The sequence below is a fragment of the Actinomadura verrucosospora genome, assembly GCF_039540335.1.
Lineage (GTDB): Bacteria > Actinomycetota > Actinomycetes > Streptosporangiales > Streptosporangiaceae > Spirillospora > Spirillospora verrucosospora.
On the sequence record NZ_BAABEV010000001.1, the window covers coordinates 1 to 55,515 of the forward strand.

The window sequence follows — 55,515 nt, forward strand, 5'->3', positions numbered from 1 at the left end:
TCGGTGGGCGTGGGGGTCGGGGTGGGCGTGGGGGTCGGGGTCGGCGTGGGAGTGGGGGTGGGCGTCGGGGTGGGCGTGGGAGTGGGGGTCGGCGTGGGAGTGGGGGTGGGCGTCGGGGTCGGGGTGGGCGTCGGCGTGGGGGTGCCGCCGTCGGTGATGGTGAAGTGGGCGAACGGCTCGTCCTGGCCCGGGTCCTTGGTGCAGGTCACGTCCTTGCCGCCGGCCCAGACCTCGGTGCCGTCGGCCTTCTTCGGGTTGATGTGCTGCGTCAGCCCGACGATCGTGATCTTGCCTTCGCCGGTCTGGCTGAACACCAGCTGCGGCGCGTCGCCCTCGGCGACCAGGTCCCAGGTCGCCCCGGCCTGCTGCGGGATGTCGACCTTGTTGATGACGACGTCCGTCGCGACCGGCAGGTTCGGGTCCTCGGGCACCGACACGACCGAGTCGGCGGAGGCCGTGCCCTCCAGCGTGACGGCCTTCACCGCGCGCAGGCCGTTGGTGATGGTGCCGGTGATGTGCGCCGTCGACTTGATGTGGAAGGGCGGCGACAGCTCCCCGACCTTGATGCTGGACGGGAAGTCGCTGTCGATGTCGACCGTGAGCGGCTGGTTGCCGATCAGCGGGAAGACGCAGTGGAAGTTCAGCGTCTGGTGGATCGGGTCCGCCAGGGCGGGGCCGGCGCCGACGACGCCGAGCAGGGAGAGGCCGAGGCCCCCGATGGCCGCGGTCGCGAGGCCCTTGGCCGTGCGCCGCTTGCGCGTACCGAGCTTGTCGTCCAACTTTCTGCCTTTCGTCCGGAACCAGATTTCCCGTACGTTTCGAGGCGGTAAATTACCGGCCGCCGGCACCCGGGTCTTCGCGGTCGACTGACAAAATCAAAGGCGTTCACGCTCACCGTTCAACGGCTTTTCAAAAGTGCGGCCACTTGAGCATGATCTGACATTTTCCGAGCTTTTCGAGGGCAGCGTCAGACCACCGGACGACAGCGTTTCCGCACTTTGTCATCCGGTGCTCGAATCACCGGCGCGAACGGATCAGAGGTGCTGGTAGGTGGTGTAGTCGGAGGCGAAGTCGTTGTCTTTCAGGAAGTTGGTGAAGCTCATCGTGATCGTGGCGTCGAGGCCCTCGACGTAGTGCCACCACCCGATCGGGATGAACAGCAGCTCACCGGGGGCGAGCGTGCACTCCAGCACCTGAGCCCTGCGCATGGCCGGGAACCTGTCGTAGTCGACGTCGCTCCCGTCGACCTCCGAGTAGCAGTGCAGGGTGTTGTAGACGTGGGCGGTGTCGTGCATCGGCACCATCCTGACCCTCTTGCGGCCCATCACCTGCGCCATGAAGTTGTTGGTGAGGTCGTGGTGATAGGGCGTCTTCGTGCCGGGCGGGCCGAGCCAGAAGAAACTGCGGCCCTTGACCTCGCCGCCGTCCAGGTACTCGGAGACCGGGTCGATGTCGTCCCACAGGACGTCCAGCGCCCGCTGGTTTCGGGACGCGTTGTTGGCCGTCATGTAGAAGTCGTTGGTCGTCCCGGCCGCCTCGACCATGTCGACGTACTCGCGGAACGGCATGAGCCGCTTGTGCCGCGGCCCGTTGATCTCGTAGTTCTCGTCGGACTCGCGGCCGAACTGCACCTCGACCTCGTTGCCGCCGCACGTCGCGCGCAGGTAGTCGAAGTCCCACTTCGTGAGCGCGGGCCACGACTTGAGCATTCCGGTGATGATGACGGGCCGGTTCTGGAAGTAGTACTCCTCGAAGAACTCGTCCCGGGAGAGGCGCTCCCTCCGGACGATCTCGCCGCCGTCCGCGCGCATCCGGGCGAGCCGCCCGTAGACGGTCAGCGTCCACTCGCGCTTGCGGAGCCGGTTGGCGACGCGGGTCGCGCCCAGCACGTACGGGCTCGCCAGCGCGCCGGCCACCTCCCGGGCGGCCTCCTCCTCGGTGAACCCGTTGCTCTCCAGCGCCGCGCGGATCACCTCCGGGGGGTTGCCGAGCAGCAGGTTCTCGGCGATCCAGCGGCGCCACTGGTCCTTCGGTCGGGTGGTGGTCACGGCGTTCCTCCGTGGTTCGGTGAGCGGGCGTTGCGGTGGGCGGGCGTTGCGGTGGGCGGGCACGTCGTTCAGCCGGCGGGGCGCGGGGCGGTGCGCGCGGGGGCGGGGACGACCGGCGGGCAGCTGATGTCGGCGTCCGGGATGCAGGTGGCGCCCAGGGTGACGCGGAGCAGGTTCCCCGGGCCGGAGACGGCGCCGTCGAACAGCGGGCCGAGGTCCTCGCCGGCCCCGCAGCCGGTGAAGCGCGGGATGCGGAACGAGCCGTCGAGCATCCCGCCTTCCAGGACGCTGGTCATCTCGCCCTTGAGGACGATGTCGGCGTCGGCGGCGGTGCGGCAGTTCCCGCCGACGTCCAGCGGCGTCCCGTTGACGGAGACGTCCGAGATGCGGATCGACATCCGCATGTGGGCGCTGACGGACTGGACGCCGGTCTGCATGTCGCTGACGGCCTCGAACGTCCCGTAGTCCTCGCCCGGCCCGAGGGGGCGCTGCGTCATCTCCATCGTCGCGGTCGTCGGCATGAACCCGAAGGTCAGGAACGTCGACCGCGACCGCAGCGGCGAGACGAACCGCTGCCGGACGGAGGCGCCGGTGTCGGTGAGCGAGTAGACGACATTGGTGAGGGCGGGGCGGCCGAACTCCGGGTCGTTCAGGATCGCGGCGCCCTTGAGCTTGGCGACGTTGGAGAACCCCGACAGGTAGACGCAGCCGGGGTACCAGTCATCGGTGGGCCCGGTGAACCTCCCGCACTCGGCCGGGGTCTCGCCGGGCGCCGCGGCGGCCCGCTTCCCTGTCTTAGGCGGCGCGGTCTTCGGCGGAGCGGGCGTCGCCGGGGCCTCGCCTGCGGGGACGGGCACCGTGGCGAGGACGTGCTCCGCCGTCGGCTCGCACCCGATGGTGATCGCCGGTTTCGCGTCCTCGGGGACGCCGCCGTGGGCGTCGCGCGGGCCCAGCTCCAGCGTCAGGTCCCCGGCGGTGAACGTGAGGTCGCCGGTCCCGGCGGGCGTGACCGGCGGGACGTCCCCGGACGCCGCCAGGACCAGGTCGGCGCCGTCCGCGACCGGGGTGGCGGGCGTGGCGAGTCCCGGCCAGGCCGCCGGGGCGGACCGGCCGTCCTGCCGCACGGACACGCCGAGCTCCGCGGTCCCGGCGACGGAGGCGCCGCCGAGCGCGCTCACCTCGGGCACCGCGGCCTTCGGGATCGTCACCGCGACCGTGACCCGGCCCGGCCGCACGGGTCGTCCGGCCGTTCCCGTCGCGGGGAACGCGCCCCGCACCCGGACGCCGACCTCCCGCGACGTCCCGGACGGCAGGCGGCACGCGTAGGTCAGGGCGGCGTCCGCCTCCTGCGCCCGCGCCGCACCGCCCGGCAGCGATCCGGTCACGAGCGCGCCCAGCCCGACGGCCGTCACGGCGCCGAGCCTCCAGCGGGCGGGGGTCCTCATCGTCGATCACCTCTCCTGGGACTGCTGCGGACGTGCGGGCCGGCGCGAGGTCACGTCCACCCGGGAAGCCACAGGCGGGCCTGCCGGCCGGCCTCCGGAAGGGGCTCGCCTGTGAGGATCGGCAGGAGGTGGGCCAGGTTCACCGCCACGAGCGCGAGGTAGGCGGCCCCGGCGGCGCCGAGCAGCAGGCGCGGCACGGGCCGCTCCCGGTACGGGGCGGAGACGCCGTCGAAGAGCAGGACGATCGCGAGGATCGCGAACGGCAGCATCGGCAGCGCGTAGGTGGAGTACATCGTCCGGCCGGCGAGCGCGGCGGGGAACCAGGGCAGCCAGCTCGCGAGGTAGCCGCCCACGACCGCAGCGGCCCGCCGGTCGCGCGCCGCGAAGGCGCAGACCACCATGCCGAGCAGCGCGACGATGGAGAACCACCAGAGCGCAGGCGTGCCGAGGTGGGAGATCTCGCTGACGCACTTCGCGGCGCCGCAGCCGTCCCGTCCCTGCGGTACGGAGGTGCGCCACATGACGGCCGGATGCCCGAGGACGGGCCACTGCCAGGGCCACGACTGGCCGGGGTTCGGCTGCGTCACGCCGCTGTGGAAGTCCAGAGTCATCGCGTGGTAGTGCCACAGCGACCGCAGCGGATCGAGGAACGACGGCCACAGGCCGCTCGGATGCGCCTCGGCCCAGCGCCGCTGGAACCCCGGGACGTTCTGGCCGAAGAGGGTCTTCTGCAGCGGCGTCCCTGAGACGAACCAGCCCCACCAACCGGCCAGGTAGACGACCCCGGCGACGGCCCCCACCTGGACCAGCGACGGCAGGAGGTCGAGTCTGACCATGCCACGCCACGGCCGGACGGCTCCGGTGTCCTTGCGCGCTTTCCCGTCCCAGATCAGCGCCAGGACCCAGAAGAACACGAGCACGGAGGCGCCGGACCATTTCGTCGCGCAGGCGAGGCCGAAGCAGACCCCGCCCGCCAAGCGCCACCCATGCCAGACGAACGGCCCGCCAAGCCCCCCGCTATCGGAACGCGCGGCCAGGGCGGCCCGCGTCCTGTCCCGATCGGCGATGAGGCAGCCGAACCCGGCCAGCACCCACACGAGCAGGAAGATGTCGAGCATGGACGCGCGGCTGGACACCAGCCACGAGCCGTCCAGCGCGAGCAGCAGCCCGGCCGCGCAGCCGAGAACGGTCGAGCCGGTCAGCCGCCGCGCGATGCGGGCCAGCAGCAGGACCGCCAGCACGCCCGCCGCACCGGCCGCGCACCGGTAACCGAACGGGCCGGATCCGAAGAGCGCCATCCCGGCGGCGATGAGCCACTTCCCGAGCGGCGGATGCGCGGCCCACTCGCCGCCGCCCGCGAGCCCCGCCGCGGGATGCCCGGCGATGAAGAGGGAGTCGGCGTACTCGCCGTTCGGCCCGCCGCGCCAGTTGTGCTCGACCCCGTAGTGCAGGAACGCCCAGGCGTCCTTGGCGTAGTACGTCTCGTCCCAGACGAGGGCGTGAGGGGCGCCGAGCCGGTGGAACACCAGGAACCCGGCGAACGCCGCGACGAGCAGCGGCCCGGCCCAGCCCCACGCGGACGCGCGCCGACCGGCCGGCGCGCCGGCCGCGGACGCCGGTTCTTCCACCGCTACGGAGGCGGTCAAGGTGCTCCCCTTCGCTAAGGCGTGGACGGGGAGAAGAACCGTAATGAGCGGCGCACCACCGGATGAACCAAGTCCGCGACGAAGAAAGGGGGACGATTACTCACCTCTGTGAGTTTTCTAACGTCCCGCTCCGGAAACCCGAATGCCGTTATAGAAGCGAACGACAACTTCCCCGAACACCGCTGTCCCGAGACGCGCGATTTCCGCCCCGCGAAAGGGGCAAGGCCCGGAACGCCCCGTCACCCCGCCGTCCAAAGGCGGAGTTTCTCGGGGTTGCGCACCACCCAGATGCGCCGGATCCGGTCTCCCGCGATCTGGAACGCGAACACCGTCACGATGGCGCCGTCCTGCTGCGCCACCAGGCCGGGCTGCCCGTTGACCAAACGCTCCGCGAACGTCATGTCGTCGGGCCTGCGCCGGGCGAGTTCGAGCCAGGCGCGCGCGATCCGCTCGCCGCCCTGGATGGGGGGCGAGAAGGTGGTGGCGAGGCCGCCGCCGTCGGCGACCGCCGTGGCGTCGGGGTCGACCAGGCGGATGAGGGCGTCGATGTCCTTCGCCTCCCACGCCCGCCTGAAGTCTCTGACGACAGCGGCGTGCCGGGCCGGCGGTGTCGCGGAGGGCTGGGAGGCGCGGACGCGGCGGCGGGCCGAGGAGGCCAGCTGGCGGCACGCCGCCGGAGTGCGGCCGACGATCTCGGCCACTTCGGCGAAGGGGTGGCGGAAGACGTCGTGCAGGATGAACGCGACGCGCTCGGCGGGGGTCATCGATTCGAGCACGACCAGGAAGGCCAGGCTGAGCGACTCGTCCAGGGTGACCCGGTCGGCCGGGTCCGCGGCCGCGCCGTCCGGCCGCCCGCCGATCCACTCCGCGCGCTCGGGCAGCGGCTCGGGGATCCAGTCGCCCACATACGTCTCTCGCCGGGCCCGCGCCGAGCCGAGCACGTTGAGGCAGATGCGGCCGGCGACCGTCGTCAGCCAGGCCCCGGGCACCTCGACGGCCTCCTGCTGCTGCCGGGACATGGCGTACCAGCGGGCGTAGGTCTCCTGCACGGCGTCCTCGGCCTCGGCCAAAGAGCCCAGGAGCCGGTAGGCGAGACCGGTCAGGCGCCGCCGCTCGCTCATGATCGCGTCCAGGTCCGGGTCGGGCCGGTCCTGCTCGGGCTCGGATCGGATGGTCATGGCGCCGACGGCTCCCTCGGTCGAATCGGTCCTCACCCCTTCGACAGGACGGCGCACCGGAATGTGAGGCGGCGCACCGGCCTCACGTTTCCGCGGGCTGCGTTGTCGAACTGCTCAGACGACCCCATCATCCGGCGACAAGGAGCTCAGCGACATCATGACCACCTCGATTCCGGCGCCGCAGTTCACCGAAGCGGCGCCCGGGCGGCGACTGGAGCGGGCGGCCGCCGCCCTCACCGCGCACGGTTTCACCGTCGAGATCCTCGATGACGCCGCCGCCGCGCGCACCCGTGTCAGGGAGCTGATCCCCGAGGGCGCCGGCGTGTTCACCGCGGCCAGCGAGACCCTCCGCCTGTCCGGCATCGACGAGGACATCAACGGCAGCGGACGATACGACGCCGTCAAGCCGCGCATCCTGGCCATGGACCGCGCCACCCGGACGGACGAGATCCGGCGGCGGTGCGCCACCCCCGACGTCGTCGTCGGCAGCGTCCACGCGGTCACCGAGACCGGTTCCCTCGTGGTCGCCTCGGGCAGCGGAAGCCAGTTGCCCGGTTACTCCGGCGGAGCCGCCCGCGCGATCTGGATCGCCGGCGCCCAGAAGGTGGTGCCCGACCTGAGCACCGCGCTGCGCCGCGTCGAAGACCACTGCCTGCCGCTGGAGAACGCCCGCGCCCTGAAGGCCTACGGCACGCCCAGCGCCGTCAACCGCCTCCTCATCCTCAACGCGGAACACCAACCCGGACGCGGCACCGTCCTGCTCCTCCGCGAGACCATCGGCTTCTGACCCCCGAAGCCCGTCCGACGAGGCGGGGGGCCCCGGGCTCGTCCCGGAGCCCCGGGAGGTCGGCGGGGCGCGCCGCGCCGGGGGGCCGCCCGGCGCGTCGGCGAGCTGCCCGAGGGTCAGCGCTGGGTGATCCACACGATCAGCCACGCGGTGAACGCGCATCCGAGGGTGTAGGCGATGCCGCGTGCGGCCGCGAACATGCCCGCCTGCGCCAGCCGACGGACCATCCGGCGGAGCCCGCCCCGGCGCGTCGTCCGGCGAGGCCGGCCGTTCTTCGGCACCGCGACACGACCCATTGACCGATTATTCCGGTTTTTACTGGAGTCAACCACTCTTTACTGCTTTCCAGCCCCTCCATTCGGGGCGTCCGCGTCCGAGGGTTTCGGACAGGAGGATGTAACGATTTGTAGCGAAATTCCAGAACGGTGTTCTGGTTGTTCGTTCTCGACTGCTTTGGTCGACTGGGTCGGCATCTATGCAGGTTGGACCCCTTCTGGGCGTGTTGTTTTGAAAGACGAACTAGGCAGGGAGATACTGGTTTGACTTCCTTGCGGCGCGTCTTCGGCGAGTCTCTACCGATGATCCAATTTCCCGGTAACGGGAGAGGGGGACGCCGCGGGGATTTTTCGTTTTCGCGAGTTCTCCCGTTCCGGGGGAAGGAGATCGCGTGGGCTCACACGGACGCCCCAAGAAGAAGATCAACGAGGACTTCCCGCAGGTCGCGGCGTTGTCCCAATACCTTCGCGACCTCATGGAGGCACGAAGGCTCACCAAGGACAGGCTGCTCGCCGCCGCCGGGATCCGGGGGCACAGCCGCCTCGACTGCTACCTCAACGGCGATGCGGTGCCCGAGGAGCGGGTGCTGGAGGCGTTCTTCGTCGCGCCGCTGGAGACCGTCCGGGAGCTGGACGACGACGAGGCGCGCACTCTGCGGGAGCGGTACCGGGCCGCCCGTGACGAGCGGAAGCCCCGCCCGGCGACCCACGCGGACCAGGTGCCGATCCTGGAGAAGGACCTGGCGACCGCGAAGAAGGACCTGGCGGCGGCGGAGGAGACGCTCAAGCGGATGTGGGGCCTGGTCGCGCTGCTGACCGCGCACGGCGAACGCCATCGTCAGACCGCCGAGGAACTCCGCGAGGCCCTCGGGCACCTGGAGGCCGGTCTGGCCGCCGCCAAGCAGCAGCTGCGGGAGGCCGAGGAAGCCGAGCGGCACAGCAACGCCCAGGCCGAGATGCTGAAGTTCCAGGCGTCCTGGTTCTCCCAGAAGCTGACCCAGCGGGCCATGCGGGTCGACGGCCTGCACGAGCATGCCCGGGTCATGGAGACCTCCCTGGTGAAGGCGCTGACGAGGATCTCCCGGCAGGGGGAGACCATCCAGGAGCTGAAGGACATGCAGCTTCTTCAGGAGCGGCTCAGCGCCCACTACCGCGACACCATCGCCGTCTTGGAGAAGGCCCGGGAGGACGACGAGGACAAGTACCGCCGGGCGCTGGAGGAGTGGGGCCAGGCCGTCCGGGACTGGGACCGGGAGAAGGCCACCCTCACCGGGCAGGTCGAAGGTCTCCAGCGGGAAGTCGAACGCCTGAAGGCCCGCGACGGCCAGGTCAGCCCGGTTTCCCTGAGGCGGGGGAACATGGCCGGCGCGGTGGAGTGGGGACGGCCCGGCTGGTATCTCAACAGCACCCGTCCCGACGTCGAGGCCTACTGGGATGGACAGCGGTGGACCGGTGAGAAGCGCCCCGCCCACCCCGCCGCCCGCGAGATGTGGCGCCCCAAGGGCCGCCACGCCCGGCCCGAGCCCACCGAGGACGAGCGCAACGCCGTGGCCGCCTGGAACGGGTACTGCCTCTGCTACCAGCTCCTGGAGCACCAGGCCCCCGGCTGGGCGGCTTCGATGATCGCGCGACGGCCCGGCAGCGACCTGCGGGTCCTGCTCCTGCCTCTCGGGCTCATGGCCGTCCCCACGTCCGACGACTCCGCCTACCGGTCTTTCGAGGCCGGCTTCTGGCGCGCGATCGAGAACCGGTGCCTCACTGAGGGCGACGCCCAAAAAGCCTTCCGCAGGTCCAGGCGCAACACCGGCGGCGGCCGCCACGTCAGCCCCACCAACAGCACCGTGCCCGACCTTCCCCTCGTCTCCGTCCCCTTCGCGGAGCGCCCCGTCATCGACTCCTGGTCATCCGACTGGCGTGCGATCGAAGGCGACGGCTCCTGGAACGTCACGGGCACACCGGCCCCCGATTTCTGGGCGGCCACCGCCAGCCTTTTCCGCCTGAGGCGGTGAACCACTGGGCCGGGAAACGGTCAGGGCCGTCAGACCCTTTGGTCTGACGGCCCTGGTCGGCCGGTTCACGGTCAGGCCTTGTTGTAGGTGCGCTTGGCCCAGAAGTAGGAGAGGAGGGCGAGGCCGGCGCACCACGCGGCGGCGATGGCGCCGCTGTTGCCGATCGGGGTGCCGAGCAGGAGCCCGCGGACGGTCTCCATGATCGGGGTGAAGGGCTGGTACTCGGCGAACCAGCGCAGGGCGGTGGGCATGGAGTCGGTGGGGACGAAGCCGCTGCCGAGGAAGGGCAGGAGGATCAGCGGCATCGGGGCGTTGCTGGCGGCCTCGGGGGTCGAGGCCTTCAGGCCGAGGGCGACCGACAGCCAGGTGACGGCCACCGCGAACAGGGTCAGCATCCCGGCGGTCGCCAGCCACTCGACGGCGGAGGCGTTCGGGCGGAAGCCGATCGCCAGCGCGATGCCGATGAGGACGGCCATGCCGAAGAGCTGCTGGACGACGCTGGCGACGACGTGGCCGGTGAGGACCGAGGCCCGGGAGATCCGCATGGTGCGGAAGCGGGCGACGATGCCCTCGGTCATGTCGGTGGCGACCATGACGGCGGTTCCGGTCGCGGCGGTCGCGGCCGTCATGAGCAGGATGCCGGGGACGACGTAGTTCACGTAGGCGTCGCGGCCGCCGCCGAGCCCGCTGCCGAGGGTGCCGCCGAGGACGTAGACGAACAGCAGCAGGATGATGACCGGCGTGATGATCAGCTGGATGGTCATGGACGGGTAGCGGACGATGCGCTTGAGCTGCCGCCGGACCATGGTGGAGGAGTCGCGCGCGGCGAGGGTGAGCGTGCTCATCGGAGGGCCTCCTTGGTTCCGGCCGTGTCGTCGGCCTGCCGGCCGGTGAGGGTGAGGAAGACGTCGTCGAGGTCGGGCGTGTGCACCGACATCTCGTCGATCTCGATCGAGTGGTCGTCCAGGACGGCGAGCACGTCCCGGATCATCCGGACGCTGCCGTCGCTCGGCACCTGGAGGGTGAACGCCTCCGGGTCGGGGGTGCCGGCGCCGAGGGCCAGCGCGGCGGCGTCGAGCCGGCCGGGCTCGCCGAACTTCAGCAGGATGTGGCCGCCGGGGATGCGCCGCTTCAGCTCCTCGGAGGTGCCCTCGGCGATCAGCCGCCCCTGGTCGAGGAGGGCGATGCGGTCGGCGAGCTCGTCGGCCTCCTCCAGGTACTGCGTGGTGAGGAAGATGGTGACGCCGTCCCGGACGAGGTCGCGGACGATGCCCCACATGGCGCGGCGGCTGCGCGGGTCGAGTCCGGTGGTGGGCTCGTCCAGGAAGATCAGCTTGGGGTCGCCGACCAGGGTCATCGCCAGGTCGAGCCGGCGCTGCATGCCGCCGGAGTAGGTCGAGGCCGGCTTGCCCGCCGCGTCGACCAGGTCGAACTTCTCCAGCAGTTCGGCGGCCTTCCGCCTGCCCTCGCTCTTCGGCAGGTGCCTGAGGTCGGCCATGAGGAGGAGGTTCTCCTCGCCGGTCAGGAGCTTGTCGACCGCCGAATACTGCCCGGTCACCCCGATCGCGCCGCGCACGTCGTCGGCCTGGCGGCCGAGGTCGAACCCCGCGACGCGGACCTCGCCGGCGTCGGCCCGGATCAGCGTGGACAGGATCTGGACGGTGGTGGTCTTGCCCGCGCCGTTCGGGCCGAGCAGGGAGAAGATCGTTCCTTCGGGGACGGACAGGTCGATGCCGTCCAGGACGACCTTCTCGCCCTTCTTGTCGCGGTAGGACTTGCGCAGCCCGGTCGCCGCGATGGCCAGGTCGGTCATGGTGCTGCTCCTTTGGGGGTCGCGTCGAGCCGCGGGTCAGAGGCTGCGGGCGGTGATGTCGCCGTGCATCGTGGTGGCGTGGAGGTCGAGTTCGGCGGTGCCGTCGTTCTTGAGGGTGTTGGTGATGCGGCCCTGGCTGGTGCCGGCGTCCAGGGAGGCCGAGACGCCCGCGGCGGCGCCGACCGAGATGTCGCCGGACATGGTGCGCAGGACGACCTTGCCGCCCGCGGCCTCGGTGACCCGGATGTCGCCCCGCTGGGTGCTGATCTCCGCGGGACCGCCCAGCCGGCCGACCTCGACGTCGCCGTCGGTGGCGGTGAGGCGCAGGCTCGCGGCCTCGTCCAGCTTGATCGAGCGGTAGGCGCCCTCGAAGGCGACGTCGCCGAACCGTCCGACGGTCCGGAGCTCGGCGGCGGCCGCCTTCCCCTCGACCCGGGACCCGGTGGGCAGCTGGACCGTCACCTCGACCGCCCCGGAGGAGCCGAGGCGGTTGTTCACCGGGACCGCGATCCGCAGGACGCCGTCCGCGTACTCGACCGCGGTCTGCTCCGCGGCCTTCACGTCGCGGCCCTTGGACGCGTCGGCGGGCCGGACCTCGACCGCGGTGTCGGTGCGGTCGGCGGCGATGAGCTGGACGCGGCCGGCGGGGACGTCCAGGACGGCGGTGATCGGGGCGGGGGTGTCGAACTTCTGCATCGTGCTCTCCTTGCGGTCCGCCTTGCGGCTGTTTGTTTCGAACAACGCAAAAGCTACGTTGCTTTCCAGGTGTAGGCAACATGATCTTTGCATTGAAGTAGCGTTTGTGCAGGTCAGAGTTAGATAATCATTGCAACAGACTGGAATCTAACGCAACGCAACGCTGCCGAACGTTGCAATGTACTGAAGGTGAACGCTATGGTGGAGGCGTCAGGGAACGCCACGGCCCCGCGGGGCACGAAAGGGGTCGTGATGCCGGGAGGCAGGCTCACCCAGCAGGAGCGCCAGCAGATAGCGGTGGGGCTGGCCGACGGCCTCGCCTACGCGGAGATCGCGCGCCGCCTCGACCGTCCGACCTCCACGGTCACGCGCGAGGTGATGCGCAACGGCGGCCCCACCGGCTACCGCGCCGACCTGGCCCACCACGCCACCCAGCGCCGCACCCGGCGGCGCACCCAGACCGCGGCCCGGGGGACGCGGGCGGCGCCGCAGCCCTACGGACGCGACGCCGAGGCGGTGCTGGAGTTCCAGGAGACCCTCGCCACCGTCATCATGACGGCGGGCCTGCCCAAGATGACGGCCCGGGTGCTGAGCTGCCTCTACACCGCCGACACCAGCCTCACCGCCTCTGAACTCGCCGAGCGGCTCCAGGTCAGCCCCGCGTCCATCTCCAAGGCGGTCAGCTTCCTCGCGGACCTGGAACTCATCCGCCGGGAGAGCGACGGCCGGCGCGACCGCTACGTCGTCGACAACGACCTCTGGTACCAGTCGATGATCCGCAGCATCCGGGACAACGACCGCTTCAGCGAAGCCGCGCGGGAGGGCGTCGCCGTCCTCGGGCGCGGCACCCCGGCCGCCACCCGCCTGGAGAACGCCGCCCGCTTCCTCGACTTCGTCAGCGAAAGCCTGAACCGGGCCGTGGAGCAGGCTCGCGACGTCCTCTACACCAAGCCGGAAACGCCCCCGGTCGCCGCCGCGCCGGAACCGGACCGCGGCTAGGGCCGTCCCGGCGCCCCGGCCGGACGCGGGCGGCGTCATCGCGGCCCGTGGCGCAGTTCACACGAGCGGCCTGTCAGAAGGACGCGGCCGCCGGTGTCTCGTGTGCGTCAGGAGGCCCGCGATCGATTCGCGCGGCACGCCGCACCACGAGTGAGGACGAAGTCATGGCGACCACGAAGGCGCCCGCGCCGCCGCCCGGCTCGCGCCGCTGGGCCGCGCTGCCGTTCATCGGCCTGGCCCAGCTAATGATCGTTCTGGACGGGACGGTCGTGAACATCGCGCTGCCGTCGCTCCAGCGGGACCTGCAGATCTCCGACGGCGACCGGCAGTGGATCATCACCGCGTACACGCTGGCGTTCGGGAGCCTGCTACTGCTCGGCGGCCGGATCGCCGACTACACCGGCCGGAAGCGGGCCTTCCTGGTCGCCCTGCTCGGCTTCGCCGGCGCGTCGGCGCTCGGCGGCGCGGCGGCCGGCTTCGAGATGCTGCTGACGGCCCGCGCGCTGCAGGGCGCGTTCGGCGCGCTGCTCGGGCCGTCCGCGCTGTCGCTGCTGGCCGTGACCTTCACCGGGCCGAAGGACCGCGCCAAGGCGTTCGGGATCTGGGGCGCGATCTCCGCCGCGGGCGGCGCGATCGGGCTGCTGGCCGGCGGGGCGCTGACCGACTACCTGGACTGGCGCTGGTGCCTGTACATCAACATCCCGATCGCCGTGGTCGCGGCGGTCGGCGGGTTCGCGATGCTCACCGAGTCCCGGCACCCGGGCTCCGCCCGGTTCGACTTCCTCGGCGTCCTGCCGGTCACCGGCGGGCTGGTCGCGATCGTGTACGCCACGGGCCGGGCCGGGTCGGACGGCTGGGGCTCGGCGAAGGTCATCGGCCTGCTCGCCGCCGGCGCGGTGCTGCTCGCCGCGTTCGCCCTCGTCGAGAGCCGCGTCGCGCAGCCGCTGCTGCCGCTGCGCGTGGTCGCCGACCGGACCCGCGGCGGCGCCTACCTGGCCGTGGGCCTGGCGGTCATCGGGATGTTCGGCGCGTTCCTCTTCCTGACGTACTACATGCAGGTCGTCAAGGGATACTCGCCGATCAGAACGGGTGCGGCCTTCCTTCCGATGGCCACGGCGGTGCTGCTGTCGGCCGGCGGCCTCACCACCCGGCTGCTGCCCAGGGTCGCGCCGCGCGCTCTGATCGTCCCCGGCATGCTGGTGAGCTCCGCCGGCATGCTGTGGATGCTCACCCTGGAGCCCGGCACCCCCTACGCCGCGGGCGTCCTCGTCGCCCAGCTCCTCCTGGGCTTCGGGGCGGGCATGATCATGCCGGTCGCCCTCGACTACGCGACCCACGGCGTCGGCCAGGGCGACTCCGGCATCGCCTCGGCGACCGTCAACACCGCGCAGCAGATCGGCGGTTCGATCGGCATCGCGCTGCTCAACACCATCGCCACCGCGGCGACCGCGGACTACCTGGCCTCGCACGGCCCGAGCCCGGCCGTCGCCAGGCAGGCACTGGTGGAGGGCTTCGCCGCGGCCGGCGCGTGGTCCGCCGGGATCCTCGTGGTCGGCGCGCTGATCGTCGCCGTCCTGATGAACACCCCGCGCCCCGAGCTCCCGACCGTCTCCGAGCACCGGACCGCCCCCGAGGACGCCGAAGCCCCGAGCCTGTCGCCCGGAGCCCCCGCCCCCAGTGTCTGACACACAGCGGCCGCGGCCGCCGCCCAGACCACGGCCGACAGCCTCAAGGGCACGAGCCTGGTCGGCGGCGGCCCGGCCGCACTGATCTCAGTCGGCGAAGTCGAGGCCGGGGGTGAGCGAGCCACCCGGACCCTCGGGACGCGCCGGGCCTCACGGCCTCAGCCGGGGTCTGGGGTGGGGGGACGGTCTCGGAGGTAGGCCAGGACGGCGAGGACCCGGCGGTGCGTGTCGTCGGTCTGGGGGAGGTCGAGCTTGGCCAGGATGCTGCGGACGTGCTTGCCCACGGTCGCTTCGGTGACGACCAGCCGGCGGGCGATGGCGGCGTTGGAGCTCCCCTCGGCGATCAGCGCGAGCACCTCGTGCTCGCGGGGGGACAGCGCGGCGAGCGGGTCACGGCGGCGGCCGATGAGCTGCCGGATGACCTTCGGGTCCACCACCGTCCCGCCGTCGAGGACCTGGCGCAGCGCCGCGACGAAGTCGGCGACGTCCACCACCCGGTCCTTGAGCAGGTAGCCGACCCGGCGGCCGTCGCCGGAGTCGAGCAGGTCGGCGGCGTAACTCAGCTCGACGTACTGGCTGAGCGCCACCACCGCGAGGCCCGGGTCGGCGCGGCGCAGCCGCACGGCGGCCCGCAGGCCCTCGTCGGAGAAGCCCGGCGGCATCCGGATGTCGGTGATGACCAGGTCGGGGCGGTGCTCGGCGACGGCCGCGAGCAGGGCCTCGGCGTCGTCGACGGCGGCGGCCACGTCGAAGCCGAACCTGGCCAGCAGCCCCGCCAGGCCCTCCCGCAGCAGGACGCCGTCCTCGGCGAGGACTACCCGGACGGCGGTCGGTTCGGTTCGCAAGGCAGCTCCACGCGGACGAGGGTCGGCCCCCCGGCGGGACTCGACACGAGCAGTCTGCCGTCGATCACCGCCACCCGGTCGGCGAGGCCGGTCAGCCCGGTGCCGCGGGCCGGGTCGGCGCCGCCCGCGCCCTCGTCGGCGACCTCCACCGTGAGGACGCCGCCGGCGAGGCGCGCGACCACCGCGGCCCGGTCGGCGCCGCTGTGCTTGGCGGCGTTCGTGAGCGCCTCGGCCGCGGCGAAGTAGGCCGTGCTCTCGACCTGGCGGGGAAGCCGTCCGGGCAGGTCGGCCTCGACGGCGACCGCGAGCGGGGACCGGTCGGCCAGCTCGCCCAGCGCCGCCGCCAGGCCCCGGTCGGTGAGGACGCGGGGGTGGATCCCGTGGACGAGTTCCCGCAGCTCGGTCATGAGGAGCTTGGCCTCCGCGTGGGCGTCCGCGACGCTGCCGGCCGCCGGGGACCCGGGCGGCAGGTCGACGCGGGCGATCCCGAGCTTCAGGGTGAGGGAGAGCAGCCGCTGCTGGGCGCCGTCGTGCAGGTCGCGCTCGATGCGGCGCCGCTCGGCCTCGAACGCGTCGACCAGCCGGGCGCGGGACCGCGCGACCTCGACCAGCTCGGCCTGGAGCCGTTGCCCCGAGCCGTTGCGCAGGGACGTCCGGGCGAGCGCGCCCTGCGCCGCGGCGACCAGGCCGAGCAGGTACGGGACGGCGGGCAGCAGCACCAGCCCCGCGGCCGCGTAGGGCAGCGCCTCCTCCGGCGTCGCGATCTTCACAGGGCCGAGCACCATCGGCCCGTCGCCGCCGAGCAGGATCAGCGGGGCGGCCACGGCGCCGGACTCGAAGACCAGCACGGACAGCAGCGCCGCGTACAGGACGGGGACGGCGGCCGACAGCAGCAGGAAGTAGCCGAGCGCGCGCCAGGTGACCGGTTCGGTGTAGCGGGTGCGGAGCCACGGCAGGACGCCCCGCTCGGGCGGCCGCCGATGCCCCGGGCCCGCCGGACGGGCGTCCACCAGGCGGAGCCGGCGCCGTTCCAGACCGGTCAGCGGGATGGTCACCGCCGGCCCGAGCCCGGCGACCAGCAGGAGGCCGAGGACGGCCGGCAGCGCGCGCTCGCCGAGCGCGGCGTCCGAGGCGGCGGCCAGGAGCAGCGGCGTCCCGAGCACCGCCAGCGGCAGTCCCGCCGCGACCACGACGACCACGGTCGACAGCAGGTAGCCGACGGCGCGCCAGGGCCAGGCCGTCAGCAGGAAGCCGCGGCGTCCCATCGCGGCCAGCAGGGTGGGCGGCGGGTCGTTCGGCACAGGCGTACGCTAGCCGACCCCGCGCCGTGCCCGGCCCGCGCGAACGCGGAGGTAGTGCTAGGCATACCTCCAAGTTGGTGGACCACCGTGATGCGGTCGCCGGTGCCCCGGCGGTGGGATCGGAGCATGAGACGAAAGCTCCCCGCACGGGCCGTCGCGCCCTTGGCCGGCGTCACCGCTGCCGCGCTGATCGCCGGGCTCGGATACGCCTGGCCCCGTCCCGCCCCTTCCGCCGCACAGGCGGCGTCCTTCAGGACCGCGGGCTGGTCGCAGAGCTGGGGCGCGGCGATGCAGCGCCCGATCGCCGGCGGCGAGGACGAGGGCCCGAACTGGTCCGTGGAAGGCTTCGGCGACCACTCGCTGCGGCAGGTCGTCCGGCTCAGCACGGGCGGTGCTCAGGTGCGGATCCGGCTGTCCAACCTCTACGGGACCCGTCCGCTGCGGGTCGCCGCCGCGGCCGTCGCCCGCTCGGCGGGCGGCGCCCAGGCGTGGCCGGGCACCACGGCGGCGCTGAGGTTCGGCGGGACGCGGTCCGCCACCGTGGCGCCGGGCGCCGACATCGTCAGCGATCCGGTGCCGCTGGCCACCGTTCCGCTGGAGAAGCTGGCGGTCACGCTGCGGTTCACCGGCGCGACGGGGCCCGCGACGTTCCACCGCTTCACCACCCAGCCCGCCTACCGCGCCTCCGGCGACCACCTGTCCGACGAGGGCGCCGGCGCCTACACCCGTTCCACGGACGCGCTGTACTACCTGGCGGGCGTGGACGTCACCGGCGGGACCGGCGGGACGGTGGTCGCCTTCGGGGACTCGCTCATCGACGGCGTCGGAGCCGCCCCCGGCGCCGACGCGCGCCTGCCGGACGCGCTGGCCGAGCGGCTGGCCGCCGCCCGCAGCCCGCTCGGCGTCGTCAACGCGGGCATCGGCGGCAACCGGCTGCGCCACGACTCGGCATGCGCCGGGGAGAAGGCCACCGCCCGGTTCGCCCGCGACGTCCTGGACCGTCCCGGCGTGCGGGCAGTGATCGTCCATCTGGGCGCCAACGACATCCGCGAGACCCCCGGCGACCCGTGCCTGCGGCCGGGCGGACCGGCGACCGCCGCGCAGGTCATCGACGCCCAGCGGCAACTGGTCCGCGCCGCCCGCGCCCGCGGCCTCAAGGTCGTCGGGACGACCATCCTCCCGATGAAGGGCGCCCTGTTCCCGGTGTGGACGCCCCAGGTGGAGAAGAACCGCGACGCCGTCAACCACTGGATCCGGACCAGCGGCACCTACGACGCCGTTCTGGACGCCGACCGCATCATGGCCGACCCCGCCGACCCCGACCGTCCCCGCCTCTCGTACGTCTACCAGGACGGGCTGCACCCCAACGACGCGGGCTACCAGGCCCTGGCGCGCGGCGTCGACCTGCGGAAACTGCGATGAGGGGTCCCGCGATGACGGGTCCCGGTCCCGCGCCCGCCACCGCTCCGGTCGCGCCGGTGCAGCTGTACCAGGTGAGCAGGCACTACGGGACGGGCGAAGCGCGGGTGCAGGCGCTGGCCGACGTCAGCGTGACCTTCCCCGCCGGTTCCTGGACGGCCGTGATGGGCCCCTCGGGTTCGGGGAAGTCGACCCTGCTGCACTGCGCCGCGGGCCTCGACAAGGTGACGTCCGGGCGCGTCGTGCTCGCCGGGCTGGACGTCACCCACGCCGCCGACGCGACCCTGACCGGCCTGCGGCGCCGCGCCGTGGGGTTCGTCTTCCAGAACTTCAACCTCATTGCCTCGCTCACCGCCGAGCAGAACGTCGCGCTCCCGCTGAAGCTCGCCGGCGCCCGGCCGTCGCGCCACGACGTCCGGGCCGCCCTCGCGGACGTGGGCCTGGCCGACCGCGCGCGGCACCGTCCGCGCGAGCTGTCGGGCGGGCAGCAGCAGCGGGTGGCGATCGCCCGCGCAATGGTGACGCGGCCGTCGGTGCTGTTCGCCGACGAGCCCACCGGGGCCCTGGACACCGGATCGGCCCGCACCGTCCTGCGGCTGCTGCGCCGCATGGTCGACACCGCCGGGCAGACCGTCGTGATGGTCACCCACGACCCGGTCGCGGCGGCGAGCGCCGACGCGGTCGTGTTCCTGTCGGACGGCCGGATCGCCGACCGCCTGATGCGCCCGTCCGCCGCCCAGGTGGCCGAGCGCCTCACCCGGTTGGAGGGCTGACCCGTGCTGCGCATCTCCGCCAGCATCGTCCGGGACCGCTGGCCGCTGTTCGCCGGGGCACTGCTGACCGTCTCCCTCGGCGTGGCGCTAGTCCAGTCGTCGGTGCTCGTGCTGCTCTCGACGGGCGAGCCGAAGATCCCGCCGGGCGCCTCGGACCGGACGGCCGAGCAGATCCGGGAGGGGTACGTCGGGGCCGCGACGCTGCTGGGCATGGCCACGCCGCTGGCGATGTTCCTGGCGGTGTTCATCGTGGGCTCGACGTTCGCCTTCGCCGTGGAGCAGCGGCGCAAGGACCTGGCCCTGCTGCGCATGCTCGGCGGGAGCCGTCCCCAGCTCGTCCGGCTGCTGCTCGGCGAGGCGTTCCTGCTGGGGCTGGCGGGAAGCGGCATCGGGATCCTGCTGGGCGTGCCGGGCACCTGGCTCCAAGCCCGGCTGCTGATCCGGATCGGGCTGCTCCCCCACGGCTTCTCCGCGCACTGGTCCGCCGGGATCCTGCTGGTGTCGCCGATCGTGGGGATCGGCGTCGCGGTCTTCGGAGTGCTGTCGGCGTCCTACCGGGCGGCCCGGGTCCGTCCGTTGGACGCCCTGCGCAACGCCCCGCGCGCGACCCGGGTGATGACCGCCGGCCGCTGGCTGTCGGGCGTGTCCTCGCTGGCGCTGACGGTCATGCTGGTCACGGCCGGGCACGGCGCCGACCTGCTCGGCGTCCTGCTGATCGCGATGGGCGTGTCGGTGTTCGGGTCGATCGCCCTCAGCGCGCTGAGCCCCCTCGCCGTCCCGCTGGTCGGCCACGTGCTCGGGACCGCGCTGCGCGCCGGCGTCCTCGGTGAACTGGCGCAGGCGAACCTGCGCGACGCCGTCCGGCGCAGCGCCTCGACGGCCGCGCCCGTCATCGTCCTCGTCGGCCTGCTGGTCGGCCTGACCGGGGCGCTGAACTCGCTGGCCCGGGCCACCGGCGCGGACCTCGAACGGATCACCGCGGCCGACCTGGTGGTCACCTCGACCGGGGCCGCCGCGGCGCGGATCCCGCAGGTCCCGGGCGTCGCCCTGGCGTCCCCGCAGAGCCAGGTCGAGATGTCGGTGACGTCCCGGCACCGCGTGGAAGGCCGCTCCTACCGGCAGACCCGCTATTCGGGCATCACCGCCGTGGATGCCCCCGCCTACCGGCGCACCCACCGCCTCACCCTGCGCTCCGGCTCCCTGGACGCCCTGCACGGCCGCACCATCGCGATCGGCCCCCAACTGGCCGCCGAAGGCGTCCGCAACGGCGACGTCACGGCACGGGTCGGCTCCCGCAAGCTCGAACTGCGCATCGTCGCGCGCCTACCGGAAGTCCTGGAGAACGGCAGCGACAACTTCCTGGTGCCGCGCGACCTCATTCCCGCCTCGATGCTCGCGGACGCGCCCACCGAGACCCTGGTCCAGGTCGCGCCCGGCACGTCGCCGCAGGCCGTCGCCTCGCGGATCCGCGCCGCCAAGCTCGGCGAGGTGCGAACCCTGCGCCAGTGGGCCGATGCCAGGGTCGCGGAGCAGCAGCGCGGCACGACGGGGATCATGTCCGTCCTGATGGGCATGTCCGGCCTGTACGCCGCCATCGCGGTCGTCAACGCCGTCGTGATCGCCGCCGCCGAGCGCCGCACCGAGTTCGCCGTCGCCCGCGCCACCGGCCTGACCCGCGCCCAGGTCGTCCGGATGGCCGTCATCGAGTCCGCCGCGGTCACCTTCATCGGCCTGTCCCTGGGGGTCGTGGTCGCAGCGGGGGCTTTGGCGGGCTTCGTCCCGGCGATGCAGGGGGTGCACATCCTCGCCGTGCCGTGGAGCCTGCTGGGCCTGCTGACCGCGGCCTCCCTGGCCATCACCGCCGTGGCCGCCGCCCTGACCGCGATGGCCGCCACCAGGCCGTCCCTCACGGCACTGGTCGCCGCCCGCGAATAGGACGCGGGGCGCCCATAGAGGTGGAAAAGGGTTGGAGCGGGAGGGCGCCGCGCTGATACCGTCGCGCTCGGCCGTGCAGACGTCGCCAGGAGGTGAGTACCCGTGAACCCTGTCACCCATGGGTGCTCCTTCAGCTCGTCACGGTCCGGCGGCTGACAGTCGGTGTCGCCAGGAGCGCCTGAGATCGAGGCACTCCTGAAGGAGACTCCGATGAACACGAAGCCCTACAGACCCGGCCTGAGCGGGAACGCGGTGGAGATCACGCGCGTCGCGGACAGGCATTGGCACGCACTGGAAGACGACCTGGTGGTCGGCCGCGGGTACGCGGAACACCGGCCCGACGGGCGCCTGTTCGTCAGCATCGACGCCTGGCACGACGCCGCGTTCGACCGGCTCGCCGAGGCGATGCCGGCGGAACTCCCGGCGCCGCTGTACACGGTGGTCGACGAAGCCGACGCCGAGCTGACGGCCCGATGGCGGCGGGCCGGTTTCAGGATCCGGCGCCGCGAGTGGGAGTACGTCGTCCCGACCGACCCGCGGGCGACGGGGCTCGGAGGAGCCCTGCCGCCTCCGGGCGTGACGATCGTCCCCGCCGGCGAGGTGGACGAGGACCTGCTGCGGGCGGTCGACCGCGCGATCCGCGACGAGGTCGAGGCGACCGTCGGATGGTGGCAGTCGATGCCCGCGGAGGTGCTTCCCCGCCCCGCGGACGACACCGTCGTCGACCCGTCGAAGTACGCGGTGGCCGCGGCGCCGGACCGGTACCTGGGTCTGATCCGGGTGGTGACGGTCAGACGGCCGCGCATCGGGCTGCTCGCGGTCCGGGCCGGCGAGCAGCGCCGGGGCATCGCGCGCGCCCTGCTGGCCCACGCACTGGGGACGCTCCACCAGTCCGGATTCGACGCGGCCTGGGCCGAGGTCCAGGAGTCCAACCGGGCGGCCTCGGCACTGATCGAGGGCGTCGGGGCCCGGTCGGTGAGCAGCAACCTGGAGCTCGTCCGATGACCAGGAACAGGCAGGGCCTCGAACGCGAAGGCAAGGTCGTCGAGTGCCTTCGCGCCGCCATGTTCACCGTGGAGTTCGAGGGCGGACACCGGGTACTCGCGCACATCAGCGGCAAGATGCGCCAGAACTACATCAAGATCAACCTGGAGGACCGGGTCCTGGTGGAGCTCTCCCCGTACGACCTGACGCGCGGCCGGATCGTCTTCCGCTACCGCAACTAACGGCGCTCGGGCCCCGGTCACAGGCTTTCCATGACCGGGGCTCATCTCCGGGACGGCCGGGCAGTCGCCACCCGGGGCCTCGATCCAGGCAGAGGCGGTGCGATGCCGGAGAGGGCAGGGGACTCTGCCCTCCCCGGCACGTCAAGCCGACTCGGTGGGGAGCCCGGCCTCCACCCAGTCCTGGATGCCCTCGCGGTACTTGCGGACGTCGGTGTAGCCGAGAGCGGTGAGCCGATCGGCGACCTGTCCGCTGTTGGGGCACGCCGGGTTGGAGCAGTAGGTGACGATCGCGGCGTCGCGGTCGGGCAGCAGGGTCGGCGCCTGGGCGTTGACGTCGGACAAGACCAGTTCGAGGGCGCCGGGCAGGTGCTGCTTGGCGTAGTACTCGCCGCCCAGGGTGTCGAGGACGGTCACGGTGCCCGCTTCGATCGCTGCCTTGAGCTCGTCGCGGGTGATGAGTGCGGTCATGCCAGTACCCTCCAAGAATCAGGACCGTGGTCCGGTTATTGATGGATACTAATCGGACCACAGTCCGTTTGCAACGGATGGCGCGGAAACCGAGCCCGCACCTGCCGGCGTTGAGCCCGCCCGTCCGGCGAAGCGGGGGAAGCGCGGCCGCACCCAGGGGGGTCGGGCGCGGCCACTCGCCGGACGGGCGGGGGTCCTAGAGGGCGAGCCGCGCCCAGACGACCTTGCCGCGACCGCCGTTGACGTGCCGGTATCCGCAGCCGCCGGTCGCCAGGAGCCGCACCATCATCAGGCCCCGCCCGCCCTCGGCCTCGACATCGGCGTCCGGCACGACCGGCGGCGCGTGGGACGGGTCCCACACCCGGAGCTCGACGGAACCGTCCAAAAGCGTGACCCACGCCTGGATCTCATGCCCCTCGACGGCGTGCACCACCGCGTTCGTCGCCAGCTCCGACATGATCGTCCGCCCGACATAGTCGAGCCGCGCCAACCCCCACGCCTCACACGCCTGCGACACCAGCGACCGCGTCAGATACACGCTCTCCGGATAAGCCCGCCACCGAAGCCCGAACTCATTCCTTGCGTTCATTGGAAGCTTGTCCGACTTGCCCTGAATGCGATTCATCCCCGAGACCACCTCTCGCGACTGGGCTCTGGCGAAAGAGTGCCGCCTCTCGATACGGTTAATAGCATTCAATCAATCAATCTGTACTTTAAGGATCTCAAATGACCTCCGCGAACGAGCTTGATCCAGATAACAACAACTGGCACTGGCTCGCCTCTGACCTGCGCATATGGCGCACGGAACGGAACATGACACAGGAATCTCTGGGCGACCTTCTCGGCGTGACGAAATCCCATGTTTCGAACTGGGAATCGGGCCGCGAAAATCTACCCATGAAGCACGCCGAAACTTTAGACCTGCTTTGGCGCGCTCGCGGACATTTCGTCCGACTTCGACGCTTAGCTGAGCGAACGCACGACCCGGGCTGGTGGTCCCAGTACATCCCTCTGGAAGGGAAGGCGTCTCGCGTGAGCTACTGGGCGCTTGCGATCATCCCCGGGCTGCTCCAGACCGAGGATTACGCCCGAACGCTGCTCGAAAACGGCCAGATCATCGAGGACGTCGAGGCGGCCGTCGCCGCACGCATGGCGAGGCAGGCGGTCCTCGAACGAGAGAAGCCCCCCGAGCTGCGCGTCTTGCTCAACGAGGCGGCGTTGGAACAGCCGGTAGGTGGCCCCGAGGTCATGCGGCAGCAACTCGCCCATCTGATGACCCTCAGCCACCGACGAAACGTCATCCTTCGCACTGTGCCACGCAACGTGGGTGCGCATATCGGGCTGGACGGCTCGTTCACCCTGCTAAGCGGAGGAAACTGGTCTGCGGCCTACATGGAAGCAAATACTGGTGGCAGACTGACGCACGACCCCACGATGCTTGACGACTTCGCAAGGCGCTTCGACCTCATAGGCGCGGAAGCCCTGTCAGCGTCCGCCTCACGGAGTCACGTCGCCCGGATTATGGAGGCCATGAAGTGATCGAATGGCGGAAGGCCAGCCGGAGCAACGCGTCCGGAAACGAATGCGTGGAGGTGGCCGCCCTAGTGGAAGGGCGCGGCATCAGGGACAGCAAGGCGCCCGACACCGGCCACCTCACCCTCACCCCCACAGGCTTCACCCAGCTCATCACCCGCGCAAAGCGCGGAGATCTGGACCTCTAACCCTCCCGAAAACGCGGACGGCCGAGTACCGGCTGCTCCAGATGGACACCGCCGCCCGCTGCGGCTTCGCCCTCCCCGCGAGCCTGATCACCAACTTCAGGATTCGAAGCGGATGTCGTGAGTGGTGGCGTCGGCGGCGGCGAAGGCCAGGAGCCGTTCACCCTCCTCGGCCAGCGCGTCCTTGTCTCGCGACGCGAGCTGCTCGTAGGGTCGGACGAGCAGCGTCGCGGTGTCCCGTTCACGTTGCAGCTGCCAGTCACCGGCGGTGAACCCGTCCAGGAGCACGATGCCGGGCAGTGGACGGCGCGTGGCGTACTTCTGCGCGAGGAAGGCGTCGGTGATGACGCGGCTGCGGTCGGCGTGCGACAGCAGCAGATTGTCGAAGTCGTACAGAAAACGCGGCGGCGCGGGGGTGTCGGGATCGGGCCGGGGAGCGTGAGGCACGTCGAACAGTTCACGCCCGTCGTCGTCGGTGAAGACGGCCAGGCGGGGACGCAGCCGGTTCACCACCTCCCGCAACCGCGTCAGCCCTGACCACTTCTGCACGTCCTTCACGGACGCGGGGCCGAACGCCGCCAGGTAACGCAGGACCATCTCCTCAAGGGACGCGTCGGCCGCCAAAGATCGGCCCAGCCACGCCTCGGCGGTCGTGTGCGCGATGGGCCCGCTTCGCCCCCACACACCCCGGGGCGGCACCTGCACCAACGCCATCCTGTTGCGGGCCGCGTACGCGAGCGACGCCGCGGGCCGGTCGCCCCATCCCGCCGTCCGGCCGTGTTCGGCGAGCAGCGCGCCGAGTTCCTTGCTCGTACGCGGCTTCTCCTCCACCAACGGCCGGGCGGCGGCGACCAACTCGTCCATGTCCAAGCCCTGGACGGGTTCGCCGTGGGTGTGGTTGGAGAACAGGTCGCGGTCCAGGACGGGCTGGATCAGCGGGCGCAGCCACAGGCAGTCGCGTGCGCTCACCAGGTGGATCGTCGAACGCATCAACGCGATGCGCACGAGTTGCCGGTCGAGGAGCAGCTGCCCGATCTGCTCCGGGCGCACGTCCTCCAGCCGTACGCCCAGGCCCACGTACCACGAGTGCGGCGTCTGCGCCTGGAGACCCACCAGATGCTCCACCGCCTCCACCACGGGCAGTGTCGAACGGGCCAGCAGCAGTTGCCGGTCGAGCGTGGCGCGGTTGAGCGCGCGGCGAGTGAGCATCGGTGTCACACGGGTCAGAGTAGGGCGGAAGAGTTCCCTTGCTCCGCGCCAAGCAGCCCTGCGAAGCCGCATCCCCGGCCTTGGGCAGTTCGGTAGACGGCCGGTCGCGGTGGGGTGGCGGCCTTCACTATTGGTCGATGACGTGCACTTTCGGTGCGTGCAGCCGGCGCGGTTCGGTGGGGAGCGTGGCGCGGTTCCTGATGGTGATCAGCTCGTCGTCCCAGTGGGCTTCGCGCAGTTCGGCGTCCGTCATGCTCAGGCCGTCGGGGTGCCGTCCGATGGCGGCGAGGTGTCCGCGGTGGCCCCAGGCCAGCCGTTCGACTTTCCAGCCCGGCCAGGTCTCCCCCACACGCGCGACGAGCCCCGGCGGGACGGTGGCGGTGGTCCAATAACGCAGGCGACGGGCGCGCAGGTCGATGACCGCCCCGTCGGTCACGGCGTCCTCGGCGGCCAAGGGGAAAGGCGCCTCGGCGGCCAGGGCGCCCGGAAGAGATTCCCCGTGATGCGCCAGCAGCGGGACGATCGTGTTGGACAGTTGCCAGTGCGTGAGGGCCGCATCGGCTTCGATGACGCTGACGAGGCAGGACGCGTCGGCGAGGGCGTCTGCGATCAGTTCGTGGTGGCGGACCGTGATCTGGCGGGTGTCCGGGTCCCAGTCGACGAACCAGTAGTCGCGTGCGGCCGGGTTCACCTCTACGGCCTCGGCCCTCGCCGGTTCGGGCGGGAGTCCGGGGAAGATCAGGCGGCGCAGTTCCTCGTCTCCGCCCCAGGCGTAGGCGACGTCCCAGTCCTCCCAGCCCGGCGTGGCCGCCTGGCGCAGGGCCATGCTCTCGCGGTGGCTGGCACCCGCGGGCGGCATGGTCAACGCGCAGCCGTAGAACCGGTACCGGCGCGTGGTCATGTCCAGGGCGATGCCCTGGCAGGACCGTGCCGTCTTCGGGGCTCCGTCGACGAGCCTGCCGTCGGCCCGGACCCTCTCCACGAGGCCGCTGCGGGCGTCGGCCCCCGTGAGGTGCCACCGGCCGTACTTCTCGTCCAACTCCCGGTGGGAGCCGTCTTCCAGTCGGACGAGATAGGCGGTCCAGCATCCCATCCGCGAACAGTACTGGTCGTACGCCAGGGCGCTCGAACGGGCGCGTGCCCTGACCAGCCGATCTGTCACTGTGCGCGGATATCGTGACGATCATGGCGCAGATCCGCTACCTCCAGGGCGACGCGACCTCCCCCCAGGCCGCAGGACCCAAGGTCATCGCGCACGTCTGCAACAACAGGGGTGGTTGGGGCAAGGGATTCGTCCTGGCGATATCCCGACGCTGGCCGGAGCCCGAAGCCGCCTACCGGCGCTGGCACCGCGACCGCGCCGCCAACGACTTCGGGCTGGGCGCGGTCCAGCTCGTCCAGGTCCGGCCCGACATCTGGGTCGCCAACATGATCGGCCAGCACGGCGTCAAGACCAGCCGGAGTTCCGGGCCGCCGATCCGCTACGAGGCGGTGCGGAAGTGCCTCCACCAGCTGGCCGCACACGCCATCGAGCTCGAAGCGACCGTCCATATGCCTCGCATCGGCTGCGGCCTGGCCGGCGGGCGATGGGACCGCATCGAACCGCTCGTCATCAGCGAGCTCACCGACCCCGGCGTCTCCGTCACCATCTACGACACGCCATGAAAAGTTCGAGATCTCGGTGTCGGGGATGTCGAGAACGTGGGGGTGGCTCCGTCCCAGGGGCACGAGCGGCCGAGAACGGGCGCTCGACGGCACCGAGACAGGAGCGACGACCATGGAGCAGCACGAGATCACCGAGATCCTCAACCGGCCGTACAGCCAGGAGCTGCTGGCGCGTGATGTGACGCGGCTGGCCTACGTGGCCAAGGACGGCACGCCGCGCAACGTGCCGATCGCCTTCACGTGGAACGGCTCGGAGATCGTCATGTGCACCAGCAGGAACGCCCCGAAGCTGGCACACCTGCGCGAGAACCCGATGGTGGCCCTCACGATCGACACCGAGGTGCACCCGCCGAAGATCCTGCTCATCCGGGGACGCGCCGAGCTCGACGTCGTCGATGGCATCCCGGACGAATACCTCCAGATGAACGGCAGCTACGCCATGACGCCCGAGCAGCGCGTCGAGTGGGAGGCCGAGGTCCGCTCCCTCTACGACGGCATGGTCCGCATCGTCGTCACCCCGACCTGGGCGAAGCTCATCGACTTCGAGACCACGCTGCCCAGCGCGGTCGAGGAGCTGGCGCGGCAGCGGGCCGAACGCCAGAGCGCCTGATCCAGCAGCGTGAGCCAAGGCAGGCACAGGCCCCTCGCGCCGCTTTGCCCAAGCCATGCCGTGTCAGAATCCTCGGCATGAGCGCCCCGACCCTCACCGAGCGCAGGCCGCCCTGGGTCGTCTTCACCGCCGGTGACGATTCGTGGGTGGCCGCCGAAACCGCGGCGCTCCAAGAACAGGGCGGGCTCGTCTTCCGACTGGACGGTCGGGAACTGCTCGACCCGGCTTCACTGTTCCGCGCCTTCGCCCGGGAATTGTCCTTCCCCGGTTACTTCGGCCACAACTGGGACGCGCTCGTGGACTGCCTGCACGATTGGCACGGCCCCGGGCACGGCGAGCGGGACGTCGCCGTCCTCGTCGACGACGCCGACGGGTTGGCCGGTGCGGAGTTCCTGGGCCTGCTCGTCTCGGTGCTCTGCCAGGCGGCCTGGAAGGCCAACCTGCAACTCGACGCCGACGGGGTCCCGCACGAGGACAGGAAGCCGTTCGCCTTGCACTTCGTGCTGCTGCTGGACCACACCCCGCCCGCCGTCCTCGCCGAGGCGGCGGCGAGCGACAGGTCCGCATTGGTCCCCGGCAGCACGGGAATTTCGTTGGACCAATGCGAAACGATCACAATACGCGACCATGATCTACCTCAAAGCCACGACAAAGGAACGGGTCGGCCCCGAGAGGACGGCACAACCCCAAAGTAGGTAAGCACCGTTCGGTCGTCCGTTAAGTGCAACCATTTTCGTTGCCGACCCGTGATGTCGCTCTCTTGATCATTCTTGGTACCGTTCCCCGGATGGCGGAAGCCAGCGCGCGGACCGATCTCCTGTATCCGCGCAAGGAAAACCCCTGGGGGGCACGCATGAAGACGGCTCTGCGCCGAACTGTGCTGTCATTGTCAGCACTCACCGTCACCACTGTCGGAACTCTGTCCCTCATGAGTCCGGCCAATGCCGCCGCCGCCTACTCGGTGCCGGGTGTCTGCGGCAGCGGCTACAAAGAAGTGCGAAGCATCGCCCTTTCCGGCTACAACAAGACCGCCGACGGGTGGGGCACCGTCGCATACGTGAAGATCGGCTACAACGCCGGCAACGGCAAGAACTGCGCCTTCACGCAAAAGTCGACGACGAACTACAGCTACGGAAAACTGTCCGAAGTCAGCGTCAAACTGCGGGAGCTGCGCTACGGGGACACGTCCTACGACGTCAACGGGCCTTACCGGTACTTCGCGGGACCGGTCTATGTGTCCGCCCGTAACACCTGCATCAATGTCTGGGGCTGGGAAGACTGGGCAGGCTCGTATGACTTCGGCCCGATAGCCTGCGGCTGAGCGCACCGGTCCAGTCGCCGTGGTCGCGCTGTCCTCGACAGTGCGACCACATCGGTGTCCGCGCCCCCACACCGAAGCCGACGAGGGTGTGTCAGCGGTCAGCATGGCGAGGCTCAGGCGGGAGACTCGCCCCCGGCCGGGTCCTCCAGGAGGACCTCTCCCCAGCAGGCCGTGCCCTCGTCGGTCCGGTGGCTGCCGTGCTGGCAGCCGTCCGAGCCGGTCCAGATCTGCGCCACCACCTGCCGGGGGCTGAACTCCTTCGGCACCGCGTCGTGCACGGTGATCCTCACGAGCCGCCGTCCGTCCTTGGTCAGCACCCTGCAGTCGAGCCTGACGCCCCCCGGAAGCACGGGGTTCTCGTCGGCGCCGATGTCGATGCCGTGGGAACGCGCGATGTCGCGATGTTGAACGGTCGGGGGCCGCGTTCCTCTCTCGCGGACGGCGACGCTTTCGCGTCTTCGCAGGTGCTCGTGGAACGAGAAAGCGTCCCGGCGTCGGGCGGCATGATGCCGCCTTTCTGCCGGGACGCCTCGTGCTGAAGGTCCACGGAGCTTCAGATCCCGTGGACCCCAGGGTGTTCACCCTTGCCGTCGCCGCTGTCAGACGGCGGCGACGCCGCAGATCTCAGGACCCGCCTGCGGCACCGTCAGGAGACGGAGGAACCGGCGGGCCGGTGGTGTCCGCGACCCACGATGGGGACGTCGGCCCCGCCCACCAGCGGGCGCAGCCGGTCCTTGTGGATCTCGGCGATGACGACCTTGTTGACGTTCACCGCCTCGGCGACCTTGAAGTCGACCACGAGGCTGGAGAGCCGGTAGGCCTCGACACCCGTCATTCCCAGGACGCCGACGAGGTAGTCGACGACCTCCTCGGCCGCGATCCGCATGGCCAGGTTGAGATCCGCGTGGATCCCCATGCACCAGACGTAATCACGGTTCTCCGCGCGGGGGAACTTCAGGGCGCCGCCCTTGTGCACGAAGAACTGGACGGTCACCTTCATCGAGTGCTCGACGGCGGTCTGGTCGACCTCGCCGTGCCCCTGCGCGCCGTGGGTGTCGCCCGTGTAGTACATACCGCCCGGCTGGAAGACCGGGAGGTACAGCGTGGACCCCGCGACGAGATCGCGGAAGTCCATGTTGCCGCCCCACCTGCCGGGCGGGTTGGCGGAGACGGCGCCGACCCCGGTGGGCGGCGCGACCGCCATGATCCCCGCGAACGGCCTGAAGGGGATCTCGATGCCGCCCCCGAAGGCGTAGAACCGCTGCTCGGGATCGAGCCGGAGCAGGCGGGCGGTCCGCCGCTCCAGAAGATCGCCGAGGACCCCGAGGCCGGGGCCGCTGCTGTTCACGCCGTAGGGGACGCGCGGCGAGACATCCAGAACGCGGATCTCCAGCACGTCGCCCGGTTCGGCGCCCTCGACGCCGATCGGCCCCGTGAGGACGTGGCCGCTCGATCCCTCCGGACGCGGCATCGCCGCCACTTCCAGCAGCTCGGGCAGCACCTGCGCGGCGGGCACCCCCAGTGCCCGGAAGTAGGCGATCGGGCCCTCGGGAGCGGTCGCCCCGGTCCAGCTGACGGTGTTGATGGTGACGCACGCGCCAGGCTTGACGGTCAGGACGGGTTCCGAGCCGGGGACGAAGAGGCCCCAGCCCGCGGTCTTTCGACTGGTCTCCAATACCACTGCCTCGGGCGAGCAGGATCGGAGCCTGTCAGGCATCTCACTCATGCGAGACGTCCTTTCTCGTTTTCGGCGTTCAGCCTTGCCGCCTTGTGCGGCCTTGCAGGGGGGACCGTCCGTTTCCCGCCGCGCCCGGCACGGAGCGTGAGCCGGTCAGCGGGTATCCGGCCGCCTCGCCGGGAGGCCGGCGGTTCGTCGAGGTGGATCCCGCGGGAAAGCGAAAAGCGCCGGGCCCGTTGATCGGGCCCGGCGCTTCTGGTCGTCGTTCGCGGGTGTCAGATGCGGGTCATGGCGGACCTGTATCCGCCGCCGCCGGGGTAGACCCATTCGCCGGTGAGGGCGTTGCCGTCAGGGCTGAAGGTGCCTTCGAAGTAGGCGGGGCTGCCCTTGGCGCCGCCCCAGATGGTCAGTTTGTCGCCGGTCAGCTCGTAGACGTAGTCGAGGGTGTTGCCGAGCGAGTCGTAGTACCGCGACATCACGTCCTCGCCCGCGGGTTCGCCGAACGGGCGGAGCTTGCCGATCACTTCGATGCCGGTGACCGGTTCGCCGAACTGGGTGAGGTCGACGTGCTGGAGCAGGAAGTAGCGGCCGGGCATCCACTCGTAGCGGACGGTCCCCTCGGCGCCGCCGGTGACCTTCCAGGTGCCGACCAGGCGGTCGAGGGCTCGCACCTCGGTGCTCGGCTGGTCGCTCTCGTTCGGAACGTTCTCGTTCGGGCTCTTCTCGGACATCGTGTCCTCCTCTTCGCGGGTGTTCGCTGGTACCTCGGAGCCCCCGGACGCTTTCGGACATGACACCGATGTGACGTAGGTCACTTCTGCGGGACGTCGAGATCCGGGGCCCGGTCCCGAGGTAGCGGCGAGAACCCATCGATGAGGAGGAATCCATGACCACCGCCATCGCCCCTTCGGCCGGCGTCCGCCGGACGTCCCGCGTCCTGGTCGCCGGCGCCCTCGCCGGGCCGCTGTTCTTCGCCTCGGCCGTCACCCAGATGGTCATGCGGGACGGCTTCGACATCAGGCGGCACCCGATCAGCCAGCTCGCCACCGGTGATCTCGGCTGGATCCAGATCGTCACGTTCGTGCTCGCCGGGCTGGGCGGCGTCGCCCTGGCCGTCGGCCTCAGGCGCACGATCACCGAGGGGGCCGGGCGGCGGGCGCTGCCCGTCCTCGTCGGGGTCTTCGGGGCCGGGCTGGTGGCCGCCGGGCTGCTCCCGATGGATCCGGAGAACGGCTTCCCGGCCGGCACACCGGAGGGGCCGGTCGACCAGATGTCCTGGCACGGGGTCGCGCACTCGGTCGCGGCGGCCGTCGCCTTCACGGCCCTCGCCATCGCGGCCGCCGTGATGACCGTCCGGTGCGCGCGCCGTCGGGCCGTGCTGCCGGCCGTGCTGAACGGGGCCGTCGCTCTCGTCCTGCTGGTGCCCATGTCGCCGGATCACATGAGCCTGCAGATCGCGCTGAACGGCCTGGTCGCCTTCACCTGGACGACCGTCGTCGCACTGTCGCTGCGCCGCCGGAGCACGCACCCGGGCTGACCTGGCTGTACAGCGGGAACCCGGCTCGTGCACTGTGGGACCAAGGGGAGGATCGCCATGAAGTACCTGCTGCTCAGCTACACCCCGGCCGCCGCCTGGGACGCCGCCACCGCCGACTCTCCGTCGGAGGAGGCGCTCGCCGCGTTCGCCGAGTACCAGAAGGTCGAGCGGGAACTGACCGAGACGGGCGAGTTCGTCACCAGCGAGGGGCTCGGCCACCCGGTGGTCAGCACGACGGTGCGCCGGGCGCCGGACGGCGTGGTCGCGACCGACGGGCCGTTCGCCGAGCTCAAGGAGGTCCTGGCCAGCTTCGCCGTGATCGACGTCGCGGGCCGGGAACGCGCCGTGGAGATCGCTTCGCGGATCGTGGAGGTGCTCGGCGAGCCGATCGAGATCCGGCCGATCATGGGGGAGGATTTCGCGGCGTGAACGGCGACGTCGAGCATCTGCTGCGCGCGGAGGCGCCGCAGGTGCTCGGCGCCCTGGTGCGGCGCTTCGGACGCTTCGACATCGCCGAGGACGCCGTCCAGGAGGCCCTGCTGGCGGCGAGCGAGGACTGGCCTGCCCGGGGCGTGCCGGAAGACCCGCGGAGCTGGCTGATCAGGATCGGCTACCGGCGCATGGTGGACCTGCTCCGCTCCGACCAGGCGCGGCGCCGGCGGGAGCACGAGGCCGGGATGACCGAGCTGGCCATGGGGGCGCCGGCCCGCCGGGCCGGTCCCCCGCCGGAGGTCGACGACAGCCTCACGCTGCTGATGCTGTGCTGCCATCCCGCGCTGAGCACCACGTCGCAGGTCGCGCTCACGCTGCGCGCGGTCGGCGGCCTGACGACCGCCGAGATCGCGCACGCCCACGGCACGACCGAGGCCACCATGGGAACGCGGATCAGCCGCGCCAAGCAGCGGCTGGCCCGCGCCGGCGCCCGCTTCACTCCCCCGACCGACGCCGACCGGGACGCGCGGATGGCCGCCGTGATGCGGGTGCTCTACCTCGTCTTCAACGAGGGTTACACGGCCACGGCCGGGCGGGAGCTCGCCCGCGTCGACCTGACGCGGGAGGCGATCCGGCTGGCCCGCATGCTCCACGCCTCGCTCCCGGGCGACGCCGAGGCGACGGGCCTGCTGGCGTTGATGCTGCTCACCGATTCGCGGCGCCGGGCACGCACCGGCGTCGACCGCGAGCTGGTGCCGCTGGACGAGCAGGACCGCACGCGCTGGGACCCGGACCTGATCCGCGAGGGCACCGAGCTGATCGACGGCGTCTGGAACCGCGGCGCGGCGGGCCCGTACCGGCTTCAGGCGGCCATCGCCGCCGTGCACGCGGCGGCCGCGTCGCCGGAGGAGACCGACTGGCCGCAGATCGCGATGCTGTACCTCTGGCTCGAACGCCTCACGCCCACCGCGCCGATCCGGCTCAGCCGCGTGGTGGCGGTCGCCCGAGCGTTCGGACCGGCCCGGGGCCTGGCCCTCCTGGACGACCTCAACGGCCGGCACCGCCTGGACCGCGACCCCCTCACGCGGCAACGCGAGCGCGCGGTGCGCGCCCACCTTCTGCAGATGACCGGCGACGACGCGTCCGCCGCCGCTCTGTACCGCCAGGCGGCCGCCCTGACCAAGAACCAGGTGGAGCAGCGCTACCTGCTCGGCAAGGCCGACCGCCTCGACTGACCACGGCATGTCCGGTCGCTGCGGGGGCGGCGGCCGTGAGTCCGGCCGCCTCGGCTCAGGTATCGAGATATCGTGGTCTGTCGGTTCGACTGTGAGGGAGATGGCTGATGGCCGCGGCGGCGGAGTTGGGGTCGGAGGAGCTGATCGACGTGTTCAAGGCCCTCGGCAATCCCGCCCGATTGCAGATCATGCAGTGGCTGAAGGAGCCCGAGCGGCACTTCGGCGAGTGGGAGCCGATCGCGGACCGCGAGGAGGTCGGCGTGTGCGTCACGCACATCCAGGCCAAGGCGGGGCTCGCCCAGTCGACCGTCTCCAGCTACATGAGCACGCTCGAACGGGCCGGGCTCGTGCGGGCGACCCGGGTGGGCAAGTGGACCCACTACCGGCGGGACGAGGAGCGGCTGGCGCGGCTGGCGGAGGCGCTCGCCATCACCATCTGATTGACGAATCGCGATATGTCGATATGATTTTCCCATGTCGACCTCGGATGCCGCTCCCCTCGCCCTGATCGTCCACGCCCATCCCGAGCCCCGCTCGTTCAGCACCGCCCAGATGACCACCGCGGCCCAGGCCCTGCGCGAGGCCGGTTACCGCGTCGACGTCCTCGACCTCTACGCCGACGCCTGGGCCCCGACCCTCGCCCGCGACGACTTCCCCTCGGTGGAGGGCCACTTCAAGCCGCAGGCCGAGCAGATGCGCGCGGTCAGGGAAGGGACGCTCGACGCGACCGTCCAGGCCCACCTCGACCGCCTGCTCGCCGCCGACCTGCTCGTGCTGTCGTTCCCGATGTGGTGGTTCTCGCTGCCCGCGATCCTCAAGGGATGGGTGGACCGCGTCTTCGCCATGGGGGCGGTCTTCGGCGGCGACCACGGTCTCTTCGAGAACGCGGCCCTCGCCGGCAAGCGAGCGATGCTGCTGTTCACGACCGGCGGTCCCAGCGAGATGTTCCAGCCTGGCGTCTTCGGCTCCATGGACGACTTCCTGTTCCACATCCATCGCGGAATGCTGGAGTTCGTCGGCTACCGGGTGCTCGACCCCGTGGTCACCTATGGACCGGCCCACATGACCGACCAGGAACGGGCGGCGGCGCTGGAGACGGTCAGGGAGTCCGTCACGCTCATCGCGGCGGATCCCGCGTCGCGCGACGCCTCACTGGTGTGAGCCGCTCCCGCCGGTGAACCGCGGGACGCGCCGCCGGGCCGGACGGCCCGCCCGCTCGGACATGTCCTAGTTTTTCTGTAATCGACGGGAGGGTGGCGGGGTCTCTTCTGGCGTGGCCGAACGGTTCGGTCCGGTGGCGCGAAGGGATGCGGATGGACGGCGGCGAGGAGCGGCTGGTCGCGGCGGCGCAGGCCGGCGACGCGGCGGCGAGGGAACGGCTGGTGTCGACCTGCCTGCCGCTGGTGTACAACGTCGTCGGCCGGGCGCTGGACGGCCACGCGGACGTGGACGACGTCGTCCAGGACACCATGCTGCGGATGCTGAACGGCCTCGGCGGCCTGCGCGACCCGTCGCGGTTCCGGTCCTGGCTCGTGGCGATCGCGATGAACCAGGTGCGGCGCCGGTGGTCGGCGAACCGGAGGCGCCCCGCCGTCGGCCTGGACGCCGCGCACGAGATCCCCGACCCCGGCGGCGACTTCGTCGAGACCACCATCGTCCGGCTCGGGCTGTCCGGGCAGCGCAAGGAGATCGCCGAGGCCACCCGGTGGCTGGACCCCGCCGACCGCGACCTGCTCTCGCTGTGGTGGTTAGAGGTCTCGGGCGAGCTGACGCGCACCGAACTCGCCGCGGCCCTGGACGTGAAGCGGCGCCACGCGGCCGTGCGCGTGAACCGGATGAAGGAGCAGCTGGAGACGGGACGGCTCGTGGTCCGCGTGCTCGCCGCGACGCCGCCGTGCCCGGGCCTCGCCGAGGTGACGGCCTCGTGGAACCGGCGGCCCACGCCCGTGTGGCGCAAGCGGATCGCCCGCCACGCGCGCGGCTGCGACGCCTGCCGCGCGCACCGGCGCAGGCTCGCCCCGGCGGAGGCGCTGCTCGCGGGCATGGTCCTCGTCCCGCCCCCGGCCCGTCTGTCGGCGGCGGACCTGGCGAACGCCAAGCTGTCGGGCGCGGACGTCGCCCTGCACGCCTCGCGCGGGGCCCGGACGGCGGCGATCGCCGGGACGGCCGCGGTGGCGGCGGTCGCGGCGGTCGTCTGGTTCTTCGCCGTGCCCGACGACGAGCCGCCCCCGGCCGCCGCGCTCCCGAGCGCGCCCGCCGCCACCCCGAGCGAGGCGCCGACCTCCTCCGAACGTCCGTCGCCCACCCCGTCCAAGACCCGACGCTCACCGAAGCCGCGCAAGACGTCCACGGCGCCCCTCAGCCCGGGACGCCAGGTCGTCCGCCTCGCCAACATCCAGCGGGCCAGGCACGGGTGCCGCCCCCTGCGCGAGAATCCGAGGCTGACCAGGGCGGCCCAGAGGCACTCCGCCGACATGGCGGCGCGGCGCGTGCTCTCCCACGACGGCGCGGGCGGGCAGGATCCGGGCGCCCGCATCACCGCCGCCGGATACCGGTGGCGGGCCTGGGCGGAGAACATCCAGCAGGGCGCCGCGACGCCGTCCTCGGCGGTGTCGAGCTGGATGACCAGCACCTACCACCGCGCCAACATCCTCAACTGCGACTACACCGAGATCGGCGTGGGCGTCGCGTCCGGCCCCGGCGGCCCCTGGTGGACGCAGGACTTCGCCTCGCCTCAGTGAGGCGTGCGCGCCGGACGGGTTCGCGCCCCTCCCGTGCGCGCACGCCTCCGCACGTCAGCGGGTGCCGAAGTTCTGCGTCCAGTACGGGGTCCCGGACTTGAGCGCCACACCCACGCCGATGTTCTTGAACCGGCAGTTGAGGATGTTGGCCCGGTGCCCGGAGCTGTTCATCCAGGCGGACATGACGGCGGGGGGCGTCCGCTGGCCGTAGGCGATGTTCTCGCCGTAGGTGGACCAGCGGTAACCGGCGGCGGTGATCCGGTCGCCCGGGCTCCTGCCGCTGGGGTTGGTGTGGTCGAAGAAGCCGCGGGCGACCATGTCGGCGGAGTGGCCCTGCGCGGCGGCCTGGAGGCGGGAGTCGACGGTCAGGGCCCCGCAGCCGTTCTTGGCGCGCTCGGCGTTGGTCAGGGCGACGACCTGCTGGGCGAGCGTGCCGCCGCCCCCGCTGCCGCCGCCGGGCGCCGTGGAACGGGGCGCCGGCGTGACCGGCCGCTTCTTCTTCTGCGGACGCTTCGTGATGTGCTTCGCGGGCTTCTTCGCGACGGTCGAGCGCTTGGCGGTCTTGGAAGCCGTGGGCTTGCCGGCGGGCGCCTTCGCCTTGGCGGGGGACGGGGTGGGCGCGGGGGCCGCGCGGTCGGCGACCGGCCTGGAATCGGCCGGGGCCTCCGAAGACCCGGTGACCCCGTAGGCGACCCCGGCCGTCAGGGCGACCACGCTCGCGCTCGCGCCGACGGCGGCCCACCACCGCCCGCTCGGACGCGGCGCCCGCCCGTAGCTGCCGCGGCGCGTCCGGGGACTCCGTCTCGACCCCGTGCTGTTCCTCTCGCTCACGTAAGCCTGCCTTCCTGGTTTCCAGGGATTTGTCGGTCACCTGGGAGACCTGGCGGGTACGCCCGGATAACAGAAATTGCGAGCGAAATCTGAGAATCGTTCCTACCTGCGAGAACGTGACGGGAGGCGAGTCGACTCAAGATCGCGTGTGCGGGAGCGGAGGGGCCTGGTTCCCGGCGGCACGTGTCCTCGGGGCGACAGCGGCCCGGCCGGGATCGAGATAAGCGTTCTCACTCGGTGAGATCTTGCGTATTCTCCTCGTGGCCTCGGGCGCGGCGAGGGAAGGACGCGGGATGAGCGGAAGCGGAGGCAGGGCGCGATGAATCCGTACGGAGGAGGACAAGCGCCCGGACCCGGGTGGCAGCCCGGACCGCCGCCGCAAGGTCCCTGGCAGCAACCCCAAGGCCCCTGGCAGCAGCCGCAAGGCCCTTGGCAGCAGGGGCAGGGCTCATGGCAGCAGCCGCAGGGCCCGGGGCGGCCCCCGCAGGGTCCGTGGCAGCCGGGTCCGCCGCGCCGGATGACGTTCGGGCGTCTCTTCAATCCGTTCGCCGTCGGGAGCGCGGTCTTCACGCCGTCCCGGCCGGAACGCGTACACGACCCGGCGGTGAAGAAGGTGCAGATCTGGCGAACGGTCGTCGGTCTGGTCGCCGTCACGTGGATGCTGTTCTCCTACGGGCTGGCGAAGGACCCCAACGGCGTGTTGGACGACCGCTTCGCCCAGATCCGCACCACCCTCATCACGCTGGCGGTGACGTTCCCGATCGCCGTCACCGTCTTCATCGCGGCGGCCCGTCCGCCCAACCGGCGCCTGTACCTGCGCCGCGCGGCCAAACCCGCCGGGGCGCTGCTCACGCTGGCGATAACGCTCGCCGCGCCGAGACTGGCCACGGGGCTGGGCTATGTGACCGAGGACACCGACTGGACGGCGTCACCGTGGCGGCTGGTGCTGCTGTTCGCGATCGGCGCCTTCTCGTTGTGGTACATCCCCTTCGGCCTCTACGGCATCGTGCAGTCACTCGTGCACGTCTTCCGGACGGCCGACCTCCACGACACGGTCCCGCCACTCCTCGCGACGCTGCTCGTCTGGGAGGTCGCCGTCTTCGACGTCTTCCAGGGCGCCTACGGCGGCGTCCCGTTCGTGGTGCGGCTGGGGTTCATCCTGGGAGCCCCGCTGTCCGTCACCGCCGTCGCGATGTGGGAGCTGCACCGGCTCCGCACGCGGCACGGCCTCACCGTGCGCGGGGCGCTGGGCCGCTGAGCCGCCGCGGCCGTCGATGGGCCGTCGCTTCCGACGGCCCATCGACGCGGTCTTCTAGAGGGATCGCTTGCTCAGGAGGAGGTTCGGGGTGCCGGACGGGTTGCCGGTGATCTTTCCGCTGACGGCGTTGGAGACGAGCCAGCTGCGGATCGTGCTGTAGGACGCGTCCCCGTTCGCGGACTTGTACAGCGCCGCGACCCCGGTGACGTGCGGGGTCGCCATCGACGTGCCGCTGATGGTGTTGGTCCCGCCGTTCAGCCAGGTGGAGGTGATGCCCGTCCCGGGCGCGTACAGCTCCACGCAGCTGCCGTAGTTGCTGTAGGACGCCTTGGCGTCGGTGCTCGTGCTCGCCGCGACGGTGGTGGCGTTGCTCGCGCTGGCGGGCGAGTAGTTGCAGGCGTTGCCGTTGTCGTTGCCCGCGGCGACGGCCAGGAAGACGCCGGAGCTCGCGAGGTTGTTCGCGGCCGTGTTCACCGAGGACGAGTAACCGCCGCCGAGCGACATGTTCGCCACGGACGGACCGCTGTGGTTCTGGGCGACCCAGTTCATGCCGGCGATGACACCGGAGTTGGTGCCGCTGCCCTGGCAGTTCAGGACGCGGACGCCGCGCAGGTTGACCCTCTTGGCGACACCGTAGCTCGTGCCGCCGACCGTCCCCGCGACGTGGGTGCCGTGGCCGTTGCAGTCGACGCCGTTGCCGCCGGTCGCGTCGTAGACGTTGCTGGCCCTGCCCCCGAAGTCCGGGTGGGACGGGTAGAGGCCGGTGTCGATGATGTAGGCGGTCACTCCGGACCCGGCGGCGTTGTAGGTGTAGCTCTTGGACAGCGGAAGGCTGTCCTGGTCGATGCGGTCGATCCCCCACGACGGCGGGTTCTGCTGCGTGGTGGCGACGCGCACGACCGCGTCCTGCTCGACGGACGCGACGCCGGGCGTACGGCGCAACTTGGTGAGCTGGTCGGAAGTGAGCTTCGCGGAGAATCCGTTCAGCACCTTCCCGAACCGGTGGCCCGCGCTGATGCCGTTCTTGGAGACGGTCCTGCCGACCGAGACACCGGACTTCAGCGTCACGATGTACTGGCCGCTGACGCCCTGACCGGGTGCCGCGAGAGTCAGCGGGGCGTTGGGGGTCACCGCCTGCGCGGGAGTCGCCAGGACGGCCGCGAGGGGAGCCGCGGCCAGGACGGCGAGCAGGGGCTTTCTCATTCGTAACTCCGTTTCGTGCGGGGGCCCGGCCTGCGGAAAGGCCGGATTCACGAAGGGCGAATGAGAGGAGGATCAAACAGAACGTGAACAATCGTCAATTATTCGACGACAACGTGATTTCAATGTCAACGCCATCCCACCCCGATCCCGGCCCCGGCGCCTCTGGCCGTCACCGGCCGGAGCGCCCACAATGCGGGGAGGAGAGGGACGGTGCCACGAATGGAACGCGAGCACTACGGCCGCCTTCTGCGGCTCGCCTACCTGACACTCGACGACGGAGACCACCCGCTCTCGCCCGCCCGCCGGGCTGTCGCCGAGGCGATGCGGGTGCGGCGCGGCGGCTATCCGGCCATGCGTGCAAAGCTCGTCGCGACCCTGCTCAAAGACCCGCCGACCGGGAGGCACCGGCTTCGCGGCCTCCTCTTCGAGCCCGCGCGCGGCGAACCGGGCCCCGTCCGGGCGGCTCTCCTGGAGTTACCGCCGCACGAGCGGCTCGCCTACCTGCTCCACCGGGACGGGCTCTCCGCCCCCGAGGTCGTCGCCGAGCTGGGCGTCCATCTCCCGATCGTCTTCGGGGACGTGGACGGGACCATCAGCGCCGTGGGCGACCGGACGGGCATGGACGAGGCCGCGCAGCGAGCCGAGATCGAGGCGTTCGACCCCGACCTCGTGCGGCTGCGGCCGCCGCTCACCTTCCCGCGCGCGGGGCGCGCCGCCGTGGCGGTCGTGGTCGCCGCGGCGCTCCTGACGGTCGCCGGGGCCTTCCTCACCCGGGCGGACGAAGGCCGCGGCGCGCCCGCCCTGATCGGCCTCCATGCGTGGTCGTCGAACAGCACGCCGAGCATCGACGACTGGCCCTCGCAGGGCCCCCTCCTCCGCGACGCGAAGCTGCTGCGGCGGGCGGCGGACGCCTGGCGCGGCGACCGCCGCGACCCGCCGCTCGGCCGCGTCGTCGTCCTGTACGCCGGGACGGTGGACGGCGCGTCGCTGGTGGTGCTGCGCGACTCCCCCGGACCGCGGGACACGACCAGCGTGGCGCAGTACTTCGAGCGGCGGCTGTCGCGGGGCGTGGAGTCGGTCCGCAAGCTCGGGACCGACGCGGGGCAGCTCATCATGGTCGGCATGACGTGGCGCTACCTCGTCCCGCCGTGGCTGCTGGACGTGCGGGCGGCGGTGCCGTCCGGGCGGTCCCCGGAATGGCGGCCGGTGGACGTCCGGGACGGGCTGAGCGCTCCACTGCCGTGGAACTGGTTCACGCCGAGGTGCCAGAACTACGTGGTGTTCCAGATGAGGTCCGGGGTGGGGACGGTCACCCAGCTCGCCTCGAACGATCCGCGGTCGGCGGCGCCGCGCGTGTGGTTCCGGGAACCGGCGGAGCAGGAGCGGCCGTCCGGGTGGGCGGCGCTGAACGCCGTCGCCTGCGCGGGGGCGACGTCCCTGAGCGAGTCGGGCGACCTGCGGCTGGGGCGGCTCTGGAGCGGGCGCCTGCCCGACGGCGGCGGCCGCGCGACCCTGCTCACGGTGGACGCGTCCTCCCCGCCGGGCGGCGCGGGCCGCTCGATGCTGATCTCCGAGGACGGGCAGGCGCTGTCGGAGCGGGGAGGGACGAACGGCGACTTCGCTTCGCCCGGCGAGACGACGACCGCCGCGGTGTGGTGGCGGTCGCCCCGGCGCTGGCGGCTCGTGGCCGCGGCGGGGCCGGGCGTCGCGCGGCTGAGGTCGGTCGGCGAGCTGGGCTCCCACGAGGACGCGCCGGACCGGCAGGGCGACGCCCCTCTGCTCATGGTGCCGGGGCCGCGCACCGGTGACGCGGCCGACCTGCCGGTCGTCCAGGTCGTGGCGTACGAGCGGGACGGGGACCGCACGGTCGTCACCCCCCGCTGACGGGGCCCGGGGCGCGGCCGGTCACTTCAGGTTGGCGGTGAGGGTCCCCTCGGCGCCGAACAGCTCCTCGCGCCAGCGTTCCAGCAGGTCGGTGCTGTCGAAGTCGTCCGGGTGGAAGCCGGGCTCGTTGTAGGCGCGCAGGCGCCGGATCACCTCGCGTTTGAGGAACGGCGAGTGCCGGAGCGCGGCGAGGCTGCGGCGCAGCCGTCCGGGACGGTAGGCGGCGGGGTCGCCCAGCACCGAGACGGCCGTGCCGGTGACCATGAGGAACAGGAACCCGGCGCTGATGACCCGCATGGTCCGGACGCGGGTGCGCTCGGTGCCGCCGACGTGCCGGAAGACGTCGAACGCGACGGCCTTGTGCTCGGACTCCTCCAGCGCGTGCCACAGCAGGATCGACCGGACGCTGGTGTCGCCGAGCAGGTCCCGCGCGCGGGGATCGGTGAGCAGGCACTCGGCCACGGTCGCGGTGTAGTGCTCCAGCCCGGCGGTGAAGCCGAGGCGGACGATCGGCGGCAGGAAGCGGTCGGCGAGGCGCAGGTCGCGCTCGACGACGGCGGAGATCCGATGGGTCGGGTAGCCCATCGCGCGGAGCGTCCGGTTGAGGTGGTCGTGCTCGCGCCCGTGGACGACCTCCTGCCCGATGAAGCCGCGCACCCGGGCGGCGAGGTCCGGGTCGGTGACGCGGTCGCGGTAGTGCCGCACCGAGCGGACGAAGAAGTCCTCGCCCGGCGGGAACGTCGCGGACAGCAGGGCCACGAGGTGGCTCATGACCAGGTCGCCGTCCACGTAGTGGCGGCGCAGGGATCCCCTCGGGTGGTCGAAGGCGACCCGGCGGGTCTGGATGGCGTGCTGGGTCATGCGGACCTCATCTCGGACGCGGGGGCGTGTGGGGGGCCGAGTAGACGTAGTCGTCCAGCGGGAACGTGCGGGCGGCGTGCGCGGCCTGCGCCGCACTCGTCGGCCGCAGATAGGGCGTGTCACCGTGATGGTCGAAGTAGTAGCTGTTGGCGGTGGCGCAGCCGTTGGTCGCCCAGAGGGAGCCGGCGAGCCGCTCGCGCATGCGGTTCGTCCAGCGCTCGGTCGGCTCGGGACGCACCTCCACCGAGGTCGCGCCCCGGCGGCGCGCCTCCTGGATGACGCGGACGACGTGGGCCGAGGTCGTCTCGACGAGCTGGTGCCAGGTGCCGCCGACCCAGCCGTACGGGCCGAACATCATGAAGTGGTTGGGCAGCCCGGGGATGCTGATGCCCTCGTACGAGGCGAGCCGGTTCTCGGCGTAGAACGTCGCGAGGTCGAAGCCGTCGCGGCCGCGCACCGGGGTCCGGCGGTAGACCTCCGGGTCGCTGGCCAGGCGGAAACCCGTCGCGAGGACGATGGCGTCCACGTCGCGTTCGCGGCCGTCCGCGGTGCGCACGCCCGTGGGGGTGACCCGGTCGATGGGGTCGGTGACCAGGGCGACGTTCGGCCGGTTGAAGGTCCTGAGGTAGGTGTTGGAGACGGACGGGCGCTTGCAGCCGAGACCGTAGCCGGGCGTCAGCCTCCGCCGGGTGCCGGGATCCCTGACCTGCGTCCGGTACCAGAGGGATCGGGCCAGCCGCGCGCCGCCGTGGGCGAGGTAGGGCGCCCTGCCGTGCCCGACGACCAGGTCGACCAGGACCATCTCGACACCGCGCGTGGCCGTGCGGCGGACCGCGTCCTGGACGCGCGGGGCTCGCCGGAACAGCCACCGCACCGGGCGCGGGACGGGCGCGTCCAGCTTCGGCCCCACCCAGATCGGGGTGCGCTGATAGACGTCGAGGCGCGCGGTCAGCGGCGCGATCTCGGGGATGATCTGGACGGCGCTGGCGCCCGTCCCGACGACCGCGACCCGCTTGCCGGTCAGGTCGCAGCCGTGGTCCCACCCGGACGAGCGCAGCACCGCGCCCCGGAAGTCGTCGAGGCCCGCGAGGCCGGCGGGTCTGGGATCGACGAACGCGCCGATCGCGCTGACCACGAAGCGGGCCGTCACCTCCCCGGCGGGCGTCCGCAGGCGCCAGAGCCCGGCGTCCTCGTCCCAGACTCGCGCGGTGACCTCGGTGCGCAGGCGGACGTGGCGGCGCACGCCGTACCGGTCGGCGAGCCGGTCGATGTACTCCTTGACCTCGGAGCCCGGCGCGAACACCCGGCTCCAGCGCGGGTTGAGGGCGTAGCTGAACTGGTACGCCTGCGCGGGCACGTCCACGCCGATCCCGGGGTAGACGTTGTCGCGCCACGTCCCGCCGATGTCCCCGGCGCGCTCCAGGACCACGAAGTCGTCGATCCCGGCGCGCAGGAGCGCGATCCCCATGCCGATCCCGCTCAGTCCGGCCCCGATGATCGCGACCTCGGCGTCCGGCATGGGCACCTCCTGCTATTGGAGTACCTGTCGAATATACATCCGGAGGTCCACCGCGCCAGGTGTCGTCAGGTACACCCTCCGTCCGGGTTCTCGGCCCCGTGCCGCCGGGTCCGGCGACCGGCAGTGTTGATCACGTTCGGCAGACGACCCTCCAGGAGGAACCCATGTCGCGGATCTCCCTCACCGCCTCGCTCGCCTCGGCCACCGCCCTGATCGCCGGGGCGGCCCTCGCCGCCGCCCCGGCGGCGAGCGCGGCCCCGTCCGAGGGCCCGCACGGGCTGGACCGGAAGGTGCGGGCGGCCGCCGGCCGGCTCGTCGCCGACGGCGCGCCCGGCGTGATCGTGATGACGCGCCGCGGCGGGCGCGTCTCGCACGTCACCGCGGGCGTGTCCGACAAGGCCACCGGCGCCCCGATGGACCACCGGCTGCTGTTCCGGATCGCGAGCGTGACCAAGTCGTTCACCTCGACGGTCGTGCTCCAGCTCGCCGCCGAGCGCCGGCTCTCGCTGGACGACACCGTGGAGACGTGGCTCCCGGGCGTCGTCGCGGGCAACGGCAACGACGGATCGAAGATCACCATCCGGCAGCTGCTCGCGCAGACCAGCGGCCTCAACGACTACACGCCCGATCCGCGGGTGATGACCGACCCCGCGCGGGCCTGGACGCCGGCGGAGCTCATCGCGATCGCGATGGAGAAGCCGCCGCAGTACGCGCCCGGGACGAGCTGGAACTACTCCAACACCAACTACATCCTGGCCGGAATGGTCATCGAGAAGGCGACCGGGCGGTCGGTGGGCGCCGAGTTCCGGAAGCGCGTCTTCGAGCCGCTGCGGCTGCGGAACACGTCCTACCCGACGACCGACTCCTCGTTCCCCGGCCGCTACGTGCACGGGTACTACTACGACTACGGGGACGTGAGCACGCTCATCAGCCCGTCCAGCGCGAGGACGTCCGGGGGCATCGTCAGCACGGTCGACGACGTGGCCCGCTTCCACCGCGCCCTGTTCACCGGCAGGCTGCTGCCGCCGAAGCAGATGCGCGAGATGCGGACCGTCCGGCCGGTCGACGACGACGGGGTCGTGGAGGACTACGGCCTCGGCGTCGCCCGCGTCAAGTTCTCCTGCGGGTACGCGTGGGGCCACGACGGCGGCTTCCCCGGATACCGGACCTGGACCTACACCAGCGCCGACGGACGCAGCCAGGCCGTCATCACCTACAACGAGTCCAAGCTGGAGTACGACAAGACCTTCCGGGCCGACCTCGCCAAGGCCGCCGACACCGCCTTCTGCGCCTGATCCCGGTGCTGGTGCGCGGGCTCGCTTATAAGCGGATGAGCAGCGGCCGCGGGCTTTTGTTCCTCCGCCCTACAGAAGAAGGGTGCGCGCGGTGCGTACGGTCGGGACGTCCCGCCGCGCAGCCGGGCACGCGGGCCAGACGGAGGTGTGCCGATGAACCGAGCCCTCGCATCGGGTGTTCCCGCCGAGCTCGCCGCGCCTCTCCCGCCGCGGCTCGCCGAGCTGATCCGGCCGGAGCTGCCGAGCCTCGCCGAGGAGATCGTCGCCGAGATCCGCCGCGCCATCCCCGAGTACGCCCGGCCGCTCGACGGCCCCTACGGCCACGTGCTGCGGCTCGGGGTCGAGCGCAGCCTGGCCGCGTTCGCCGAGCGGATCGCGTCGCCCGCCGGGGCGGCGGCCGGCGACGATCCGGCCGGGACGGCGCGGATGCTCGGCCAGTACGAGGCGCACGAGGGGCGCAGCATGGACAGCCTCCAGGCCGCGTACCGGATCGGCGGGCAGGTCGCCTGGCGCCGCGTCATGAAGGTCGCGCCGCGCCACGACATCTCGTCGGCCGTGCTGTCGCGGCTGGCCGACGCGCTGCTGGCCTACATGGACGAGCTGGCCGCGCAGTCGCTCGACGGACACCGGAACGCCAGGGCGCGTCCCATCCGCGCGCTGGACGAGCGGCGCCGGCGGCTGCTGCGCCTCCTCCTCGCCGTCCCCGGCCCGGACGGCGCCGAGCCCGCCACGGCCGCCGACCTCAAGGAGGCGGCCGACGGGGCGGGGTGGCCGCTTCCGGACCAGGTCACGCTGGTCGCCGTCGAGCCGGACGCCCCCTGCGTCTGGACGGCGCTGGACGAGGACGTCCTCGCCGAGCTGGAGTGCCCGGAGCCGCACCTGCTCCTGCCCGGCCCGTTCACCCCCGAGCGCCGCGCGATGCTGGACGAGGCGCTCCCGGGCCGCCGCATCGCGGTCGGCGTCGCGATGCCGGCCCGCCAGGCCGCGGACTCCCTGCGCTGGGCGCGGCAGGCGCTCGGCCTCGCACTCGACGGCGTCCTCGACGGGCCGGTGACGCTGTGCGAGGAGAACCTCGTCGCGCTGTGGCTGGTGTCGGATCCCGCGCTGGTCGAGCAGCTCACCCGGCGCCGCCTCGGCATCCTGGACGGCATGCCCCCGGGCCGGCGGGACCGGCTGACCGAGACGCTGCGGACCTGGCTCGTCACCCGCGGCACCGCCGCCGAGATCGCCGAGCGGCTGCACATCCACCCCCAGACCGTCCGGTACCGGATGCGCAAGATCGAGCAGTCCCTCGGGGACGCGCTGGCCGACCCGGAGGCCCGGTTCGGCATCGAGGTCGCGCTCCGCGCCGCCCACCTGCGGTCGCGTCGCGCCGCCCCCGCCCCCGTCCCCGTCCCCGCCCCCGTCCCCGCACCGCACCGGCCGGCGGCGGGGCGCCGCACGCCCGCCCGCCCGCGCGGTCTCCGGCATTTGCGATGATCTGGGGGTGACCGTTACGAAGCGGACCCGTCTCCGCCTGATCGGCGCGGCGGGCCCCGCCGTCGGCACGCTCGTCCTCAGCACGCTCGCCCTCGGCGCGTGCGGCACCGCCGCCGTGCCCGGCGCCGGGCACGGCGCGGGACCCGCCGCGACGCCGGCGCCTCCCACCCCTCTCGTGGTGGCGACGCGCTCGTCGCCGCCCCCGCCTCCCTGCACGCCGGAGGGCATCGCCGTCTCGATGAACGAGCCGGACGCCGCCATGGGCCTGCGCGCGGCGCGGGTCGAGCTGCGCAACTGCGGGCAGCGCCCGTACCGGCTGAACGGCTACCCGGCGCTGCGCGTCCTCGACGACAGGCGGCAGCCGTTCAACGTCACGGCCGTGCGCGGCACGAGGCAGGTCGAGGACGCCGGGCCGGAGCCGCTGACGATCCGTCCGGGCCGCACGGCCGAGTTCGTGATCGTCTGGCGGAACACGGTCACCGAGGCGGACACGGTGGCGGTGGCCGGCACGTACCTCGAGGTCCGCCCGGCGCCCGGGCGGCCCGTCGTGATCGTCCCGGCCGACGGGCCGATCGACCTCGGCAACACGGGCCGCCTGGAGGGGACCGCCTGGCGGCTGCCGACCCGGTGACTCAGCGGGGCGGCGCCTGGATCCTGCCGATGCCGAGGGTGTTCTGCGCGGGCATCAGCCCGGTCTCCAGCACCTTCACCAGGATCGGCATCGTGAGCTGCGCCAGCCGGTCGGCCTTGGCGGCGCCGAGCGTCCGCCACGGCCCGTAGGCGAGGTCGTCGGTCGTCCGCTCGACGTCGTCGCGCAGCTCGCGCCCCCGGCCGGTCGCGGCGCCGTCCGCGTCGACGAGCCCGCGGGACGCGAGGCGGTCGCGGGCGGCGGCCCACTCCTCGCCGGTCCAGCCGCGGCTCGCGAACGTCTCCGGGGACGCGGCCCCGACGGCGGCGAACGACACCAGCGCCTCGACCGGGTCGAGCCCGCGGGTGAGGAGCGCGGCGACGTGGCCGTCCCCGCGCTGCTCGCGAAGGATTCCGATGGCGTGCCACAGGACGAGGTGCGGCTCGTCCGGCCAGGGCAGGCCGGCGTTGGCGGCGGCGATCGGGCGTCCGGCGGTGCTCGCGGCCTCGGCGGCGGCGCGGGCCAGTTCGGCGGCCTCGGCCAGGTCCGGGCTCCCGACGCCGTCGCCGAGAAGCGTCCGGTACATGCGGTCGACGGCGCGCAGGCGGGCCTCCAGGACGCGGTCGGGCGGCGCGACCGTCCAGGCGGCGGGGACGTGCTCGGCCACCATGCGCGGGCTGAAGCTGTAGAAGGCGGCCGACACGGCCTCGCTCCCCGCGGCGCCGAGCGGCGCGGCGCGCCACGCGAAGTAGCTCGGCCAGCGCGTCTCCACGTCGTAGCCGAGCCCCCGCGCCTCGGCGAAGACCTCCGGGGAGTACCAGAACAGGGCGTGGAGGGGTTCGAGCTGGTGCCACATCTGCCGTGCGAGGCCGGGGTCCTCCGCCATCACGCGGTCCTCTCTCTCGGGATCACCTCCACTCTATCTTGACATTGCCTAGATGTCGCTCCCGGCCCTGCCCGGCCGGCCATCCACCGGGAGGCGCGCTGACCTGGGACGGCGGCACGGGCGGCGCACCGCCCGGACGGGACGGCGGCGCCGCGCGCCGCGTGCGCGGCGCGAGCGGCAGGACGGCGGGCCGTTCGCGCGGCTCGGGGGACGTCCGGGCGGGGGTCGCGAGCGGGGCCCGGCGCTCGTGGCGGGGGAAGGCCAGCAGCGCCAGCACGGCCAGCCCGACGCCCGCGGCCCGGAGCCAGAACGGCCCGGCCTCGCGCGGCCACGGCTCCGCGTACAGCAGCGTGGCCGAGAGCAGCAGGTGCGTCTTCGCGGTGACCGTGACGACGGTGACGATGACGGTGAGGCGGCAGCGCTGGAGGCCGATCGACAGCAGCCCGACGCCGAACGCGCCCGCGAGCAGGAACAGGTACGGATGCGGCGAGGAGGGCACGTCCGCGCCCCGGCCCGCGGCGAACATCATCGCCATGCCCTGCCCGAAGACCTCGGTCGCGCCGAGCAGGACGCCCGCGCCGATCCCCGACGCGATGCCCGTCAGCGGGCGCGCGTGCCGGCCGCCGACCGGGCGGTCGCGCACGCAGAACATCCACAGCGGGACGGCCAGCGAGGGCACGCACACGAGCGCGGCCTTCCACAGCGGCAGCGCGGCCGCCGCGGCGCCGACGCGGTGCGGCGCCGCGGCGGCGTGGTCCAGCACCGACAGCGCCGCGGTGACCATCGCGGCGACCGTGATGAGGACGGCGAGCCATTCGCGCGAGGTCGGCCGCTCGCCGAAGCCGCTCATCCCGACGGCCAGCAGGAGGACGAGACCGAGCCCGTAGGCGGGGAGCGTCGCCGCGACGGGCAGGGCGGCCAGCGCCGTGGCGGAGAGTCCGAAGCCCGCCGTCAGCACCGCGAGACCGGCGAGCCAGCGCGGGCTTCGCACGAGAAGACCGGCGGCGTGCAGCGGATGGCGGCCCGAGAGCGGGCTCATCCGCCCCGCGGCCGTCTTGAAAAGGACATAGGCGACGATGTAGACGGCCTGCGCAGCGCAGGCGAGGACGACCGCGTGCATGGCGTTCCTCCCAGGGGTGGAACCCCAGCGTGACATGAGGAAGGTGTGCGGTGATTCTGGCTGGAAGACGGAGAAGTTCCCGGTTTTGTGCGCCCGGGTGAGTAGTGCCCCACGCGACGGAGATGTTTTTCATGATGTGCGCTTGGAGCGGCGAGTCCTGCCGTAAGCTCCGCCACCTAAGGCCGACCTGCCCCGGAAAGGCCAAGATCAAAGCGTCCGTAGCGTCGCCCGGTCACTCAGCGCAGATGAATGATTGCGGAACGCTTCCCGAACCGAGTGTGGTGATGCAGTGACCGAGGGGATGGAACGGCTCGGCGAACCGATCGGCTTCACCGGGGAGGGCGACGGCGGCCGCCGCGCCCGCCGCGCCGTCCGCGAGCGCGCCGCGAAGGTCCTCGCCGACGGGACGCTCCTCGACGACGTCGAGCTGATGACCGCCGAGGGCGTCGCCAACGCCATCCTGCACGGCTCCGGCCTCATCAGCGTCACGATCGCCACCGACGGCCGCCGGCTCCGCGTCGAGGTGTCCGACGACGGCCCCGCCCAGGCCGACCCCAGCGGCCCGCCCCGCCTCGACCACGGCCGCGGCCTCACCGTCATCGACGCCCTGGCCGACGAATGGGGCCTGGACCAGACCCCGCGCCGCACCCGCCTCTGGTTCGTGATCGACAGCCGCCACCCGGCCGTCTCCGTCTGACGCGGGCCCTGCCGACGCGCGCCCCCACCCGGCCACGCCCCGGCCTGGCGTGCCGCTCAGCGCGATCCCTCACACAGCTCGGGTGACCGGTCGGGGTCAGGTGGGGAGGGCTCGCCGGAGGACCTTGCCGGTGGGGTTGCGGGGAAGGGCGTCCAGGAAGTGGACGTCGCGCGGGACCGCGTAGCGGGCCAGGTGGTCGCGGACGTGGGCGCGGACGGCGTCGGCGTCCAGGGCCTCGCCCTCGCGCAGGACGACGAATGCGGCGGCGCGCTGGCCGAACTCCTCGTCCGGGACGCCGACCACGGCGACCTCCCGCACCTGCGGGAGCTTCTCCAGCACCTCCTCGATCGCGCCGGGGAAGACGTTCTCCCCGCCCGAGACGATCATGTCGTCGTCGCGGCCGTGCACGAAGAGCCGGCCGTGCTCGTCGAGGTGGCCGACGTCGCCGAGGCTCATCAGGCCGTCGCGCATCTCCCGGGTGCCGCCGCCGGTGTAGCCGGCGAACAGCAGCTCGTTCGCGGCGAAGATGCGGCCCGTGGCGCCGGGCGGGACGGGGGCGCCCTCGTCGTCCAGGACCGCGACCCGCGTGCCCGGCGGCGGCGTGCCCGCGGTGTCGGGACGGGCGCGCAGGTCGGCGGGGGTGGCGATCGTCACCCAGGACGCCTCCGTCGACCCGTACAGGTTGTAGAGGACGTCGCCGAACTCGTCCATGAAGGCGGTGGCGAGCGTCGCGGGCAGCGCCGAGCCGCTGACGGCCGCGATCCGCAGCGAGGACGTGTCGTGACCGCGGCGCGCGGCCTCCGGCACGTCCAGGACGCGTTGCAGCATGACCGGGACGGCGACCAGCGCGGTCGCGCGGGTCCGGTCGATCGTGCGGAGGGTCCGCTCGGGGTCGAACCTGGCCCGCAGGACGATCGTGGCGCGCAGCGAGACCGCGATCTGGAGCATCGCGTATCCCCAGGTGTGGAACAGCGGCGCCTCGATGAACATCCGCTCGTGGACCCGGTAGGGGATGCGGGACAGGATCGACGCCAGCGGCGACAGCCCCGGGCGCGAGTGCCGGTCGGCGCCCTTGGGGCGGCCGGTCGTGCCGGAGCTCAGCACGATCGTCCGGCCGGCCCTGGCCGGGGGGCCGATCGGCGCGGCGGGCGTCGTGACGATGAGGTTCTCCAGCTCCGAGCCCGTCCCGCCCGCGGTGACCACCCGCACGGTCCTGGGCACGGCCGCGATGAAGCCGGTGAACTCCGCGTCGGCGATCACCACCTCGACCTCCTGCTGCCGCAGGACGGCCACGAGCTGCTCGGTGCTCATCCCGGTGTTCAGCAGGACGAGGTCGGAGCCGCGCTTGCTGCACGCGACGAGCGTCTCGACCATGCCGCGGTGGTTGCGGCACAGGACGGCCACGCGGGGCGGGGAGCCGGAGCCGGAGCCGGACGCGGACAGGGCGGCGGCGAGCCGGTCGGTGCGGGCGTCGACCTCGCCGTACGTCAGCTCGCCGGCGTCGTCGACGATCGCGACGGCGCCGGGGTCGCGGGCGGCGGCGGAGGCGAGCGTCCCGCCGAGCAGGGTGCCCCAGCGGCGCAGGGCGCCGAGCTGGCGGGCGACGCGCAGCGGCGGTCCGGGACGCCACAGGCCGCTGCGGGCGAACATCCCGCCCGCCCGGCCGACCGACGCCGCGCGGCCGGCCAGCGCCGCGCGGCGCCCGTCCTCCGATCGTCCGCTCATCTGCCGCCTCCGGGTACGGGGTTGGGGGTACCGACCGTACGGACGGAGGCTCTCGTCCTCTTCTGACTCGGCCCAGCTCTTCGGCCGGGCTTTTGTCAGGAGCCTGACAACGCGCGGCCCTCCGCGGCGGGGACGGGGACGTCCCCCTTCGCGGGTTCCGGCGAGTCCCCGAGGTCGAGGCTGTCGCGCAGCGTCACCGGCTTGAGGAACGCCGCCGCGACGATGCCGACGATCGCGATCGCCGCGGAGATCAGGAAGATGTGGCCGGTGGCGTCGCCGTAGGCGGCCCGGACGACCTGCTGGACGGACGGGTGCAGCGCGCTGATGTCGAGGGTGCCCGCGTCGCCGCCGCCCGAGCCCGGGTTCACGCCGAGCCTGCGCAGCCCGTCGGCGATCCGGTCCGCGACCTGGTTCGCCAGGACGGCGCCGAGCACCGAGACGCCGACCGTCCCGCCGAGGGAGCGGAAGAACGTGACGGTCCCGCTCGCGGCGCCGATCTCGTGGAGGCGCACCGAGTTCTGCACGACGAGGACGAGGTTCTGCATCGTCATGCCGACCCCCGCGCCGACCAGGAACATCGCGGCGCCGATGAAGACGAGCGAGGTCTGGTGGTCGATGGTGGCGAGCAGGCCGAACCCGGCGGTCAGCACGACCGTCCCGAAGACGATGTAGGGCTTGACCTTGCCGGTCCTGGAGGCGAAGCGCCCGGCCACGGTGGACGCGCCGAACACGCCGAGCATCATCGGGAACGTGAGCAGGCCCGCCTTGGTCGGGCTGTAGCCGCGCCCGATCTGGAAGTACTGGCCGAGGAAGACGGCGCCGCCGAACATCGCCATGCCGACGGCCAGGCTGGCCGTGATCGCGAGCGCGGTGTTGCGGCGCGCCACGATGTCCAGCGGGACGATCGGCTCCGCGGCGCGGGCCTCGACCCACACGGCCGCGGCGAGCAGAACCACGCCGGAGCCGGCCATCGCGGCCGTCTGCCACGACAGCCAGGCGAAGTTCTCGCCGACGAAGGTGATCCAGATCAGCAGCACGCTGACCCCGGCGGCGATGAGCGTGGCGCCCAGGTAGTCGATCTTGACGCCGGGCCGGCGGACGTGCGGGAGCCGCAGGGTCTTCTGGAGCAGCCCGAAGGCCACGACCGCGAACGGCACGCCGATGAAGAAGCACCAGCGCCAGCCGAGCGCGGAGTCGACGATGAGGCCGCCGAGCAGCGGCCCGCCGACCGTGGCGACGGCCATCACGCCGCCGAGGTAGCCGTAGTAGCGGCCCCGGTCCCGCGGGCTGATCATCGCCGCCATGATGATCTGGACGAGGATCTGCAGCGCGCCGACGCCGAGGCCCTGCACCGCGCGGAAAGCGATGAGCTGCGCGGTGCTCTGCGCGAACCCGGACGCCACGGACGCCAGGACGAAGATGCCGACGCCCGCCTGGAGCAGCGTCTTCTTGTCGTAGAGGTCGGCCAGCTTGCCCCAGATCGGGGTGCTGGCGGTCGACACGAGCAGGGTCGCGGTGACGACCCAGGTGTACTGCGACTGGCTGCCCTTGAGGGCGCCGATGATCTGCGGCAGCGCGGTGGACACGACGGTGCTGCTCAGCATCGCCACGAACAGCACCAGCAGCAGGCCGCTGAGCGCTTCGAGGATCTGGCGGTGCGACATCGGCGCCGATCTCGCGGGGACCTGCTCGGCCAAGGAACGCCTCCGGGTGAAGTGGGCCTGTCCGGGATGGGAACGAGGGGATCAACCCCCGGCCCGGACACTTTATTCCCACTGCGCAAAATTTCGCGCTGGGCAGGTTTTTCCCCGCTAGGCTGGGGCCCACCATGGAGACCACCGGCGGGCTGCGCGAACGCAAGAAGGAGGCGACGCGCCGCGCCCTTCACGAGGCCGCGATGCGGCTCGCCGTCGAGCACGGCCTGGACGAGGTCACCGTCGAGGCCATCGCCGACGCGGCGGGCGTCTCCCGCCGCACCTTCTCCAACTACTTCGCCGGCAAGGAGGACGCCCTCCTCTACGGCGACGAGCAGCGGATGAACGCCGTGCTGGCGACCTTCGCTGCCCGCCCGGCCGGCGAGTCGTCATGGACGGCGCTGCGCGCCTCGCTGGACGCCCTGCACGCCGAGGCCGGCGACCTGGACCCCCAGTGGGCGGCGCAGACGCGCCTCGCCCGCAAGCATCCGTCCGTCCTCGGGCGGCAGCTCGCCAGCTACGCCGAGTTCGAGCGCGCCCTCGCCGACCTGATCGCCTCCCGGGACGGCCTCCCCCGCCTGCGCGCCCGCGTCATGGCCGGCGCCTTCATGACCGCGCTGCGCGTCGCGTCCGTGACCTGGATCGAGGAGCAGCCCGTCCGCCCCCTCTCCGAGGTCGCCGCCGAGACCCTCACCGAGATGGCCCGCGAGTTCCGCTGACCGTCCGGGCCCTCAGGGGCGGGGGATGTTGCGCAGGTTGCTGCGGGCCAGGTCGAGCATCCTGCCGACGCCGCCGGTGAGGACGGTCTTGCCGGCCGACAGCGCGAAGCCCTTCACCTGCTGCGGCGTGATGCGCGGCGGGATGGACAGGGCGTTCGGGTCGGTCACGACGTCCACCAGGTAGGGGCCGGGCGCGGCCAGCGCGCGCTCCATCACGGTGCGCACGTCGGACGGGCGCTCCACCCGCGCCGACTCGATCCCGGCCGCCTCGGCGATCGCCGCGTAGTCGACGGGCTCGTGGTCGGTCTCGTAGGACGGCAGGCCGTCCACCATCATCTCCAGCTTCACCATGCCGAGCGACGCGTTGTCGAACAGGATGATCTTCACGGGGACGCGGTGCAGCCGCACGGTGAGCAGCTCGCCGAGCAGCATGCCGAGACCGCCGTCGCCGGAGATCGAGATCACCTGGCGCCCGGGCGCGCCGAACTGGGCGCCGACGGCGTGCGGGAGCGCGTTGGCCATGGAGCCGTGGACGAACGAGCCCATCACGCGGCGGCGCCCGTTCGGGGTGATGTAGCGGGCGGCCCAGACGTTGCACATCCCGGTGTCCACGGTGAAGATCGCGTCGTCGTCGGCGAGGTCGTCCAGGACGCCGGCGACGTACTCGGGGTGGATCGGGATGTGCCGGTCGATGTCGCGGGTGTAGGCGGAGACCACGTTCTCCAGCGCCCGCGCGTGGCGGTGCAGCATCTCGTCGAGGTAGGAGCGGTCGTGCTTCTGCTCCACCTTGTCCAGGACGAGCCGGATCGTCTCCCCGACGTCCCCGTGGACCGCGAGATCGAGCGGTGTCCGGCGGCCCGGCTTGGACGGGTCGTCGTCCACCTGGATGGTGTTCTTGCCCGGCAGGAACGGGTCGTAGGGGAAGTCGGTGCCGAGCAGGAGGACGAGGTCGGCGTCCTGCATCGCCTCGTAGCAGGCGCCGTAGCCGAGCAGGCCGCTCATGCCCACGTCGAACGGGTTGT

The 55,515-nt window shown here is 72.2% G+C and carries 55 protein-coding genes (1 of these 55 only partly in view); 28 read left to right on the forward strand and 27 right to left on the reverse strand.

Translation table 11 applies throughout. The features are described from left to right. The 5 genes from ABD944_RS00005 to sigJ all read right to left on the reverse strand — a co-directional run. Positions 1-779, reverse strand: a 779-nt coding sequence (locus tag ABD944_RS00005) for a DUF6801 domain-containing protein (RefSeq protein ID WP_345170929.1), incomplete at its 3' end; no start/stop codon positions are given. Between the two features lie 255 nt (positions 780-1,034). After that, positions 1,035-2,048, reverse strand: coding sequence for a cupin-like domain-containing protein (locus tag ABD944_RS00010; protein WP_345170931.1), 1,014 nt, complete (start codon positions 2,046-2,048; stop codon positions 1,035-1,037). Positions 2,049-2,116: 68 nt separating this feature from the next. Then, positions 2,117-3,493 (reverse strand): DUF6801 domain-containing protein, encoded by a 1,377-nt coding sequence (locus tag ABD944_RS00015; RefSeq protein WP_345170933.1) that lies wholly within the window; start codon positions 3,491-3,493, stop codon positions 2,117-2,119. Positions 3,494-3,543: 50 nt separating this feature from the next. Beyond that, entirely contained in the window at positions 3,544-5,139 is a 1,596-nt protein-coding gene (locus ABD944_RS00020; protein ID WP_345170935.1) for a dolichyl-phosphate-mannose--protein mannosyltransferase, read from the reverse strand. Between the two features lie 239 nt (positions 5,140-5,378). Next, a complete protein-coding gene (sigJ, locus tag ABD944_RS00025) occupies positions 5,379-6,317 on the reverse strand; it encodes an RNA polymerase sigma factor SigJ (protein WP_345170937.1) in 939 nt (312 codons plus the stop codon). Positions 6,318-6,474: 157 nt separating this feature from the next. On the opposite strand from sigJ, the gene ABD944_RS00030 reads away from it, so the two are divergent. Beyond that, entirely contained in the window at positions 6,475-7,104 is a 630-nt protein-coding gene (locus ABD944_RS00030) for an LUD domain-containing protein (RefSeq protein ID WP_345170939.1), read from the forward strand. Positions 7,105-7,220: 116 nt separating this feature from the next. On the opposite strand, the gene ABD944_RS00035 is transcribed toward ABD944_RS00030, so the two are convergent. Next, positions 7,221-7,400, reverse strand: coding sequence for a hypothetical protein (locus ABD944_RS00035; protein WP_345170941.1), 180 nt, complete (start codon positions 7,398-7,400; stop codon positions 7,221-7,223). A 371-nt stretch (positions 7,401-7,771) separates the two neighbouring features. Here ABD944_RS00035 and ABD944_RS00040 point away from each other — a divergent pair, with 371 nt between their 5' ends. After that, on the forward strand, positions 7,772-9,388 hold the full coding sequence (locus ABD944_RS00040) for a hypothetical protein (RefSeq protein ID WP_345170943.1): 1,617 nt from the start codon (positions 7,772-7,774) through the stop codon (positions 9,386-9,388). A gap of 71 nt (positions 9,389-9,459) precedes the next feature. Here ABD944_RS00040 and ABD944_RS00045 read toward each other — a convergent pair whose 3' ends face one another. The 3 genes from ABD944_RS00045 to ABD944_RS00055 are packed head-to-tail and all read right to left on the reverse strand — an operon-like array spanning position 9,460 to position 11,897. Continuing rightward, a complete protein-coding gene (locus ABD944_RS00045; protein WP_345170945.1) occupies positions 9,460-10,233 on the reverse strand; it encodes an ABC transporter permease in 774 nt (257 codons plus the stop codon). Then, complete coding sequence (locus tag ABD944_RS00050) at positions 10,230-11,201, reverse strand: ATP-binding cassette domain-containing protein (protein WP_345170947.1); 972 nt, start codon at positions 11,199-11,201, stop codon at positions 10,230-10,232. Before ABD944_RS00050 ends, ABD944_RS00045 begins: the two co-directional genes overlap by 4 nt. A gap of 36 nt (positions 11,202-11,237) precedes the next feature. Continuing rightward, positions 11,238-11,897, reverse strand: coding sequence for a DUF4097 family beta strand repeat-containing protein (locus ABD944_RS00055; protein ID WP_345170949.1), 660 nt, complete (start codon positions 11,895-11,897; stop codon positions 11,238-11,240). 252 nt (positions 11,898-12,149) lie between these two features. On the opposite strand from ABD944_RS00055, the gene ABD944_RS00060 reads away from it, so the two are divergent. Both ABD944_RS00060 and ABD944_RS00065 read left to right on the forward strand, forming a co-directional pair. Then, complete coding sequence (locus ABD944_RS00060; protein ID WP_345170951.1) at positions 12,150-12,896, forward strand: GbsR/MarR family transcriptional regulator; 747 nt, start codon at positions 12,150-12,152, stop codon at positions 12,894-12,896. A gap of 164 nt (positions 12,897-13,060) precedes the next feature. After that, complete coding sequence (locus ABD944_RS00065) at positions 13,061-14,581, forward strand: MFS transporter (protein WP_345170953.1); 1,521 nt, start codon at positions 13,061-13,063, stop codon at positions 14,579-14,581. Positions 14,582-14,739: 158 nt separating this feature from the next. Here the strand turns inward: ABD944_RS00065 and ABD944_RS00070 are convergent, their stop codons facing one another. Both ABD944_RS00070 and ABD944_RS00075 read right to left on the reverse strand, forming a co-directional pair. Then, positions 14,740-15,426, reverse strand: a complete 687-nt coding sequence (locus tag ABD944_RS00070) for a response regulator (RefSeq protein WP_345170955.1) — start codon at positions 15,424-15,426, stop codon at positions 14,740-14,742. Beyond that, on the reverse strand, positions 15,396-16,727 hold the full coding sequence (locus ABD944_RS00075; RefSeq protein WP_345170957.1) for a sensor histidine kinase: 1,332 nt from the start codon (positions 16,725-16,727) through the stop codon (positions 15,396-15,398). The genes ABD944_RS00070 and ABD944_RS00075 overlap by 31 nt, the downstream gene beginning before the upstream one ends. Positions 16,728-16,853: 126 nt before the next feature. On the opposite strand from ABD944_RS00075, the gene ABD944_RS00080 reads away from it, so the two are divergent. The 5 genes from ABD944_RS00080 to infA all read left to right on the forward strand — a co-directional run bounded on the left by ABD944_RS00080 (position 16,854) and on the right by infA (position 22,080). Next, on the forward strand, positions 16,854-18,149 hold the full coding sequence (locus tag ABD944_RS00080) for an SGNH/GDSL hydrolase family protein (RefSeq protein ID WP_345170959.1): 1,296 nt from the start codon (positions 16,854-16,856) through the stop codon (positions 18,147-18,149). 11 nt (positions 18,150-18,160) lie between these two features. Next, entirely contained in the window at positions 18,161-18,919 is a 759-nt protein-coding gene (locus ABD944_RS00085) for an ABC transporter ATP-binding protein (protein WP_345170961.1), read from the forward strand. A gap of 3 nt (positions 18,920-18,922) precedes the next feature. Beyond that, complete coding sequence (locus tag ABD944_RS00090) at positions 18,923-20,854, forward strand: FtsX-like permease family protein (protein ID WP_345170963.1); 1,932 nt, start codon at positions 18,923-18,925, stop codon at positions 20,852-20,854. 210 nt (positions 20,855-21,064) lie between these two features. Further along, the gene (locus tag ABD944_RS00095; RefSeq protein ID WP_345170966.1) at positions 21,065-21,859 is read left to right on the forward strand and encodes a GNAT family N-acetyltransferase; all 795 of its coding nucleotides are present in this window, start codon (positions 21,065-21,067) and stop codon (positions 21,857-21,859) included. Continuing rightward, complete coding sequence (gene infA, locus ABD944_RS00100; protein ID WP_345170967.1) at positions 21,856-22,080, forward strand: translation initiation factor IF-1; 225 nt, start codon at positions 21,856-21,858, stop codon at positions 22,078-22,080. Before ABD944_RS00095 ends, infA begins: the two co-directional genes overlap by 4 nt. A 141-nt stretch (positions 22,081-22,221) precedes the next feature. On the opposite strand, the gene ABD944_RS00105 is transcribed toward infA, so the two are convergent. Next, positions 22,222-22,548 (reverse strand): rhodanese-like domain-containing protein, encoded by a 327-nt coding sequence (locus ABD944_RS00105; RefSeq protein ID WP_345170970.1) that lies wholly within the window; start codon positions 22,546-22,548, stop codon positions 22,222-22,224. 196 nt (positions 22,549-22,744) lie between these two features. Then, positions 22,745-23,173 (reverse strand): ATP-binding protein, encoded by a 429-nt coding sequence (locus tag ABD944_RS00110; RefSeq protein ID WP_345170972.1) that lies wholly within the window; start codon positions 23,171-23,173, stop codon positions 22,745-22,747. A gap of 101 nt (positions 23,174-23,274) precedes the next feature. Here ABD944_RS00110 and ABD944_RS00115 point away from each other — a divergent pair, with 101 nt between their 5' ends. Both ABD944_RS00115 and ABD944_RS00120 read left to right on the forward strand, forming a co-directional pair. Beyond that, the gene (locus ABD944_RS00115) at positions 23,275-24,087 is read left to right on the forward strand and encodes a helix-turn-helix domain-containing protein (protein WP_345170974.1); all 813 of its coding nucleotides are present in this window, start codon (positions 23,275-23,277) and stop codon (positions 24,085-24,087) included. Continuing rightward, positions 24,084-24,269, forward strand: coding sequence for a DUF397 domain-containing protein (locus ABD944_RS00120; RefSeq protein WP_345170976.1), 186 nt, complete (start codon positions 24,084-24,086; stop codon positions 24,267-24,269). Before ABD944_RS00115 ends, ABD944_RS00120 begins: the two co-directional genes overlap by 4 nt. 96 nt (positions 24,270-24,365) lie before the next feature. Here ABD944_RS00120 and ABD944_RS00125 read toward each other — a convergent pair whose 3' ends face one another. Beyond that, the gene (locus ABD944_RS00125; protein ID WP_345171810.1) at positions 24,366-25,475 is read right to left on the reverse strand and encodes a winged helix DNA-binding domain-containing protein; all 1,110 of its coding nucleotides are present in this window, start codon (positions 25,473-25,475) and stop codon (positions 24,366-24,368) included. Positions 25,476-25,602: 127 nt separating this feature from the next. After that, positions 25,603-26,568 carry a hypothetical protein gene (locus tag ABD944_RS00130; RefSeq protein WP_345170978.1) on the reverse strand — a complete coding sequence of 322 codons (966 nt, stop codon included), beginning with the start codon at positions 26,566-26,568 and terminating at the stop codon, positions 25,603-25,605. A 92-nt stretch (positions 26,569-26,660) separates the two neighbouring features. On the opposite strand from ABD944_RS00130, the gene ABD944_RS00135 reads away from it, so the two are divergent. The 4 genes from ABD944_RS00135 to ABD944_RS00150 all read left to right on the forward strand — a co-directional run bounded on the left by ABD944_RS00135 (position 26,661) and on the right by ABD944_RS00150 (position 29,071). Further along, a complete protein-coding gene (locus tag ABD944_RS00135) occupies positions 26,661-27,140 on the forward strand; it encodes a macro domain-containing protein (protein ID WP_345170980.1) in 480 nt (159 codons plus the stop codon). 112 nt (positions 27,141-27,252) lie between these two features. Then, on the forward strand, positions 27,253-27,750 hold the full coding sequence (locus tag ABD944_RS00140) for a pyridoxamine 5'-phosphate oxidase family protein (RefSeq protein WP_345170982.1): 498 nt from the start codon (positions 27,253-27,255) through the stop codon (positions 27,748-27,750). 77 nt (positions 27,751-27,827) lie between these two features. Beyond that, the gene (locus ABD944_RS00145) at positions 27,828-28,445 is read left to right on the forward strand and encodes a barstar family protein (RefSeq protein WP_345170984.1); all 618 of its coding nucleotides are present in this window, start codon (positions 27,828-27,830) and stop codon (positions 28,443-28,445) included. A 92-nt stretch (positions 28,446-28,537) separates the two neighbouring features. Then, positions 28,538-29,071, forward strand: coding sequence for a UbiA prenyltransferase family protein (locus ABD944_RS00150; RefSeq protein WP_345170986.1), 534 nt, complete (start codon positions 28,538-28,540; stop codon positions 29,069-29,071). Between the two features lie 113 nt (positions 29,072-29,184). Here ABD944_RS00150 and ABD944_RS00155 read toward each other — a convergent pair whose 3' ends face one another. The 3 genes from ABD944_RS00155 to ABD944_RS00165 form a co-directional block, all read right to left on the reverse strand. Then, positions 29,185-29,421 carry a hypothetical protein gene (locus ABD944_RS00155; RefSeq protein ID WP_345170988.1) on the reverse strand — a complete coding sequence of 79 codons (237 nt, stop codon included), beginning with the start codon at positions 29,419-29,421 and terminating at the stop codon, positions 29,185-29,187. 296 nt (positions 29,422-29,717) lie between these two features. Continuing rightward, entirely contained in the window at positions 29,718-30,746 is a 1,029-nt protein-coding gene (locus tag ABD944_RS00160; protein ID WP_345170990.1) for an acetamidase/formamidase family protein, read from the reverse strand. A 278-nt stretch (positions 30,747-31,024) separates the two neighbouring features. After that, positions 31,025-31,480, reverse strand: a complete 456-nt coding sequence (locus ABD944_RS00165) for a hypothetical protein (RefSeq protein WP_345170992.1) — start codon at positions 31,478-31,480, stop codon at positions 31,025-31,027. 155 nt (positions 31,481-31,635) lie between these two features. Between ABD944_RS00165 and ABD944_RS00170 the strand changes: the two genes are divergently transcribed. From ABD944_RS00170 to ABD944_RS00195, 6 genes are all read left to right on the forward strand, one after another. Continuing rightward, positions 31,636-32,286, forward strand: coding sequence for a DUF998 domain-containing protein (locus tag ABD944_RS00170; protein ID WP_345170994.1), 651 nt, complete (start codon positions 31,636-31,638; stop codon positions 32,284-32,286). Between the two features lie 57 nt (positions 32,287-32,343). Then, on the forward strand, positions 32,344-32,715 hold the full coding sequence (locus ABD944_RS00175; RefSeq protein ID WP_345170996.1) for a YciI family protein: 372 nt from the start codon (positions 32,344-32,346) through the stop codon (positions 32,713-32,715). Beyond that, positions 32,712-33,953 (forward strand): RNA polymerase sigma factor, encoded by a 1,242-nt coding sequence (locus tag ABD944_RS00180; RefSeq protein WP_345170998.1) that lies wholly within the window; start codon positions 32,712-32,714, stop codon positions 33,951-33,953. The genes ABD944_RS00175 and ABD944_RS00180 overlap by 4 nt, the downstream gene beginning before the upstream one ends. A 107-nt stretch (positions 33,954-34,060) precedes the next feature. After that, positions 34,061-34,393, forward strand: a complete 333-nt coding sequence (locus tag ABD944_RS00185) for an ArsR/SmtB family transcription factor (RefSeq protein WP_345171000.1) — start codon at positions 34,061-34,063, stop codon at positions 34,391-34,393. 34 nt (positions 34,394-34,427) lie between these two features. Beyond that, positions 34,428-35,114 (forward strand): NAD(P)H-dependent oxidoreductase, encoded by a 687-nt coding sequence (locus ABD944_RS00190; RefSeq protein ID WP_345171002.1) that lies wholly within the window; start codon positions 34,428-34,430, stop codon positions 35,112-35,114. A 152-nt stretch (positions 35,115-35,266) separates the two neighbouring features. After that, on the forward strand, positions 35,267-36,694 hold the full coding sequence (locus ABD944_RS00195; RefSeq protein ID WP_345171004.1) for a sigma-70 family RNA polymerase sigma factor: 1,428 nt from the start codon (positions 35,267-35,269) through the stop codon (positions 36,692-36,694). 54 nt (positions 36,695-36,748) lie between these two features. On the opposite strand, the gene ABD944_RS00200 is transcribed toward ABD944_RS00195, so the two are convergent. Further along, on the reverse strand, positions 36,749-37,525 hold the full coding sequence (locus tag ABD944_RS00200) for a CAP domain-containing protein (RefSeq protein ID WP_345171006.1): 777 nt from the start codon (positions 37,523-37,525) through the stop codon (positions 36,749-36,751). A gap of 517 nt (positions 37,526-38,042) precedes the next feature. Here ABD944_RS00200 and ABD944_RS00205 point away from each other — a divergent pair. After that, positions 38,043-38,783 carry a hypothetical protein gene (locus tag ABD944_RS00205; protein WP_345171008.1) on the forward strand — a complete coding sequence of 247 codons (741 nt, stop codon included), beginning with the start codon at positions 38,043-38,045 and terminating at the stop codon, positions 38,781-38,783. Between the two features lie 54 nt (positions 38,784-38,837). On the opposite strand, the gene ABD944_RS00210 is transcribed toward ABD944_RS00205, so the two are convergent. After that, positions 38,838-39,986, reverse strand: coding sequence for a S8 family peptidase (locus tag ABD944_RS00210; protein WP_345171011.1), 1,149 nt, complete (start codon positions 39,984-39,986; stop codon positions 38,838-38,840). 210 nt (positions 39,987-40,196) lie between these two features. On the opposite strand from ABD944_RS00210, the gene ABD944_RS00215 reads away from it, so the two are divergent. After that, positions 40,197-41,870 carry a hypothetical protein gene (locus tag ABD944_RS00215; RefSeq protein WP_345171014.1) on the forward strand — a complete coding sequence of 558 codons (1,674 nt, stop codon included), beginning with the start codon at positions 40,197-40,199 and terminating at the stop codon, positions 41,868-41,870. A 21-nt stretch (positions 41,871-41,891) separates the two neighbouring features. Here ABD944_RS00215 and ABD944_RS00220 read toward each other — a convergent pair whose 3' ends face one another. After that, positions 41,892-42,731, reverse strand: coding sequence for a metal-dependent hydrolase (locus tag ABD944_RS00220; RefSeq protein ID WP_345171016.1), 840 nt, complete (start codon positions 42,729-42,731; stop codon positions 41,892-41,894). A 7-nt stretch (positions 42,732-42,738) separates the two neighbouring features. Further along, complete coding sequence (locus ABD944_RS00225; RefSeq protein WP_345171017.1) at positions 42,739-44,250, reverse strand: flavin-containing monooxygenase; 1,512 nt, start codon at positions 44,248-44,250, stop codon at positions 42,739-42,741. A 164-nt stretch (positions 44,251-44,414) separates the two neighbouring features. Here ABD944_RS00225 and ABD944_RS00230 point away from each other — a divergent pair, with 164 nt between their 5' ends. The 3 genes from ABD944_RS00230 to ABD944_RS00240 all read left to right on the forward strand — a co-directional run bounded on the left by ABD944_RS00230 (position 44,415) and on the right by ABD944_RS00240 (position 47,655). Next, complete coding sequence (locus ABD944_RS00230) at positions 44,415-45,545, forward strand: serine hydrolase domain-containing protein (protein WP_345171020.1); 1,131 nt, start codon at positions 44,415-44,417, stop codon at positions 45,543-45,545. Between the two features lie 153 nt (positions 45,546-45,698). Then, positions 45,699-47,024 carry a PucR family transcriptional regulator gene (locus tag ABD944_RS00235; RefSeq protein WP_345171023.1) on the forward strand — a complete coding sequence of 442 codons (1,326 nt, stop codon included), beginning with the start codon at positions 45,699-45,701 and terminating at the stop codon, positions 47,022-47,024. Positions 47,025-47,031: 7 nt separating this feature from the next. Continuing rightward, positions 47,032-47,655 carry a DUF4232 domain-containing protein gene (locus ABD944_RS00240; protein ID WP_345171026.1) on the forward strand — a complete coding sequence of 208 codons (624 nt, stop codon included), beginning with the start codon at positions 47,032-47,034 and terminating at the stop codon, positions 47,653-47,655. Between the two features lies 1 nt (position 47,656). Here ABD944_RS00240 and ABD944_RS00245 read toward each other — a convergent pair whose 3' ends face one another. Together ABD944_RS00245 and ABD944_RS00250 are read right to left on the reverse strand one after the other, a co-directional pair. After that, the gene (locus ABD944_RS00245; RefSeq protein ID WP_345171028.1) at positions 47,657-48,538 is read right to left on the reverse strand and encodes an SCO6745 family protein; all 882 of its coding nucleotides are present in this window, start codon (positions 48,536-48,538) and stop codon (positions 47,657-47,659) included. 22 nt (positions 48,539-48,560) lie between these two features. Continuing rightward, positions 48,561-49,658 carry a hypothetical protein gene (locus ABD944_RS00250; RefSeq protein WP_345171030.1) on the reverse strand — a complete coding sequence of 366 codons (1,098 nt, stop codon included), beginning with the start codon at positions 49,656-49,658 and terminating at the stop codon, positions 48,561-48,563. 289 nt (positions 49,659-49,947) lie between these two features. Here ABD944_RS00250 and ABD944_RS00255 point away from each other — a divergent pair, with 289 nt between their 5' ends. After that, entirely contained in the window at positions 49,948-50,355 is a 408-nt protein-coding gene (locus ABD944_RS00255) for an ATP-binding protein (protein WP_345171032.1), read from the forward strand. A gap of 96 nt (positions 50,356-50,451) precedes the next feature. Here ABD944_RS00255 and ABD944_RS00260 read toward each other — a convergent pair whose 3' ends face one another. Continuing rightward, the gene (locus ABD944_RS00260; RefSeq protein WP_345171034.1) at positions 50,452-52,080 is read right to left on the reverse strand and encodes an AMP-binding protein; all 1,629 of its coding nucleotides are present in this window, start codon (positions 52,078-52,080) and stop codon (positions 50,452-50,454) included. A gap of 95 nt (positions 52,081-52,175) precedes the next feature. After that, a complete protein-coding gene (locus ABD944_RS00265; protein ID WP_486303763.1) occupies positions 52,176-53,777 on the reverse strand; it encodes an MDR family MFS transporter in 1,602 nt (533 codons plus the stop codon). A 131-nt stretch (positions 53,778-53,908) separates the two neighbouring features. Here ABD944_RS00265 and ABD944_RS00270 point away from each other — a divergent pair, with 131 nt between their 5' ends. After that, a complete protein-coding gene (locus ABD944_RS00270) occupies positions 53,909-54,493 on the forward strand; it encodes a TetR/AcrR family transcriptional regulator (protein ID WP_345171037.1) in 585 nt (194 codons plus the stop codon). A 12-nt stretch (positions 54,494-54,505) separates the two neighbouring features. Here the strand turns inward: ABD944_RS00270 and ABD944_RS00275 are convergent, their stop codons facing one another. Further along, on the reverse strand, positions 54,506-55,515 hold the 3' portion of the coding sequence (locus tag ABD944_RS00275) for a pyruvate dehydrogenase (RefSeq protein ID WP_345171039.1). 724 nt of this gene lie beyond the right edge of the window; the window shows 1,010 of its 1,734 coding nt (coding positions 725-1,734); its start codon lies off the right edge, out of view; the stop codon is at positions 54,506-54,508.

Excerpts from the sequence above, each read along its gene's own strand:
- ABD944_RS00210 (WP_345171011.1), bottom strand. The coding sequence starts at position 39,986 with ATGAGAAAGCCCCTGCTCGCCGTCCTGGCCGCGGCTCCCCTCGCGGCC.
- sigJ (WP_345170937.1), bottom strand. The coding sequence starts at position 6,317 with ATGACCATCCGATCCGAGCCCGAGCAGGACCGGCCCGACCCGGACCTG.
- ABD944_RS00220 (WP_345171016.1), bottom strand. The coding sequence starts at position 42,731 with ATGACCCAGCACGCCATCCAGACCCGCCGGGTCGCCTTCGACCACCCG.
- ABD944_RS00195 (WP_345171004.1), top strand. The coding sequence starts at position 35,267 with ATGGACGGCGGCGAGGAGCGGCTGGTCGCGGCGGCGCAGGCCGGCGAC.
- ABD944_RS00085 (WP_345170961.1), top strand. The coding sequence starts at position 18,161 with ATGACGGGTCCCGGTCCCGCGCCCGCCACCGCTCCGGTCGCGCCGGTG.
- ABD944_RS00060 (WP_345170951.1), top strand. The coding sequence starts at position 12,150 with ATGCCGGGAGGCAGGCTCACCCAGCAGGAGCGCCAGCAGATAGCGGTG.
- ABD944_RS00145 (WP_345170984.1), top strand. The coding sequence starts at position 27,828 with ATGAGCGCCCCGACCCTCACCGAGCGCAGGCCGCCCTGGGTCGTCTTC.
- ABD944_RS00170 (WP_345170994.1), top strand. The coding sequence starts at position 31,636 with ATGACCACCGCCATCGCCCCTTCGGCCGGCGTCCGCCGGACGTCCCGC.
- ABD944_RS00225 (WP_345171017.1), bottom strand. The coding sequence starts at position 44,250 with ATGCCGGACGCCGAGGTCGCGATCATCGGGGCCGGACTGAGCGGGATC.
- ABD944_RS00065 (WP_345170953.1), top strand. The coding sequence starts at position 13,061 with ATGGCGACCACGAAGGCGCCCGCGCCGCCGCCCGGCTCGCGCCGCTGG.
- ABD944_RS00110 (WP_345170972.1), bottom strand. The coding sequence starts at position 23,173 with ATGAATCGCATTCAGGGCAAGTCGGACAAGCTTCCAATGAACGCAAGG.
- ABD944_RS00165 (WP_345170992.1), bottom strand. The coding sequence starts at position 31,480 with ATGTCCGAGAAGAGCCCGAACGAGAACGTTCCGAACGAGAGCGACCAG.
- ABD944_RS00245 (WP_345171028.1), bottom strand. The coding sequence starts at position 48,538 with ATGGCGGAGGACCCCGGCCTCGCACGGCAGATGTGGCACCAGCTCGAA.
- ABD944_RS00105 (WP_345170970.1), bottom strand. The coding sequence starts at position 22,548 with ATGACCGCACTCATCACCCGCGACGAGCTCAAGGCAGCGATCGAAGCG.
- ABD944_RS00135 (WP_345170980.1), top strand. The coding sequence starts at position 26,661 with ATGGCGCAGATCCGCTACCTCCAGGGCGACGCGACCTCCCCCCAGGCC.
- ABD944_RS00235 (WP_345171023.1), top strand. The coding sequence starts at position 45,699 with ATGAACCGAGCCCTCGCATCGGGTGTTCCCGCCGAGCTCGCCGCGCCT.
- ABD944_RS00050 (WP_345170947.1), bottom strand. The coding sequence starts at position 11,201 with ATGACCGACCTGGCCATCGCGGCGACCGGGCTGCGCAAGTCCTACCGC.
- infA (WP_345170967.1), top strand. The coding sequence starts at position 21,856 with ATGACCAGGAACAGGCAGGGCCTCGAACGCGAAGGCAAGGTCGTCGAG.
- ABD944_RS00175 (WP_345170996.1), top strand. The coding sequence starts at position 32,344 with ATGAAGTACCTGCTGCTCAGCTACACCCCGGCCGCCGCCTGGGACGCC.
- ABD944_RS00150 (WP_345170986.1), top strand. The coding sequence starts at position 28,538 with ATGGCGGAAGCCAGCGCGCGGACCGATCTCCTGTATCCGCGCAAGGAA.
- ABD944_RS00130 (WP_345170978.1), bottom strand. The coding sequence starts at position 26,568 with ATGGGATGCTGGACCGCCTATCTCGTCCGACTGGAAGACGGCTCCCAC.
- ABD944_RS00030 (WP_345170939.1), top strand. The coding sequence starts at position 6,475 with ATGACCACCTCGATTCCGGCGCCGCAGTTCACCGAAGCGGCGCCCGGG.
- ABD944_RS00015 (WP_345170933.1), bottom strand. The coding sequence starts at position 3,493 with ATGAGGACCCCCGCCCGCTGGAGGCTCGGCGCCGTGACGGCCGTCGGG.
- ABD944_RS00035 (WP_345170941.1), bottom strand. The coding sequence starts at position 7,400 with ATGGGTCGTGTCGCGGTGCCGAAGAACGGCCGGCCTCGCCGGACGACG.
- ABD944_RS00095 (WP_345170966.1), top strand. The coding sequence starts at position 21,065 with ATGAACACGAAGCCCTACAGACCCGGCCTGAGCGGGAACGCGGTGGAG.
- ABD944_RS00045 (WP_345170945.1), bottom strand. The coding sequence starts at position 10,233 with ATGAGCACGCTCACCCTCGCCGCGCGCGACTCCTCCACCATGGTCCGG.
- ABD944_RS00055 (WP_345170949.1), bottom strand. The coding sequence starts at position 11,897 with ATGCAGAAGTTCGACACCCCCGCCCCGATCACCGCCGTCCTGGACGTC.
- ABD944_RS00190 (WP_345171002.1), top strand. The coding sequence starts at position 34,428 with ATGTCGACCTCGGATGCCGCTCCCCTCGCCCTGATCGTCCACGCCCAT.
- ABD944_RS00250 (WP_345171030.1), bottom strand. The coding sequence starts at position 49,658 with ATGCACGCGGTCGTCCTCGCCTGCGCTGCGCAGGCCGTCTACATCGTC.
- ABD944_RS00115 (WP_345170974.1), top strand. The coding sequence starts at position 23,275 with ATGACCTCCGCGAACGAGCTTGATCCAGATAACAACAACTGGCACTGG.
- ABD944_RS00270 (WP_345171037.1), top strand. The coding sequence starts at position 53,909 with ATGGAGACCACCGGCGGGCTGCGCGAACGCAAGAAGGAGGCGACGCGC.
- ABD944_RS00125 (WP_345171810.1), bottom strand. The coding sequence starts at position 25,475 with ATGCTCACTCGCCGCGCGCTCAACCGCGCCACGCTCGACCGGCAACTG.
- ABD944_RS00140 (WP_345170982.1), top strand. The coding sequence starts at position 27,253 with ATGGAGCAGCACGAGATCACCGAGATCCTCAACCGGCCGTACAGCCAG.
- ABD944_RS00230 (WP_345171020.1), top strand. The coding sequence starts at position 44,415 with ATGTCGCGGATCTCCCTCACCGCCTCGCTCGCCTCGGCCACCGCCCTG.
- ABD944_RS00260 (WP_345171034.1), bottom strand. The coding sequence starts at position 52,080 with ATGAGCGGACGATCGGAGGACGGGCGCCGCGCGGCGCTGGCCGGCCGC.
- ABD944_RS00205 (WP_345171008.1), top strand. The coding sequence starts at position 38,043 with ATGACGTTCGGGCGTCTCTTCAATCCGTTCGCCGTCGGGAGCGCGGTC.
- ABD944_RS00185 (WP_345171000.1), top strand. The coding sequence starts at position 34,061 with ATGGCCGCGGCGGCGGAGTTGGGGTCGGAGGAGCTGATCGACGTGTTC.
- ABD944_RS00080 (WP_345170959.1), top strand. The coding sequence starts at position 16,854 with ATGAGACGAAAGCTCCCCGCACGGGCCGTCGCGCCCTTGGCCGGCGTC.